Raw genomic sequence first — 42,979 nt, forward strand, 5'->3', positions numbered from 1 at the left:
GTGATGGCATGGTCTCTCGCCGAGCGGGTCGACGCGCTGCTGGCCCTCGGACGGGACGCGATGGTCCGCTACATCTCCCTCACCGAGGCCGACGAACTCGCTGACGCGGTAATGGTCCGCCGCCACTACGCTGCCGGCTACGCGGCCTCCTATCCAGCTCTGGACGGCGGCGACGCCGGCAACGAACTCATCGACCTGGCCATGCGGTGCCGGCGCCGGCTCGGCCTGACCGGCTCGGACGTTGACATTCCTGTCCCATGCACACAGCCCGACTGCGGGGAACGTGGCCACATGGTCCGCCCGGACGGCGCTGTCGGCCTGGAGGACTATGTGGTCTGCCGGTCCTGCGGTCACCGCTATGAGGACACCCCTGGCGACCCCGCGTTCACCGACGTGATGAAGGACGTGGCCGCATGGAACGCCGCGCGTACCAAGAAGAACAGCACCAGACAGGCCGCAGCGCGATGACCTTCGTCGCCCTCTTCGCCTTCGCCGTGTGCGTGATTACCTCGCTCGCCACGGCCGCCGAGTTTCGGCGGGAGCTGTGACGCCTGATGTGAAGAGGAGGCAACCGCGCATTGGAGCTTCGTGTTCTCGTGAGCATCCGGCCGTGGAGCACCGACCAGAACGATGTCCGCTACTCGTCTTCGTCCGGATCTTCCGGCTCGTAAGGCGCAGCATCCTCGAGGAGCCCGATGAAGGCATCGTCGTCCCAAACAGCCGACACGAGGTCGGGCTCGGGGCCGATACTCGAAGCCCCTCGCGCTTCGCTGAACCTAAGCAGGGACAATAGGTAGTCGTAGTTGTGTTTTACGAGGTCGGGGTCGGTCGACCACACGCCGAACTCGATGTGATTACGGGCGGCCTGCGTCCAGTTGGCTGATCCCATCCACGTCGATTTCGGATGGAAACGCAGGTAGTCGCCGGTGAAGTTCTCGTCGTCCTCGGTGTAGGTGGTGACGCCAAGGACCAGCATCTTGGAGTGGAGCATCGGCCTCGGTGGTCCGTCTTTAGCTCGGCGCCACCCAGCTACGCGCACGGGACCGAGGTCGACGTCGAACCGGCGGGTATACGGTTCGATGACAGGCGGATTGCCGTCTTCGTCCGGGAGCGCGATTTCGTCGAAGCCGTCGAGATATGCGCTGGACAGGGGGTTGCCGCGGGCCGCGAGTTGCCGCACCGCGTTGTACTCCGGCTGCTGCTTGTCCACCACGATGCAGCATTGGTCGAACGCTGTGAGAGCCCGTGTCACAGGAAAGTCCGTCAACCACGGCACGCAGCCGATTACCGCTGGCCGCGGATCGGTGCGCTGCCAGTGCTTGGTTGTCCAGTCGGTACGGGTGTGTCGTTCCAGGCCGGCCACCAGGTCGTCCAAGACCTTGGAGCCGTGAACGATCGTTCCAGCACTCCACGGACGAGCCTCGGACTTGAGTAGCTGCGCATAGTCGCCGAGGGGTGGTATCTCCATCCCGACAGCTTGCCAGTCGGGAGGTCCTACTGCAGAAGCGTCAGCTTGACGCCGTCCCCGGCTGGAGGATGGCACGCGGCGACCATAGCGGTGGAGTCGCGTTCTGTCGGGCCCAGCAGCGACAATAGGAGCTACCCACCCGGAAGGCCTCGCCTCGCAGAGGAGCCATGCTGTCGACCGCTGCACGTTCGCACCCGCCTAGCGCTGAGGACGGGTTGTTCGTCGACGGTCCGTCCCTTCGGCCGCTGTTTCCTGCGATGCACATCGTCAGCCCCGCCGCCGACGGCTGGGTGTGCGTGCGCCCCGCGCACGCCGGCCAGGCCTGCGCCGTTCAGCTGCCCTCGACGCCGGATCCGTCGCCCCCCGAACCGCAGGCCACGCCGCGTTGACAACGCCCTGACCTGCGGTCCAAACTAAAGATCACCTGCAATACCCATGCCCTCAGCCCGGAACGCCGGCTGGGGGCATTCGTGCGCTCAGGGGGTGATCATCTGATCGGCCCCGATGCCGAGGAGTACTGGACGACCGCGCAGGCGGCCGCCGCGCTAGGCGTGGCACCATCCACGATCAGCACCTGGCGGACCCGCGGGTACATGGAGCCTGTGGAGGGATCACCACCGCGGCGTCCTATCTACCGCCGCGGGGACGTCGTCAAGGCCGAGAAGGCCGCCTACCAGGCCGCGCTACGCACCAGCGGCAGCGCGAAACGCACCTCGCGGGCCGCACTCGCCGGCTGACCCCGGCAAGCCTCCAGACCGCGCACCCCCGGGGCTTCAAGACCTGGGCAGAGTGCGCACTCCGGGCCCGCCCTTTCGCGCGAGGTGGGAACACCCGGAGATTCGTGCGGCCCTTCGACCTCAGGCTCTAGCGGGGGGTCAGGGGACGAAGGGCCGCACCTTCACTCTGTGGTCGCGGCCCGCGCCGCACCCAGCCGCCGCCGCCACGCCAGGCCACCTGCCACCCCGGCGGCGATCCCTGCCACGACGATGCCCGCCATCGGGAGCACCAGCATCCGCGTCCGCTGCTCCGAGCACGCTTCATTCACCGAGCTGAATGCGTCCTGCGCCTGCCCCAACACCTCAATAGGGAAGTCGTCGCCGAAGTCCGTGCTGAGGGACTTCGGGGAGTAAAGCGACCCGCACTCGAACCCGCCAGTGGATACGGGAACGAACCCGACCCAGGAGGCCGCGAATACCAGCAGGATGCCCAGCGGCAACAAGCGATGCATACCTGCAATCCCACCCCAATCTGACATCGCCCCAGCGGCGGATACAGCAAACCGCGGCCTGATCCGGTCACTACGGCGAGATGAGAAGGAACCCCGCGATGCACGACACCCCGACCACCGCTGGCGACCACCAGGTTCCACGCACCTGGCCCACAGCTCTGCCCCGGCCCATCCCGGTCACCTACCAGCTGTGGACCGGCGAGAACACCGACGAAGTGGTCCGGTTCCTCGGCGATTCCTACGACGGCGTAGCGGAGGTCAACGGACTGCGGTTCCTGTCGTATGCGTCGCCGGGCGGGCTCACGGCAGCCGAGCCGGGAACCGTGTTCGTCCGCGCCGCCGACAACCACATCCAAGGCTTCCCGGCCGCAGACTTCGAGCGGCTCTACGACACCGACACGGTCGCCCAGGGCGCGGACATCGAGATCATCGAGCACGGCGCCGGACAGGTAGACCAGCGGGTGATCCTGCCGGACGACATCCGGATCAACGGCCGCTCCGTCCTAGCCCCCTCCGACGCACCAGTACGCGTCCACGACATCACGATGAACCACGGCGAGCCGGTGCAGGTCACCCTCACCCTCTTCGCCCGCCGTGTCACCATCGGCCACCAGCAGCCGGCATGAGCTTCGCCTCCCTGCCCCTGAAAGTCGTCCTCGATGACCTGACCATCGCCGAGGCCGCCGTCCGCTGCGAGATCACCACCGAGTGGGAGACTCACGACTCCGCCACCGCGCCCCCGGTTCGACGCGTGAAGGCGACCATCGCGGGCTCCGTCCTCACCGACAACATCGCCGACGCTCTGCGCAAGCTCGCCGATGCACTAGAAGCCTGACTCGCCCTCGGCGCAGTAGGCCCGCCCCAAAACGCACGCCCTCCCCGCCCAAGCTGGCGCGGCCCGGACTCGGTTGAGAAACGGCACCCACCGCAGGGTGTGCCGCCCGGTACCGGGCCGTTCCGGCTCACGGAAACCCGCAAAGGAACCCGCACCCATGCAGCACGACGACGCCACCCGCGAACTCGACAAGATCATCCACGCGCTGAAGTGGGCCAGCAGCCACCTCACCCGGCTCGACGAGTCGAACGCCTCCCGGCACCTGGCCGACCAGGTCCTGCACACGCCGCTCACCGTGGCTGTGCAGCGCGCCAGCCAGGGCGCCGCCAAGCTCCGCGAGTACCTCACTGAGCTGCCTCCCAGCGAATCCGAGCTGCACGGCCTCGCCCGGATCGTCGCCGACCTGGACCGCTGCCCGCACGGTCGCCACGAGGGCGACACCTGCATCGGCTGGACCGGGCCCGGCACCTACCAGGGCGGCTGCGAGGGCGGAATCTCCCTCGGCAACCCCCACCTGAAGACCGGCGATCACCTCGGCTACGCCTACTCCGCCAGCCTGTACGTGATGCCCGAGCGAGGCCGCCGCAGCAAGCCCGAAGCCTGGAAGGCGTAACCCCGCATGCGGATCTTCTACGACTGCGAGTTCATCGAGGCCGGCCCGGACCACCCCGTCGAACTGGTCAGCATCGGCATGGTCGCCGACGACGGCCGCGAGTTCTACGCCGTCTCCTCCGACTTCGACACCCGCAAGTTCTTCGCTTCCGACTGGCTGGTCGACAACGTGTGGCCGTCGCTGCCGCAGCGTCAGGACCCGCCCGGCGTCCGCTGCCGCTGCATCCACGGGCACCTCGACCTCGACCACCCCGACGTCCGGCCCCGCGCGCAGATCGCTCGCGCCGTCCACACCTTCATCGCCGCGACGCCCGCCCCGGAGCTATGGGCGTGGTACGGCGCCTACGACCACGTGGTGCTGTGCCAGCTGTGGGGCTCGATGAACGACCTGGCGCCCGGCGTCCCGATGTGGACCAACGACCTCAAGCAGGAAGCGCAAAGGCTCGGCCACCCGCGGCTCCCCGACCAGCCGGCCGGACTCCACAACGCGCTGGCCGACGCCCGCCACAACAAGGTCCGCGCCAAGACCCTCGACCAGCTGCGCGCCGAACTGGAGCCCGCGAAGTGAAGACGATCATCTGCGCGCTGAACGCCGCCGATGCCGACGAAGCCGCCGCCGCCCTCGCAGTCGAGTCCGGCGACCGGGTCCACACCCACCAGCTCGGCCGCATCACCGGCGCCGACACCTGCGACGTGACCGTCACCGGCGGGTTCGCGCGCCGCCCCGACGCATTCGAGACCTGGCAACTGGTCCGCACGGCCGTCGAGCAGCTGGACACCCCGCCGATCCTGCCGACGCACCCGCCGCTGATCAACGCCCTCTACACCACCGACATCGATTCGCGCACCGTCGAAACCCTCAGCGCCCTGATCGAGCCGTTCGCCGACGACGGGGGCCACACGGTGAGCGTGGCCGACGCCGCCCGCACCTTCGCGGTCGTCCTGGAGAGGACGCAGGCGGCCTACGAGAGCGCACTTGAGCGGGCCCGCGCCGGCGAGTCCTGATGCCCACGGTGATCTGCGCGCTGGGACACCGCGAGGCCGTCATGGAGGCGCGAAGCTACGGCATCGCTCCCAGCGACATGATCATGGCGAGCGGTGTGCACAGGCTGAGAGGCCTCCTCGGGTTCAGCGTCCTGGTAGTCGAGGGGTTCACCAGCCGACGAGATGCGGTCGAGGTGTGGCACGAGTTGCGGCACCGCGCCGAGTACAGCCGCTCGGGGCCGGTGGGCGGCCCGGTCCTGCCGTTCCGGCCGCCGCCGTTCACCGTCCTATACCGGGCGGACGTCGCGCAGGCAGTCGTCGAGGCTCTGACCCGGCTGCTGGAACCGTTCGCGACTGGCGACCCACCGATGGTGCCGCTGGCCGCAGCAGCCGCCGTCGCCGGCGACCTCATCGAACGGCACACCACCCGCAACGCGAACATGCCCGGGGGCGGTGATGGAACACCAGAACCCCGAGCCGTCTCGACGTGACCAGAAGGTCGTCGAAGCCGCCGCGGCAGTCCTGGCCGCCGGCCTGACCGCCGCCGCGGCGGCCGCCGCGCTCCGCCGCGCGCTCAAGCCGCTCCGCCTGGCCGCCGCCGCGATCCGCGCCGCCGCCGACCTGGCCCGCCGCATCCCTGCCGATCCGCGGTCCCGCGCCACCGGGCCCACAGTGCGACAGGGGCGGCGGGACTCCCACCACTACCGGGCGTGGTACCTGGTGAACGCGGCTCGCCGCATCCACACCGCGATCAGAGCCCGCGGCGAGAACGAGACCGTTGCCGCCGCGGTCCGCAAGGCACTGCGACCGGAGATGCGGTATCTGCGGCAGCATCTGGCCGCCCAGCAGAACCGCCGCCGCGCGGCCGCCGCCGCCGACCGGATGGCCGCGATCTACGGTGACCGACTCGGCTGGTGGTCGGTTCAGGACGGTTCCACCACCAGCGAATGCCGCCACGCCCACGGCCGCGACTACCTCGTCAGCCGCCCTCCCAGGATGGGCCTGCCGGGCGCGGTCCACCCACACTGCCGGTGCCGCTCGGTACGCCCCTGGGGCACACGGCTCCTGACCTAACCCCTGGAAGGGACCACGCATGGACTTCGGAGAAGCGCTGGCAGCACTCCGCGCCGGCGACAGGCTCACCCGCGGCGGCTGGAACGGCAGGGGCATGTTCATCGTGCTCCAGGCCGGCTACCCGGACGGCATCGCCATCAACGCCAACACCGCACAGGCGACCGGCATCGAGCAGGGCACGGTCTGCAAGTTCCGGCCCTACCTGATGATGCGGACCGTCGACGGCGACTTCGTCCCCTGGGTCGCCTCCCAAACCGACCTGCTCGCCACCGACTGGGCCACCATCTGACCCCTACCGGCTGTCCCGAGGCGGGGAGACAGGGAACACGCGAGGCTCGTCCGTTTCCCTGTCGATGGCGATGACCGCGTCCACCTCGCCGGCGAGCATCGCGTCGAGCATCCGGTCGGTGGGGGAGACCTCCGGGTCCGGCACCGGCCCGGTGGGAGAGTCCGGGCGCAGCCGCCGGTAGTACACCGCCGTGTGCTGCTCGTCCTGGCGGTCGTCGGTCACTTCGCCTCCTGGACGGCGAGGAGGTCCTCCCCGCGGATCTCGCGGCTGCAATGCGGGCACAGCGAGGGCAACTCCAGGCTCCGCCGGCTCCTGATGTTCGCGCCCTCGGGCAGGTCCTTCCGCCGGATCGTCTGACCGCAGTGCGGGCAGTTGCCCGGCAGTTGGAGGGTGCGCGGAGCGCGGGGCGAGTACGCCCCTCCGGTTCCGGCGGGACGGCCAGCACCGGCACCCTTACCGGGCCTGTTGGCCTCCCACGCCCGGTAGGTCGCCATCCGCCAGAACGGCACCCTGCCGAGGGTGGTTGACTCCTCCGGCATGTCGCCGGCCTTCGCCTGGGGAGTGCCCCGGCGAGCGTTGTGCCGGGACCGGTTCGCCTCGACGGTCGTCTTCTTCACCCCCTGCAACGCGGCCCACACATCGACATTGATGAGAGCCTCGTCGGGGATGGCGTCCCGGTCGGCGGGGATCTCCGCCGGGTCCTGCAAGACAATAATCCCGTCAAGTTCCATGAGGGCAGAATAGTGCGCCGCCAAGCGGGCGTCGCTCCGCCGGACCAGTTCCGGTCGGGTCATCAGCAGGGGCATCGCGCTGTCCTCCTCGCAGCCCAGACGGCGCGGCAGGCCCTCCCCACCAGGGGAGGACCCGCCGCCCCGAGGGGCTAACTGTCCTGGGGGGCCGGCTGCGCCAGCTTGACGGCCATCTCCTCGGCTGACATCCGGCCCTGAATGTCGTCGTAGCCGAACCGGTCGGTGTGCAGCCGCCCGCCGGTCAGCTGGGCCTTGGTGGCCGCCTCGACTGTGAGCACCGCCCGGTGGTCGCCGAGGTGCTGCCATGGCACCGTGAGGGTCTTGGGGTTGACCCGGATCACCTCGAACCACCGGCCGCGGTGCAGTGCGAAGTCTCCTTTGGTGAAGTCACCGGGTCCCCACACCTTCAGGCCTTCGGCCTTCAGCTTCTCGACATGCTCGTGCCAGTAGGCCAGTTCCCCGGCCGTCTGCTCGCGGGTCGTGGTCATTCGGATCATTCCCGGGCTCGCCGGCACCGGTGCGTGCGGGCGCCGCAGCAGTTTCCGCAGCCATTCGCGCAGCGCGGCCCCTCGGGCGGCGGCCCTCTTCGCCGCCGCCTCCGCCTCGGCCTTGACCCGCATGGACTCCAGGTGCCGGTCCATCCTGCGAAGCTCGGCCTCCAGCCGTTCGATCCGCCGAAGCGTGGTCGGCAGATTCTCGCGGTGCTGTCGGTACTTCTCCGCCGCCGCAGCCCGCGCCGCCCAGTACTCGCCGCGCTTCATGTCCTTCACCGCGATCCCGTCGCTGCGGTGCATCTTGTCCAGGAAGTTGCGGTGCCGCCGCTCGGAGTGGTGCCCGACGAGGATGGGCTGTCCCATGGGGATGTGCGACATCCGCTCCCGGTTGTGCTGCCACCTGGACAGCCCCGCCCGCAACGCCCGATGCCCCCGGGCCCCGTACCGTTCCGCCCGGTCCTCCGCCCGCTCGTTTCGCTCGGCCTCCGCCTCGCCGAAGTCCCGGCCCGGTGAGGCGTCGTCGATCTCTACCGCCACCGTGTGGCCGGCCTCGGTGAGCCGACGCTTCGCCTCTCCGATCACCCAGGTCTTGGACACCTTGTCGCGAGAGTGCGGGAGGTACCAGCAAGCGAGGTCCCTGGAGAACCGGAACCCGCAGCCGCCGCGGCCGCCGAGGATCGTCCCGGTTCCGTCTCCCCGCTCCGTGCCGTGGACGAGGGTGCCCTCCGGGAGGGTGTGCGTGATCTTGATGGTCGCCATCCGGCGATCTCCTGTTCGTTAGAAGGGGGAGGGGCCCGGCACGGTGGCCGGGCCCGGGCGCGAAGTCAGGCGGGGACCTTCTCCCGCTCTGGCTCCTCCGGCCGCTGCTCGCGGGACTGCCGCTTGAACTCCGAGTAGGTGATCCGCCCGTGCTCGGCCCAGAAGTTGAGCAGTTCCTCGCTGGCGTACTTGCGGGCGCGTGACCACTGCCCGGAGAACAGGCTCTTGGGGTCCACACCCGCCGCCCAGCCGGCCGCGTTCAACACATGTCCCCGCGTCTCCGCCTCAGCCGCGAGGTAGGACGCCTCGATGTAGTCCTGGTAGTCCGAGCGGAGCTGCCTCTCCTTGGCCTTCCGCCGCTCCAGCCGGGCCGCCTTACGGCGCGCCTTCTCATCCACTCGGTCACGGCGCGTCGCCTCCGCCTCGACCGCCTGCACGACGTACGGCCTCCAGTCCCACCGCCGCAACAGCATCGCCAACTCGTCGTCGGTGAGCTTGATGAGCCGCTCGGGGCGCACGGCCCGGCGGGCGGGGCTGAACGAGTGGGCCAGCGCGGTCAGCTTGACCTTGAGCATGATCAAACCTTTCGGGTCGGGGGTTACGAGAGCAGGTCAGCGGTGCCGCACGGGTCCGGCTCGGGGAACATCGCCTCCTGCCGGTACTCCGCCTCCGGGCCGGCCTCGGTGTCGAAGTCGCGGGCCCCCATGTCCAGCCAGTTCTTGCCGGCATCGCAGTTCGGGTCGCCCATCTGGTTTCTCCCTGGTCCGTTCCTGGGTGCTTCCGACACCCCCGAACCTATGGCAATCCAATAATCAAGTCAAGCAGACAGGCAGGGAAAATTGAATGGCCACAGATTGGCCTGTGAGGGGTCATTCCATCTCCAGCCACTTCCTCTACAGGGGAAGCCCTGCAGCCCCCTCACGGGCCACTACAGGGCCGCCCGTAGGCCGCTGCAGGGCCGCCCGTAGGCCGCCCGCCCGCCGCACCGCTCCCGCCCGCTCCGGCACTGTCCGGCCCGCCCGCTCCGGGCACCGTCCCCAGCTCTTGACCGGTGGCCGGCTACGGCGGGGCCCCGTGATGGCATGCGGAAACCCCCGGCAGGGGGACCCTGCCGGGGGTTGGAGCCGATGGCTCAGCCGATCGCGCGGGTGGCCTTGCCGCCCCCGTCCACTCGGGCGTCACCGATGTCGGCGTTACGGCCGTCCTGGCGACCCTGCGCCGTCGCGAGGTAGTGCTGCTTGCGGGCGCCCGTCAGCTTGACCGTGTGCGGGAACATCTTCCGGTAGGCGGCCCGGATCCGGTCGGCCTCGGTCTGCAGGACCAGGGCGTTGCCCGGCGCCTCGTCGGCCAGCTCGCCGACCCGCGCCCGGATCTTCTCCGCCACGCCCGCGCCCCAGCCCCGGATGTAGTCCCAGCACCACTGGTCGACGGCGTCCCAGACCTGCTGGTCGTCCCAGCCCGGGTTCAGCTTGCGGAGCTCGGTCTCCCGCTTGTCGCCGGCGGCGTTGAACGCGGAGTTCATCTGCAGCGACAGGCTGGTGAGCAGGACGGTGAGGCTGTCCAGCAGGCTGCTGGTGCCGACGATCGTCATCTCGCCCTTGTGGGTGTCGGCGAGGGCCTCGCCGCCCATCGCCACGATCAGCGGGTACACCGCCTCGTAGTACACCGTCCCGTGCTCGATGGGCATCTCCATGACCATCAGGGTGATCTCCTCGGGGTCCTGCCCCTTGGAGCTGCGGATGTGGGCCTCTTCGATCCCCTTGGCCTTCATCAGCTTGGCCGCCATCGCGGCGGCCGCCTCCGCCGGCGGGGTGTTGGGGTGCTCCGCCTTGTTGAGCAGCGCCTGGATCTTGCCGACGTAGTCCATGGCCATCTCGGGACCTCCGGGTAGTGGTGGCCGGGACCGTGTGTCCCTGCCGATGACCAGAACACTATGGCAATCCAATAATCATGTCAAGTCATCTTGGAGTGTAGACTCTGACCTGCCAAGATGCCTGCTATCCGCCACCATGCCCGCCCGTCCCTCCGTGTCCGTCTCTGAGGGTGTAGGGGCCGCCCAAGGGTGGCTAGTCCCTCCGTGAATGCCTGCCCGTACCTACAAGGGCCCGTAGGTCACTCCGGCTCCATGCCTGCCGAATCCGCCGCCGGACCGTTGACAGGATCCGGCCATACCCGCACATCACAAGCCGACCATGATAAGAATATTGGTATGCCAGTGATTGAGATTGAGGGAGTCCCTCCCTCTGCCACACTCCGCAAGGAGCTGGCAGAGGCCGGCAAGCCGGTCCTACTCAGCTTCAGCCGCGGGAAAGACAGCCTCGCGGCCTGGCTCGCACTCCGAGACGCCGGCGTCGAAGTGATCCCGTACCACCTGTACCTGGTCCCCGGCCTGCGCTTCGTCGAGGAGTCGCTCGCCTACATGGGCGAGTTCTTCGGCTGCGGCCCGATCCTGAACCTGCCGCACCCCTCGCTGTACCGGTGGCTCACCGCCCTCGTCTACCAGCCTCCCGAACGCTGCGCACTCATCGAGGCCGCGACCCTGCCCCAGTTCACCTACACCGAACTCAACGACCTGGTCCGCGAGCACTACGACATGCCCGAGGCGTGGGTATGCGACGGCGTCCGCGCCGCGGACTCCCCGAACCGCCGCATGGCCCTGAAGTCACACGGCCCCATCAACAGCACCGCCCGCACCCAGAAAGTCGTGTGGGACTGGCGCAAGGCCGACGTCATGGGCGCCATCGAACGGGCCGGCGTCCAACTGCCGCCCGACTACCTGTGGTTCGGACGCTCGTTCGACGGCCTCGACCACCGGTTCCTCGCCCAACTCAAGACGTACGCCCCCGACGACTACCAGCGGGTCTTGGACTGGTTCCCGCTCGCGGACATGGAGCTGTTCCGTGCCGATCTCTGACGAGGTGCGCCGCCGCCTGGAGGCCATGGCCGGCCGCGGCATCAAGCCCGGCGAGCCGCCGCCCGAGGCCCCGCCCGACGACACCGACAAGCCGCGGCTGCGCCCCGGCGACGAGGACGTCAGCCCCGAGGAACTCGAGAAGCGCCTCGGGTTCCGGGAGCGCGCCCGCCGCGAAGACGAACGATTCCGCCGCGCGACCGACTCCGAGTACTGGCTCGCGCTGTGCTTCCGCGCCCCCGAAGACCCCGCCCGATTCTGCAAGGCCGCCCGCATCACCCCGCACGGCCACTACGTCCACGGCCCCGAACTCGCCGCCGCGGTCGGCAAGACCGCCGTGCAGAACGCCCGCGACCGAGCCAAGGCGCTCCTGTCCTCCCGCGCCCTCACTGGCACCGACGGCGAGTCCGTCACCGACCGCCTCACCTCGACCCTGCCGCCCGACCCGCTCGCCGGCCTCACTGGCACCGGTGGCTTCGAGCGCGAGTGCGCCGAGGAACTCGCCGCCCTCGCCTCCGCCTTCACCGCACCCCCCGACCCGCACCCGGCCAACGTTCTGGACTCCCCGCACTGGATTGTCGTGGTGTTCCCACACCGCGAAGCCAAGGACGCCTTCCTCGCCGACACCGGCCTGGACGTCCTCGGCGACAAGTACCTCGACGGCCACCAGGCCGCGAGAACCCTGAAGGTCCACCTAGGGAAGTGAGGCACCATGCGCCGACGTCTCGGCAACCTGTTCGGCGGCTCCCGCCGCCGCGGCCGCGGGGAGAGCACCCCGCCGCCGGCCCGCCGCGCCGCGTCGCCCAGCCGGGCGCGCAACTCCGGCACCTGATCTGATGCCCAAGCGCGGCACCCGACAGCCGGCCACTGAGAAGGCTCCCGAGTCAGCCGCGCTCCAGCTGCTCGACGGGGGAGGGGACACCAGCACCACCGTCCCCGCCCCCGTCGACCCGCCGGACTGGCTCTCCGACGAAGCCACCACCCTCTGGCACACCCTCGCCCCCCACACCGCCCCCGGCACACTCACCGAAGGCACCGCCCCCGCCTTCGCATTCCTGTGCAACGCCCTCGCCACCTACGTCGACGCCGACCAGATGGTCCAAACCGCCGGCGTCCTCATCGCCGAAGGCCAGGGCCTCGCCCCCAACCCAGCCCTCGCCATCCGCGAACGCGCAGACGCCACCGTCGGCAAATGGGCCCGACACTTCGGCCTCATCCCCGACCCCCACACCGCAGCACCAGCGACCACCCAACGGCCCCGCACGCTGCCCCACCTGGTAGAAGGCGGGTGACCACGTGTGCCCCCACGCATCGACGACGAAACCCGGGCCAAGATCCTCAAGGCCATCAAGACCGGGAAACTCTCCCGCAACGCCATAGCCCGGAAGTACGGCGTCAGCGTCGGCACCGTCACCAACATCGCCAAAGCCGCCAACCTGACGTCAGCGTTTGACCGGTCAAAGAGCAAAACCGCGCGCGCGACACAGGCCCGCAAGTTCGACGCGCAGGCCGCCCGCGCCAAGCTCCTCGTCGACCTGTACGGCGACGCCCAACGATTCCGTGAACGAGCCTGGTCGCCCTACACCCAGATCGTCACCGGGCCACTCGGCACCGAGCTCGTCACGACCAAGCTCCCGCCGATCCGCGACCAGCAGGCCGCCTACACGGCCATGGCCATCGCCCTCGACAAGGCCTTGAAGATCGAATCGGTCAACACCGGCGACGGCGCCGAGCAGGGCAAGACGATGATTGGCGACCTACGCGCCGCACTCGGCCTCGCCTACGAGGCGATCGAGGCCCAGGAAACGCAAGCGGCGCAGGACGCCGGCCGCGAGGCGCCCCCACCAGAGTGACAGCGGCGTGCCGCGTTTCCGCAGGTGGCATCCAATCGGCCTGCGGAAACACAATGAGTCGGCGTCAGGCTTGCCGCTCGGCTGAGCCATTGGACGAGAAGTAGGAGCGGCGAAGCTCCCAGATGGAGTCATCGTCGCTGGGGCGCCCAGTGAGCCGGCGCAGCGGCGGTCCTGCCGGAGCGAGGCGCGTTCGCGCGATGTTGACGAAGGCCTGCCGCTTCGCCTCGATTCCGGCGCGAAGCTCGAACCATTCGCCGTCTGCCGTCCAGCCGCGGGCGACCTGCAGCCCAACAGGCCAGAAAGCTGCGTCGATCTCCTGAGCGGCGCTGACGATCTCGTGGTCGGCGGTCAGCACGACCATTCCCAACGCCTCGTTCCACGGCCGCCAGTCGATCGGCGTGGGGACTCGCACTCCATCATCGAGAACAGGCGGGTTGCGTCCGTCCAGCTTGCCGAGCTCGATGAGGACGTTCGACGATTCGCGCAAGATGAGGGCGCACGCTTCTGCTTGCCGGTCGCGCGACCAGCGTTGCCGTTGCGATCGGTGCGTGATCGCGCCACCGACCAGGACCCCGAGCAGCGTGGTGATGGCTGCGCCAACGGTTGTGATGTACAGGCTCATAGCCCGAAGCGTGCACTTGACCAGGCGTCGCGGTCTGTGCTTGAAGACTCAGTTGCATCCCACGATGTGGCGGCGCGCGGAGGCGGGGACGGGACATCAGCGTCGGCCGCGTCGCCCACTCGGCACCAGCAGGTCGAGGCTCCACTGGAGCACAGCCTCAAGCACGGCCCGCGCGGCTTGGCGCCTGGCCGGCTTTGACGACCACACCGCCGGCAGTAGCACGCCGAACAACACGACGACCACGCTGAGGGCGATCAGGAGTAGAACCCAGTCCCTGACGGCGAGAGCCGCGACGAAGGAGATCGCGGAACCGCTCGGGGTTTCGAGAGTCATCGAAAGTAGGCCTTCTCACCGTCGGGCCGGGGCGGCGCCCTTCCGGGGGGAGGGCGGTCGTCCAGGACACGGCGACCGGTCAATAGATGGCCACGACAGATAATCTCTCGCGCCTCCAGCTTGGCATCGTCCACGTCACGGCCGCAGACGTTTCCCATATCTCGTCGACCGGCGGTTGTTGGCGGTTGCGTGGCTGAGGGGGTGGTTGTGCCCCCGGCCGTCGACCTGGAGCGGGTCACGAGTGTGATGTCCCGCAAGCAGATCCGCTCGATCGTCGAGTCTGAGCGGGTGAAGATCTCGCTCTGGGAGGGCGCGGTCTCCAGCGGGAAGACCATCGCTAGCCTCGTCGCGTTCCTCATCGCCGTGGCGCAGGCCCCGGAGAACGGCCTGATCTTCTGCGTCGGCCGGACGCTCCAAACGGTGGAACGGAACATCATCGAGGTGCTGATGCAGCCCCTCGGCCCGTTCGGGCCGCTCGCGAAGTACGTCGAGCACACCCGCGGCTCGAACGTCGCCACGATCTTCGGCCGGACCGTGCACCTGGTCGGCGCGAGCGACGTCCGCGCCGAAGGCCGCATCCGCGGCGCCACCGCGTCCCTGATCTACATCGACGAAGCCACGCTGATCCCCGAGGGCTTCTGGACGATGTGCCTGTCGCGCATCCGCGTGCCGGGCGCCCGCTTGATCGCGACGACGAACCCGGACGGGCCCTCCCACTGGCTGCGCAAGAAGTTCCTGCTACGCGAGGGCCAGTTGAACCTGCGGACCTGGCACTTCGTGCTGGACGACAACCCGTTCCTCGAGGAGTCCTTCAAGCAGGACCTGCGCAACGAGTACGTCGGGCTCTGGTACCGCCGCTTCATTCAGGGCGAATGGTGCCTCGCCGAAGGCAGCGTCTACGACATGTGGAACGAGGACCGCCACATCGTCTCCGCACTGCCGGAGATCGTGATGTGGCCGGCGTGCGGCATCGACTACGGCACCAGCAACCCTTTCTCCGCGGAGATGATCGGGCTCGGCGCCGACGGGCGCCTCTACCTGACCAACGAGTGGCGGTACGAGGCGAAGGTCACGCGCCGGCAGCTCACCGACCCCGAGTACTCCGCGCGGCTCCGGAACTGGGCCGCGCACATCCGCGTCCCAGGCCTGTCCGCGCGCGGTGTCCAACCTCGCTACTGGGTGGTCGACCCGTCCGCCGCGTCGTTCATCACGCAGCTGTACCGCGACAAGGTGACCCCGACCCTCGCCGACAATGCGGTGCTCGACGGGATCCGGCTCGTCTCATCCCTCCTGGCCACCGACCGGCTCCGCGTCCACGAGTCCTGCACCGGCTGGATCGAGGAGGTCCCCGGCTACACGTGGGACCCCGACCAGGCCGAGAAAGGCATCGACGAGCCCGTCAAGACCGACGATCACTCGTTGGACGCCGGCCGGTACGGGCTGAAGACGACCGAGTTCCTGTGGCGCCCTCACCTCGCCCTCGCCGCCTAACCAAGGTGCCGCGTTTCCGCAGGTCGCATTCAAGTCACCTGCGAAAACCCGTGACCAGACAAGGACGCCCATGGCCAACCCCGACCCGCCGCCGAACCCTGCGCCCAGCGACGACCCCGAACGGTTCCGGCTCGTCGGAGACGAGAACTGCGGCGTCGCCCTTCACTGCCTCGACTGCGACCGCGGAGGCCTGCCACTGGCCTACCTGGATGGTGGCCTTGGCGGCTACGAGCACCAGGACGTCGAAGCCACCGACACCATCCTCGGACTCCTCACCCACGCCGATGCCCACAGCTGGCACGTCCACGGCCGCCGCCCCCGATTCAACCCCTACAGCCGGTCCCGGTTCGACCGCGCCTACAACGGCTCCTGGCTCGTGCCCCGCACCCCGCACACGCAGATGCCGGTCGGCCCCCGCGTCCGCGACGACGGGATGATCCGCCGCGAGGCCGGCGACTCCAGCCCCACCCACGCCCGCCAGTACGCCGCGCAGCTTCTCGCCGCCGCAGACGAGGCCGAACACCGCCGCGGCCGCTCCTCGGCCGCGAGGTCCTGGCCGTAGAAGTCGACGCCGGCCGGGACGCCCTCGTCGGCAGCCTCGCGCCGCCGTCCGGATTCTCCGGGAGCGGCGGAGGACAGGCCGATCGTGCAGACGCCTCGGCCGTCGTCGAAGACCGGCAGTGACCGACCGGGCGGTGAGACGATGACGGACATGCCGGATGCCGAGAAGACCTGGGGGCGAATCCGCGCGACGCGCGCCAACCCGCCAACTCCCGCCAAGAGGACACCTGCGAGGCGCCGCACGTACGGCACCGCGCTGGAGCAGGCCCAGCAGATGTTCCGCGCCGCAGAGGCGGTCGGGCCGGAGACACAGCCCGTTCTGATCTTCTACGGGCTCAGCCAGGCTGGCCGCGCCATCGCCGCCGCATCCGCATCATCGATCGCGAATGGCGATGGGTGGCAGCTCCGAGGCCACGGCATCCAGGCGGATCGCATGGACGGGCCCTTGCATGACATTCGGGTCGTGAGCGGTAAGGCGGGGAAGCCGAGCAGCTTCGTGCGGCTCTCGGAGATCCTCGACTCCCCGCTGCTCCCGGAATCGGCTGGGGTGCGTCTCGAAGACCTATGGGACTGCATACCGGGCAACAACGAACGGCCGCTCAGCGATGACGAGAAGCACAGGCGCATGCCGCTGTACGTCAGCGAGAGCTTGCACGTAGAGCCGCACTCTCTGGTAAGCGTCCGCGTAGTGGACTTTCCGCCGTGGGTCGTCGCGTCTTCTCAACCTCGCCAGGCCCTGGACGACTACCTCTCGGCGTTCCCCGATGTTCACGACTACGCCGACTTCCTGAAGACGAACAACGCCCCGGAAGGTGACCCGGACTTCGCGGTCCGTACTGGTGGCTGGGGCGAGCTCCTCATGCACTGGTTGATGCCGAGCGAACAACCCAGCACGGTGGAAGAGCGCCTCGGGTACCTGAAAACGATGGTGCGTCCCTACGCCGGCGAGTGGTGGTTCTTCCCCGAGGTCGGAGGAGCGGGCCGCAGCGTTCACCCCCTCATGGCGTGGTGGGCGGTCTTGCACGCGCTGTCGATGCTGGCCCGCTACCAGCCCGACCAGTGGATGGCCGAGATCAACGTGGACGAGGACGGCTCCCGGGCGGTCGCGATCGAGCAGCTTCTATGGGAAGCGCGCACACACGTTCCGATCCTCATCGCCGAGACCATCGAGCACGTTGCAGAGCCGAACACGTGAATGACCGCCTGGCGGCCGCGGGGTGCCACGTCCATGGCACCGGCTGCTCCATCCCGTGGGGCTACGACGAGGCGCACACCGACCAGCACCACCCCTACACGCCCGAGCAGCTCGCCGGCCGGGAGGAGTGTCCGCACCGGTACGCCTACCCGACCGTCGAGGACTACCTCGAAGGGTGGCGGCTGTGGCGCGCGTACCGCAATGAGAACCGCCTGAACCCAGCCGAGGCAGCCGTGCGGTGGGCGGTCATCGAGGAGCGCATCATCAGCGGGCTTCCGCCGCACATCACCGCCGCGACGCTGGGGCCCTACCTCGCGTCCCCGCCGGCTGTGCAGCTGCCATCTGCGGAACACAGCACCGGCTGAATCGGCCTGACCAGGCCCCGAGCTACGAAAGGGGGCCTGGTTCTGCATGGCCAATGACGTGTGGCCGCCTCCCGAGCTTGCGCCCATCCACGACCGCATGGCGGTCTGGTCCGCGTGGTGGACCGGTGAGCCCGACGAACTCGAATACGTGTACGGCGGGGACGGGGTGGCCGCGGTCCGGCCGCCGAACTGGCCGCGCCGCCGCCCCCTGAACCGGCCGTCCCAGTACCGGGGCGGGCTCGTCGGTGCGCTCGCCCGGATGTTCTGGGGCCGGCCCACCCCCGAGGGCGAGCTGCGGTCGAAGATCCACATGCCGATCGCCTCGGACATCTCCGTGGTGTCCGCGAACCTGCTGTTCGCCGACCCGCTCACCTTCAAGACCCCGCACAAGGCGACCACGGACCGGCTTCAGGAGCTCCAGGACGACGGAATGCAGGCCACCTTGCGGGAGGCGGCCGAGACCGCGTCGGCGCTCGGCGGCGTCTACCTGCGCACCTCCTGGGACAAGGACATCGCCGACCGGCCGTGGCTGTCGGTGGTGCAGCCCGACTGCGCGATCCCGACCTTCCGGTACGGGAGACTCCGCGAGGTCATGTTCTGGACGGTGATCGAGGACGACGGGCAGCAGACCGTCGTCCGTCACCTGGAGACCCACAAGCCCGGCGTGATCCGGCACCAGGTGTTCGTCGGCACCCCCACCTCGCTCGGCCAGCTCGCGCCGCTCGGCGACTTCGAGGACACCGAACCCTTCGCCCGCATCGTCGAGAACGGCGATGAGATCCCCACCGGCATCGACCTGCTGACGGCCGGCTACATCCCGAACATCCGCCCGAACCGGATCTGGCGGAACCTGCCGGAGGGCGTGAACCTCGGCCGGTCCGACTACCAGGGCGTCGAGGCGTTCATGGACTCGCTGGATGAGACCTGGACCAGCTGGATGCGGGACATCAGGCTCGGCAAGGCACGCATTCTCGCCGACCGGGCGATGCTGGAGTCCGAGGGCCGCGGGCAAGGCGCCTACCTCGACCTCGACCGTGAGGTGTTCACGCCGGTCGAGATCAACCCGATGTCCGGCCAGTCGCTCATCAACGAGATCCAGTTCTCGATCCGCGTGCAGGAGCATCAGGACACCACGCAGGCGCTGCTGGAAACGATCGTCCGCTCATCCGGATACTCCGCGCAAAGCTTCGGGCTGGCTGGCGACACCGCGCTCACCGCGACCGAAGTGCAGGCCCGCAAAGAGCAGAGCTTCCAAACGAAGGCCCACAAGATCAACTATGTGCGGCCCGTCCTCGCCCACATGAACCACGCGCTCCTGGCCATCGAGGAGGCCGCGTTCGAGCGGCGCGGACTGCGGCCCCAGCCACCCGACATCGAATGGGCGCCCGGCATCACCCCCGACCCCGCCGACACCGCACAGACCGTGTCGCTGCTGGTGTCCGCCCGCGCCGTGTCGCTGCAGACCCGCGTGGAGATGGTCCATCCCGACTGGGACGAGCCCCGCGTACTGCAGGAGGTCGAGCGGATCAAGGCCGAGGAGCCCTCCCCGCTCGACCAGATCCCCGCCGCCGGCGCTGGCCGGCCCCGCTTCTCCCAGCCGGCGGAGGCGCGGCCCATCAACCGCGACAGCGAACGCGCCACGGAGCCCGCCGGCTCACCCCGTACCTGAACCACCTCGTAACCGTCGGGGGCCGCCTGGCGCCGCCCCCGCACCCATCAAGAGACCGGCCCGACTGGCGCGGGCCGGCGTCTCGCATGCCCTGGAGGCATCCTGCATGAACACCACGAAGGCGACTCCGGCGCTGAACCTGCCGGACGTGTCGACCCTGCCCGTCCACGACCGCACCGGGCTCCGCGCCATCGGCGTGCTGCCCTCCGGCCGGATCGTGTGGCCGGTCATGGGTGGTGCGGACGACGACACCGACGACCAGGACGGCGGCCAGGACGACCGGGACACCGGCGGCGGCCAGGGCGGCGGCAGTGGCGCCGGCCAGGACGACGACGATGACGGCGACGGCGACGGCCAGGACGACGACACCGACAACGACGGCGGCGGGGACGGTGGGGACGGCAAGGCCGGCAAGGACAAGCCGCGCCGCACCCGCGACCGCCGCGCCCGTGCAGGGGACGACAAGACCGAACGCACCATCGCCGCGATCCGCGACGACTTCAAGGACGAGCGGTCCAAGCGGCAGGCCGCGGAGAAGGCCACCGCCGCGCTGCAAAAGCAGCTCGACGACATGCAGGCCACGCAGACCAAGCAGATGGATGCGCTGGCCAAGGCCCTCGGGCTGAAGAAGGACGACACACCGCCGTCGCCCGAGGAGGTCGCCAAGAACCTCGGCAGCAAGCTCCAGGCGGCGGAGGCCGAGGCCGAGACCGAACGCAAGCGCGCCGACACCGCGCACGCCAACTACCGCGAGGCCGCCGTCCAGCTCGCGGTGTATCTCGCGGCCGACGACCACGACGCCAACCCGCGCGCGCTGCTGGACAGCGCTCGCTTCCTGAAGTCCGTCGCCGGGCTGGACCCGGACGCCGACGACTTCAGCAGCAAGATCGCCGACGCGATCGACACGGCCGTCGAGAAGAACGAGCGGCTCCGCAAGGCCAAGCCCCGCGCCGCCGAACGGTCCGGCGGCGAGATGAACACCGGCAACAAGCCGCAGCGCAAGCGGCCGGCCTCCCTCAACGAGGCCGTCAGGAAGCACTACGACCAGGCCAGGTAGCCCATACCCAGGGGCGCCGCGCCGGCCTGCGAACCGAAGGAGAACAACGTGCCCGTAACCCTCGCCCAGGCGCAGGTGAACGCGGACAACGACGTCAACTACATGGTCATCGACAACTTCCGGCGCTACAGCTGGCTGCTGGACCAGATGGTCTGGGACGACGTCGTCACCCCCGGAACCGGCGGCGGGTCCAGCCTCACCTACGCCTACACACGGCTGATCGAGGCCGCGCAGGCCAACTTCCGGCGGCTGAACACCGAGTACACGCCCGGCCAGGCCAAGCGCCAGCGCTACAGCGTGGACCTCAAGCCGCTCGGCGGCGCGGTCACCATCGACCGGGTCATCGCCCGCCTCGGCAACCCCGCCACCACGGAAGTTAACTTCCAGATGCAGCAGCTGATGGCGTCGGTCCGCGGCCGATTCCAGCAGGCGCTGATCCTCGGCGACCCGGCCACCGAGGAGGACCAGGACGGCTTCGAGGGCCTCGACCTCGCCCTCACCGGCACCGCCACCGAGTACTTCCCGGGCGGCGACCCCATGTACACCGACTGGACGTCGGCGAGCGTGGACACCGCCGACAAGGCCCTCACGCGGCTGGACGAGTTCGACGACTTCCTGTCCCGCCTCGTCCCGTCCACGGTCGGCTCGATCGACCTGGGGGCGCCCGGCGCACTCCCGCCCGGCGTCCGCGCGATCCTCGGCAACACCCGCTCCATCACGCGCCTCAAGAGCATGGCGCGGCGCGCCGGCCAGTTCACCGCGACCCGCGACGACCTCGGCCGGCAGGTCGAGCGGTACGGGCCGTGGACGCTGGTCGACATCGGCGACCGCCTCGACGGCGCGGCGCCGATCATCCCGATCGAGGCCCGCGACCCCGACGGCGCCGGCGGCGGCGCCACCGTCACGGGCCTGACCGACATCTACGCGGTGTGCTTCGGCATGGACTCCTTCCACGGCGCGTCCATGGCGGGCGTGCCGCTGGTGGAGACGTGGCTGCCCGACTACAGCACCTCCGGCGCCGTCAAGTCCGGCGAGGTCGAAATGGGCCCCGTCGCGCCGGTCCTGAAGAACACCAAGGCCTGCGGCGTCTTCCGGAACGTGAAGGTCTGACATGCGCTTCGACATCGAAACGCCCCTGGCGGGCTACAAGGGCACGGTCGGCGGCGTCACCTTCGTCGACGGCCGTGCCCGCGTGGCCGACACCCAGAAGGCGGAGCTGGCGTACTTCCGCCGCCACAACTACAAGATCACCCCCGTGCGGGAGCGGGCCGACACCGACGACGCCGGCAGCGTCACCGCCCCGGCCGAGCCGGGCAGCGAGGACCCGGGCCCCGAGGCCAAGGAGCCCACCCAGGACGGTGAGGCGCCAGGCGACACCGGCGAGCGTCCCGACCCGGCAGGGGACAACGGAGAGGGCTTCGACCCCTCCTCCCTCACCGACGCCGTCAAGGCGGCCGCTGCATCCGGCAGCACGGGTGACGGTGCGGGGGACGCGGCGGAGCAGCTCCGCAAGCCGGCCAAGAACGCGCTCGTCGCCGCGTGGACCACCTACGCCAAGCAGCTCGGCATCACCGACGACGAGCTGGGCGGCAAGACCAAGAACGAGCTCGTCGAGCTCGTCGACCAGCACGAGAAGAAGGAGGCCGGCCAGTGACGGTCCACGGCCGCTACACCGGAGTCCTGGCCGACTCCCCGGCGTTCGACACCCCGTTCAACGCCCTGCCCGGCGTCGACCGCGCCGCCGCGTTCGTCCGCACCAACATCCCCGTGTGGGCCGCGTCCGCCGACCTCGCCGCCCCCGCCTCGGGCGTCGCGATCGCGGTCCGGATCTGGCTGGCGCGCGGCGACCTGGTCACCAGCCTGGCGTTCACCTCCGGCGACACCGCCGGCGTGACCTACACGCACTGGTGGCACGCCCTGTACGACCCGGACGGCAAGCTCCTCGCGCAGACCGCCGACCAGGCCGCGGCCGGGTGGGCGGCCGACACCACCAAGCGGCTCGCGCTCGCCAAGCCGGTGCCGATCAAGTCGGCGGGCTGGTACATCGCCGCGACCATGTCCGCCGCAGCGACCGTCCAGACCCTCACCGGCGCCGCGCCGCTCGCCTCCACCGCCACCGTCCACACCGGCTCCAAGGCGGCCGGGTTCACGTTCGGGGCCGGGCTGGGCGCCACCGCCCCCGCGGCCATCGGCGCGCAGACCACGGTCGCGAAGGTTCCGCTCGTGGTCGTCTCCTGACGACCCGCCCCCCATCGTGCCGGGCCCGAGCCGCGGGCTGCGCCTCACCGGAACCCCCGAGCCGCGCCGGCCTCGTGCCCGTCGGCCGGGCCCGGCACCCCTTCCTTCTCTGGTCAACGACCGCCTCCAGGAGGCCCACCCATGGCCCGTACGTCCCTTGTCGCCACCCGGCTCACCGCGACCGGCGCCGCACCCGCCCCGGTCACCCCGGACGCTGCCGGTGTCTCGTTCCGCAACACCGGCCGATGCTTCCTGATGGTCGTCAACGGCGCCGCCTCGTCGATCGACGTCACCCCCGTGATCGGCCGCCAGGTCAAGGGGCAGTCGGTCACGTCCCCGCCCGAACCGGTCCCCGCCGGCACAACGGCGTTCTTCGGGCCGTTCGACGACGACTACGAGCAGCCCGGCGGCAAAGACCTCATGTACGTCAACCTGTCGGCCGTCGCCGACGTCAAGGTGGCGCTTCTGGAGATGCCGCAGTGAGGCTCACCGACCGCGTCGAACAGGTCGTCGTCGCCGCGATCGCCGCGCACACGGAACTGGCCGGCTGCGAGGTCGACCACCAAGTCCAGATCATCCACCAGCAGACCCGAGGCGCCCAGCCAGCGCCCATGCTGTGGATCTCCCTGTCGGCGCAGTCCCTCGCCCTGGGGGAGTGGCTGTACCACGACCCGATCATCACCCCGGACCTGCACCCCGCCCCCGAGCAGCTCGCCGAAGTCGTCCGCCGAGCCCTCGGCAACCTCGCGGCCGCGCGCGCCGCGCAGGCCGCCCCCTTCGCCCGCCTGCCGAGCTCGGCCCTGCCGAACGCGGAGCAGCCGCTCGCACCGAGACTGCCCCCGATCCTGGCAGGCCGCTGATGGTTGTCTACGCAACCATTGGCGATCTTGAGCACTACCTCGTCACCATCCCGGTATGGCCCGGCGCGGAACGGCACCTTCAGCAGGCGTCCGAGGACATCGACGAACTCCTCATCGGAGCCGTCTACGACGTCGACGATGACCACCTGCCGACCGACCCGCGGGTCGCCGACGCCATCAAACGCGCCACCTGCGCCCAGGCCCACTACATCCGAGAGCGCGGCGACGAGACAGGCGGGAAGGCCCAGTTCACCAACGTGAGCGTCGGGTCGGTCAGCTACTCCCGCAACCGGCTCATCAGCGAGTCCCGGGCGCGGACATCGTCCAAGTACGCCGAGCGAGCGCTGACGATCCTCAAGACCGAGCGGCTCCTCCCCGTGAGCCCACGCACCTACTGAGCCTCATCCTCCGGCGGCTCATCCTCCTCCTCGTCTTCCGCGACGGAAGGATCCTGGTGCCCTGTCGGGTGGCCCTGGTACGGCGCCTGGAGGTTGCGCATGGCCTGCTCGATGGCGCCGGTGGCGTTGAGGTTGCGCATGGCCCGTTCGATTGGGTTGGCGGCGTTGAGGTTGCGCAGAGCCCGCTCGATTGGGCTGGTGGCGTTGAGGTTGCGCATGGCCTGCTCGATGGCGCCGCTGACGGTTAGGTTACGCAGGGCGCGTTCGAGTACTTGTGCACTACCTAGCGCGGGCGCTGGGTACTCGTCACGCCCCAGCGCGTAGGTGAGCTTCTCCTCGACGGGACTGGCCGCCGCGGTCTCTTCAGAGTCTTCGCCGCGGATCTCTTCAGCCTGTGTGATCGTTTCTTCGCTGACCTGCGCGTCCATGTACTCGTTCGCGAGCTCCAAGAACGAGCGAACGTCGACGATATGGAATGGCTGGCCGGCTCGTTGCCGCACCTCAGCTGAAAGTTCTGGGCGCGGAAGCGGCGATCGGCCGCCCGGCTGCTTGACGGTCCAGTCCTCTGCCTTTTTGCTCTCGTTGGTTACGAACAGGACCGGACGCGGGCGCCGCTCGACCTCCTGAAGGAGCTGGACCCACAGCACATAATCGCCGATGGCCTCTTCGGCCGGCTTGTTCGCGTCGGCATAGCCGGGAGGGATACGCCTCTCGAACCTGTACGCGGCGTCCTCTCGCACCTGCTGCATGTTCTTGAGCGGCGGCCCGACGCGCCCGTCCAGCAGCTGCTCGATCTCCGACAGGATCGGGTCGCCTGTCAGGCAGTCGGCCGCCTTGAGGTCGAACCGGTAGTACTCGCTGATCTTTTCGACGATCTGCTGCTGGACCTCGCCGAGCTCCCTTACCAACCCGTCGACAAGGGCCTTCTCCAGACCGCGCCGACTGCGGAAGCTCTCGAGGTCGGCCTTGATCTTGTTGAACGAGCCTTTGAGGTCTTGGGTGAGCTTGCCGACGGCGCCGGCGCACTCGTTGATGATGCCGAGACGGTTCCGCAGGAACTCCTCCGCGACACGATGCGGCACCCACAACTGGTCGCCGAGCAGGCCGAGGGTGCGGAGGAACTCCTCTCGCCCCTGCGGGTTCAGCCGGTAAGCATCGAACAGGGCGTTGGTGTCGAACACCACCAGCCCCTCCGTCAAGAACCGTTCGAGCTCGGCCCCGGCAGGCGGACCGAAATGCCAGGGGAACAGGCCGCGGAGAGATGACGCTTCGGCGGTCTGCGCGCCGTCATCAGAAGCCTCGTCAGTCACATAGCGAGCGTAGAGCGCTGTACTAACCGCCTGCTCCGGTTTTCCGGAGGCGCGGAGCGCCGGGAGGGTGCGGGGTGCTTCCCATAGTCACGGACCTAGTCACCATCGTCCGCGGGCTTCTCGTCACCGGATACGGCAACGCCATCACCTACGACTGGGGCGACGGCGCGGCGCGGGACACCGTGGAGGCGTGCGTCCAGCCGAACGGCTCCAGTGAGACCACCGGTGGCCGCGACACCGTCGTCACCCACATCCGCGTGTACCTGCACCCCGGCACTGACGTCACGGCGACGGACCGCATCGAGTGGAACGACAACACCTACGAGATCGACGGCGAGCCGCAGCGCTGGCCAGACCCGACCGGCGGAGGCGAACACCACGTCGAGTTGACCGCCACCCACACGGCCGGAGGCTGACCGTGCCGGACTGGGAATTCGACGAGGCCGCGATTGCCGGCCTGATCTTCGCTGAGGGCGTCCAGGCTGCTGTGGACAGTGTCGCCGAGGCCGCGGAGGCCGCCGCGGTGAAGGCCTGCCCGGTGAACTGGGGCCGGCTCGTCGCCACCATCAGCATCGAGCGGGACGGCGCCGGCCGGTGGGTGCAGTACGGCAACGACACCGACGCCCGGTACGCCCCCTACATCGAGTGGGGCACCCGCCCGCACATCATCACGCCGAGCACAAAGGCGGCCCTGTACTGGCTGGGCGCAGACCACCCGGTCGCCCGCGTCCACCACCCCGGCACCCCGGCGTTCCGCGTCATCACCGGCGCCGCCTTCCAAGCAGCGATAGGAGCATGACCTTGATGCAGTTGCGCGTCGCGTTCTGGTGCACGATCGACGGCACCCGCTACCTCCCCGGCGACGAGGTCACCATCGACGACGACGCTCACGCCGCCCAGCTCATCCGCGACGGGCTGTGCCGTCCATGGGACAACGCCGACGCCGAAGCCGCAGCCGCGGCGTCCCCGCCGGCCGCGGCCGAGCCCGGCCCGGACAGCATGCCGCTCCCGGACCGCGGAGCCTCGAAAGGCGACTGGGCCCGGTACGCCGTCGGCCAGGGCATGCCCGAGGACGAGGCCCGCGCCATGTCGAGGACGAGCCTGATCGCCCGCTTCGCCCCTGACCCGCAGTAGCGCGAGAGGAGACGCGGCGTGGACCTGGCCGTGTGGCCCGATGCCGAGCTGATCGTCATCGACTACTTCACCGAGGTCCTGGACGGCGTGTGGTCCTGCAACAGCCTCCCGCCCGTCGAGGAGTTCGACGTCCGGCTACCGATCATCGATGTGACCCGCATCGGCGGTCTCCGCAGCGCCGACACCTGGTCCGACGGATACCTCATCGATGAGCCGGCCATCGACCTCGACATCTGGGCGGCCACTCCCGAGTCTGGCGCGACCACCGCCGCCCGGTCGGTAGCCGCGCTCGACGCGATGCGCGGCTACCGCGCGCACGGTGCCACCGCGGGCCGGGTCAAGGACATCACCGGCCCCCGACCGCGTCCCGAAGTGTCCCAGAACATCATCAGGCTCGGCGTCACCGCCACGTTGCCGCTACGCCTGATCTGACCTGGCCTAACCCGCGAAACCTGGCCAACCCGCGAGCACCACCGATCCCGCCGCTCATGGCGGGTTTTTTCATGCCCGCAACCTGGAGGAGCGGATGGGAAACACCAGCAACGTCACCGTGGGGTCGAAAGGCTTCGCCTACTTCGCCGCGATCGGCACCACCGCCCCCGCCGACCTGACGTCGGCGTGGCCGGCTGGTTGGGGCGACGCCGGCATCATCACCGACGAGGGCCTCACCGAGGCCCTCGCGCAGGAGATGGTCACGCACATGGGATGGGGCATCTCCGGCCCGATCCGCCGCGAGCCCAAGGACCGCACCACCACCTTCAAGCTCGTGTTGACCGAGACGACCGCCATGGCCCTGTCGCTGTACTACAGCGTGCCGGTGGCGGACATGGAGGTCATCGGCGTCGGCGACGAAGCCGGCGTCGCGTTCGACGACCCCGAGACCGCCTCGATCGTCTCCATCGCGCTCGGGCTGGACGTGATCGACTCCCAGAGCGGCAGGCACTTCAGGTACATCGTGCCGAAGGCCGAAGTGTCCGACCGCGACAACATCTCCGACAACGCCGACAACCTGCACTCCTACGGCCTCACCTTCACGGCGATGGTCCCCGTCTCCGGCGGCAGCCCGGTGCGCCGCATGATCTCCAAGGTCCCCATCCCGGCCTAGTCCCGGCCCGAGACCAGTGGCCGGAGGCGTCCTTTCGCGGGTGGCGCTTCCGGCCACTGCACCACTGCCAACCAAGAACCCGCGAACCCCTGATCCGCGCCGGCGCCGTCCGCGCCCGCCCGCAATCCGCGAGGAGCACCCGTGCCCAAGCCCCGCAAGTCCTACAAGCTCGCCGAGCGGCGCCGCGAGCGCGCCGAGGCCTTCGGCGGCGAGACCTACCCGATCGAGGGCCTCGACGGCGAGATCGTCGAGATCCCGCTCATGGCGTTCTGGTCGGAGGACCTCACGAAGAAGGTGTTCGACGACGAGTACCCCGGCGACGGAGAGGTGCTCCGCATGGCGGTCGCCGAGACGTGGCCGAACGAGGCCGACGAGCGCCTGGCCGCGCTGGCCGGCCTCAAGCTCCAGACCGGCGACATCCGCGAGATCATCCAGGAAGTCCTGGCGATCGAGCCCGCCCAGGCACCCGACGACGAGGACCAGGACGAGAACGAGGACAGTTCGCCGGCCGCCGCGGCGACCAAGAAGCCGACAGCGGCGGGAAAGTCGCGCAGCTCCTCCTAGCCGTAGAGGAGCACGGCGCGCTGCTGCACGCCGACTTCGCCCACTACTTCCCAGGCAGAGACGTCCTGGTGGAGTGGCGGCAGCAGAAGATACCGCTGATCGAGCTGTACGGCATGTGGACATGGCTGCCGCCCACCTCCGCCGTGAAGACCCGCCTCGCCGGCGTTGTCGATGACCGCCGCTGGGGCGACATGGAGATGCTGCAGGCCACGCAGACGACCTACCTGCAAACCCTCCTGAAAATCGCATGGGTCGGCTTCCGGCTGCCAGACGACCTCCCGACCTTCCCGCCGGTGAAGATGCCCCGCACCCGTGCCGACGTCGCCGCCGAACGACTGAAGGCCCGCGAGGACGCCGAGGCCGAGAGGATGCAGGCGGCTCGCATGGACTACCTGCGTCAGATGCGGCCCCCGCCCGGTGCCCACAACCTTCGCTTCGGGCATTAGCCCGCTCGCGGGCGCCACCACCCAACAGACCGGGAAGGGGGTGGCGCGGGCATGGCCGATCACGACGGCGGCCGGGTACGGATGCAGATCCTCCCGGAGGTCAACCCGACCGAGTTCGGCCGGCAGATCAAGGACCGCCTGGACTCCAAGGTCGCCGAGGTCGGCGCGCAGCTCGGCCGCAAGCTCGGCAAGGCGATCTCGCAGGGAGCCAAGGCCGGGTTCGTCGTCGGCGACGTCGTCCAGGCCGTCCGCGACGCCGGCCCCCGCGTCACCGAGGAGGCCGGCAAGGTCGGTCGCGCCGCCGGCCGGGAGCTGGCGCGCAGCCTCAAGGCCGAACTCGAGACGCGGCTCCAGACCCTCCGGATCCCGGAGGCGACAGTCCGGGTGCGGCTGGAGCTCGACGAAGCCTCCTACGAGGAGGTGCGTGCGCGGCTCGCGAGCCTGGGCCCGGTCACCGTCCATGTCAACGTCGACCTCGACACCGCTGCGGCGCTCGCGCGGCTGGCGGCGCTGCGCGCCGAGGCGGACCGGCTGTTCGGCCGCGGCATCCAGATCAACGCGGGCGTCAACACCGGCGCCGCGTCCTCCGCGATCTCCGGCCTCGGCATGCAGCTCGCGGCGCTCGCCGCGATCCCGGTCGGCACGGCGTTGGCGGCCGGTCTCGGGGCGGTCGCCTCGGCGGCGCTCGCCGCCGGCGCGGGCACCGCCGGATTCGCGGCCGTCGCGATCCCCGCCGTCAAGCGGGTCGGGGAGGCACTCCAGGCGCAGAAGGCCGCGCAGGACGCCGTCAACACCTCCACCTCGACCGGCCTGAACACCGCCGACCAGGCGCGGCTGCGCGCCTTGCAGATGGTCGGTGCCGAGCAGCAGCTCACCAACGCCAAGGCGCAGGCCAAGCAGGCGGAGGAGGCGCTCACCCAGGCGCGGATGGACGCCCGCCGCGCTATGGAAGACCTCAACAACCAGGTGAAAGACGGGGCCCTGTCCGAGCGGCGCGCGGCCCTGTCGCTTCAGGAGGCGCGCGCGAACCTCAGCAAGACCCTCGCCGACCCCAAGGCGACCGAGCTTCAGCGTGAGCAGGCGCGGCTGGCGGTGGACGAGGCGCTCCAGCAGCTCGACGAGCAGCGGCTGGCGACCAAGCGGCTCCGGCAGGACAAGGCCGCCGCGGACCGCGCCGGGATCAACGGCAGCCAGCAGGTCAAGACCGCGCAGCAGCAGCTCACCCAGGCGCTCCAGCAGGTCGCTGCGGCGCAGCGGCAGATCACCGCGCAGCGGATCCAGGACCGCATGGCGCAGCAGCAGGCCGCCGCCGCGACCAACGCCACCTCGGCGGCGCAGACCAAGCTCGCCAAGGTCATGGGGCAGCTGTCGCCGGCCGAGCGGACCTTGATGAAGGACTGGGAAGGCTTCACGAAGGTCTACAAAGACTGGGTCCGCGAGCTGGAGCCGGACGTGCTGCCGGTCCTGTCGCGCGGCATCGGGCTGGTCAGCGACAACCTCGACCGCGCCAAGCCGCTGGTGACCGGCGCCGCCCAGGGCTTCACGCTGCTGGAGAAGAAGGCCAAGCAGGCGCTCGACGGGCCCTTCTATCAGGAGTTCTTCCGCAGCCTCGGGATCGAGGCACCCGTCGCGATCACCCGATTCGGGACGATCTTCGGGCACACCATCACCGGCATGGCCGCCGTGTTGATGGCGTTCGAGCCCGAGATCCAAGCCGTCCTGGACCACCTCGACCACGGCGCCCAGAAGTTCGAGGACTGGGGCAAGTCCCTCATCGGCTCCAACGGCTTCACCCAGTTCATCGAGTACGCCAAGACCAACGGCCGCATCGTCGAAGGCGACATCGAGGCGATCGGGAAGGCGCTGCTGGAGGTCGGTAAGGACGTCGCCCCGGTCACGACCCTGTACCTGGCCGGGATCAAGCCGCTCGCCGAGGGCGTCGCGTCGATCGCGCGAGACGCACCAGGGCTGTTCCAGCTCGGCGCGGCGCTCCTGATCGCCGCGAAAGCGTCACGGATGCTCGGAATCACCTCCCTGGTCACGGGCTTGCTGGGCACAGGGGCCGCGGCCGGCACAGCGGCCGGCGGGATGGGACGGCTCGGCGCGGCACTGCGGATCCTGGGCGCCGCGATGATGGGCGTGCGCGGCGAAGCCGTCACCACCCGGATCGCGCTGCTCGGCCTCACCCGCCTCGGCGCCATCATCGGGACCGTCGCCGCCGTCGGGTACGGCGTCAACGCCCTGCAGAACAAGCTGATGGGCACCACCCAGTCCACAGACGACATGGTCAAGTCGCTGGAGACGCTGGCGCGGACGGGGCAGTACACCGGCGCATGGGCGAAGCAATTCAAGGGATCCATGCTGACCGGCCGCGACTCCATCGAGGAGTTCCAGCGGGCCGCGCAGGAGATCGCCGACCCGACCTTCAAGCAGAAGTTCCTCGACCATCCGTTCGCGGACCTCACCCATGCGATCACCCTCGGCGGCTACGACACCGCTCTGTCGAAGTACAAGAACGACGTCAAGGGGATCGACACTGCGCTGAAGACCATGGTGCAGGGCGGGCAAGTCGATGCGGCCGCGGCCGCGTTCGGGCATATGTCGACGCTGCTCCAGCAGGGCGGTCTCAGCATCGACAGGGTCAAGAGTCTGTTCCCGCAGTACACGTCGCTGGTCGGGTCGAGTGCCTTCCAGACACAGCAGTTCACCGAGAAGCTGCGACAGCAGAACCAGCAGCTCGCCGACAACGCGCACGCGTTCATGTCCAGCGAGCAGGAAGCGATCGACTACCGCAACGCCCTGAACTCCGGCCGGGAAGCACTGGACCGCAACGGCCGCGCGTTCTACGGCAACAGCGCGGCGGCCTTGGACAACCGGCAGCAGATCATCAACGCCGCGCAGGTGATCCAGCGGTTCGCCGATGACCTGGTATCAACCAACCAGGTGTCGGCGAAGAACGTCGCGGTGCTGAAGAAGCAACGCGACGGCCTGGTGGAGATGGCCACCCACTTCGGGCTCTCCCGCAAGGAGGCCGCCAAGTACGTCGACCAGCTGGTGAGCATCCCGAAGACCACCGGCACCGACGTGACGGTGAACGCCAAGGGCAAGCTGTCGATGAAGGGCCTCGAAGGGCTGATCAACGCCCCGGTCGTGGGCGACCTCCTCAGAGGGCTGGTAGGGAACGCGGGTGGCGGCCTGGTCACCGGCTCGGGAGACCCGCGCGGGGACGGGCTGCTGACCCGGATCTCACCGGGCGAGATGGTGATCAATGCCGCCGCGACGGCCAAGCATCTCCCGACTCTCGCGGCGTGGAACGACGAAGGCAACAAAGGCACGGTCTTCCAAGGGAAGGGGTACGCAGGCGGTGGGATCCCCAAGCCGGTCGCGCCCAAATGGACGTTGCCGGCTGGCGCAGAGTCCTGGACTCCGGGGTATGCGGGCGGGGGCGCCCCGAACGGGCTGATCACCTCGCCGTATCGGCGCAGCTACCACTACAACGACGAGGCCGACGAAGCACTCGCCAAGGCGCGCAAGGCCAACCAGTCGATGCTGGCCGGCGCGGTCACCTACGCCGGCGGGCAGACCGCAATCGCAGCGACCCTGATTCAGCAGGCTCTCGCCGGCGGTTCGGGATTCAAGGCTGTCCAGTTCGCTGAGCAGCAGCTTGGTGAGCCGTACCGGTGGGGTGCGACCGGCCCCGACTCGTGGGACTGCTCGGGGCTCACCCAGGCGGCATGGGGCGCGGCCGGGGTCTCGATCCCGCGCGTGACCTACGACCAGATTGCTTCGGGGACGCCCACCACCAAGGAAGCCGCGGTCGGCGGTGACCTGTACTTCCCGAACAGGGGCCACGTCATGATGGTCACTGGCCAGGGGGGCTCGAAGGCGCTGATCCACGCCCCGCATACGGGGACCGTGGTGCAGTTCGCTCCGTGGCGGTCTGGAGGGGTGTACCGGCACATCGGCTCCGGAGCACCCACCGGATACGGCAGCGGGACTCCGAAGGCATACGCGCGCGCCCAATTCGGTGAGTTCGGGTGGGGCGGCAGCCAGTGGTCTCCGCTCGACAAGCTGTGGGAACGAGAGTCCGGCTGGAGATGGAACGCGACCAACCCGAGCAGCGGCGCGTACGGCATCCCGCAGGCGTTGCCTCCGAGCAAGATGGCCAGCGCCGGCCGGGACTGGCGGACGAACTGGGCGACGCAGATCAACTGGGGCCTCGGCTACATCGCGGGCCGGTACGGGTCACCAGCCGGAGCGTGGAGCCATTCGCAAAGCACCGGCTGGTATGCGAAGGGCACGACCGGTGCGGCGCCGGGCCTGGCGTGGGTCGGAGAGGAGGGGCCCGAGCTCGTCCGGTTCAAGGGCGGGGAGACGGTCTATCCGCATGAGGAGTCGATGCGGATCGGCGCGCAGATCACGGGCGGGTACGCCTCCGGGACGACCAGCAGCCGACTCAAGCCCGTCCGGTCGGACCTGAAGCACATCACCTCGGATCTGACCGGCAGCGTCAGCAAGATCAAGTCGGTGCTCGCGGATCTGGCGAACGACATCAAGAAGGCGTTCAAGGGGATCCGCTCGTCGGTCGATGACCGGCTGGTGTCGTATCTCGGCAAGGCGAGCAAGGCCCTGCAGACCTACGCCAAGCAGCGCGACAAGCTGGCCGCGACGATCAAGACCGCCAAGCAGTTCGCGACCGACACCGGCAAGAACGCGCTGGAGTTCGCCGGGCTCACCGGACTCCCCACCGGCCTACAACAGGACTCGACCGGCCTGTATGCCACCGGGGACGTGTTCAACGCGCAAGGCATCATCGGCGGGCTCCAGACCCGCCTGTCGCAGCTGAAGGCGTACAAGGCCAACCTGGACAAGCTCGCCAAGCTCGGGGTGTCCAAGGACCTGATCTCCCAGATCATCGCCGCGGGCCCCGACCGGGGCGCCGCCTACGCCCAGGCGCTGGCCTCCGCGACTCCCGCGCAGGTCAAGCAGCTGAACTCGGCGCAGGCAGCGATCGGGAAGGAGTCCACGGCGGTCGGACAGTCCGCGGCGGACGCGATGTACGACGCGGGCACCCAAGCCGGCAAGGGGTTCCTCGCCGGCCTGACCGCGCAGCAGAAGGCCATCGAGAAGGCCATGGCCAAGCTCGCCAAGTCCATCCAAAACAAGATCAAGAAGGAGCTGAAGATTCACTCGCCGTCGCAGGTGATGGCCGACCTCGGCGAGCAGGTCGGCGCGGGCCTGGCGGTCGGCATCGACTCCTCCCTAGTGGAGGTGAAGACGGCCGCCGAGCGGATGAGCGGCCTGATCGTACCGGCAACCGTCGCGGCGGTACCGGCCTCGGCCACGCCGGGAGACGGAAGCCGGCGGGGCGGCATCGCCATCGAGCAGCTCCACATCCACGAGGTCACCGACAAGGCGACCAAGCAGGCCGTCACCGACGCGCTCCACGACGTCTACGTCCTGCACAGGTCACTGCTGTGACCCACACGAAGGGAGGCGGGCCGCATGCCGATCTACACCCAGCAGATCACCGACATCGGAACGCACGGCCCGCCCCCTGAGCTGACGACCGTGACCTGGGAAAGCCCCCTCGGGCAAGTCACGATCCTGTCGGACTGGCCATCGGGGTACCTGGTGCAGCCGGGCGCCCGAGGCTTGGACATGCCGACCTTCAAGGCGTATGAGGACGAGTCTCCGGGGATCCACGGGAACCGGCGCCGCGACACCAAGGCCAACGCCCGCGAGATCATGATTCCGATCGCGATCTACGCCGACGACGGCCGGCCCGCGTTCCTGGAGCGCAAGCGCCGGCTGCTGCGGGACCTGTCTCCGCTGGACGGAGATGGCCGGGGCACCCTGACCCTCACCGAGGCCGATGGGTCGTCCCGGTCGATCACCGCGATCTACGCCTCCGGAGCCGAGGGTGCCGAAGACGCCGACTCGGCCGGGCGGCGCTGGATCACTTACGGTCTCACCTTCATGTGCGAGTCGCCGTTCTGGCTCGGACCTGAGTTCACGCGAACCTTCCGGGGCGTCGGCGACGACACCCCGTTCTTCCCGTCCGGTGTCCCGTGGGTCGTCAGCGACTCCCAGGTCCTCGGTACAGGCGTGAAGATCACCAACCCCGGTGACGTCCCGGCCTTCCCGGTCTGGACGATCTCCGGGCCGATCAGCGCCGCCACGTTCACCCACCCGGCCGGCGGGTCCTGGACCCTCACCCGGAACCTGTCCGCGGCAGACGTCGCGGTCATCGACTGCCGCGAACGCATCGAGACCGCGATCTTGAACGGCACCGAGAACCTTTGGCCGAACATCGACGAGGCCGCCGTGCTGTGGCCGCTGCTACGCGGCACCAACACCGTCGACCTGGTAGTGGCGGGCTCCACCAGCGCCACAACCGTGAAGGTTCGGCTCCAGCCGCGCTACCTGTCGGCGTGACTGGCGCCACCGCCTGGCGTGCAAGCACGGCGTGCATGTACCGCAGGCACCAGCACCGGATTCGACCGATGAAGCGTGGTCCTCGGATTCAACCTCGCTTCCCTGTCCGTGTCGGGGGTCGGTCTTCTGTGGGGAGTCGGTTGCGGGCGCGGGTGATGGCCCTCGATGCGCGAGGCGTCGAAGGCCATCACCGGGACGGGTCGGCTCTGCTGGACTAGCCCGGCTGGTCTCCGGCGTACCGGTAGATCTCGCCCTTGGAGTTGACACCCCAGACGGTGCCGTCGGCGCCTGCCGCGATGTCGACGAGGTTGCCTGGGATCTGGACCCAGGGGTTGTCGTCGTCGTTGGTGTACTTGTAGATGTTGCCGTTGGCGTTGACGCCCCACACGTTCGTGCGGGATCCGGCGTCGATGCGCACGAGGCCGCCGGGGATGCCGACCCACCGGTTGGCGCCCTGGTCGCCGACGTAGCGGTAGATCTGGGCGCTGCCGTTGACACCCCAGACCGTGCCGTCGGCGGCCACCCCGATGTCGGTGAGCCCGCCTTCGATCTGCACCCAGGGCTCAGCGTCCTCGTTGGTGTACTTGTAGATGTTGCCGTTGGCGTTGACGCCCCACACGTTCGTGCGGGACCCCACGGAGATGCGCACGAGGCCGCCGGGGATGCCGACCCACCGGTTGAGGCCCCGGTCACCGACGTAGCGGTAGATCTGGGCATTGGCGTTGACGCCCCAGACGGTGCCGTCAGCGCCTGCGCCGATGTCCCTCAGCCCGCCTTCGATCTGCACCCAGGGCTCGGCGTCCTCGTTGGTGTACTTGTAGATGTTGTCGTTGGCGTTGACGCCCCACACGTTCGTGCGTGACCCTGCGGCGATCGCCGTCAGTCCTCCGGCGACCTTGTCCCAGCGTGCCATCTCGCTCCGCCTTCCCGGTGCACGACCGGCACCAGATCGCAACTTAGAGTAGTCAAAGGAACGCTTTCTGTTAATGACGCCGCAAGTCAGGAGAAGTGGCCATCGCGCCAGCATCTTCTATCGCGCCTCTTGGTTGCCGAATGCGGCGGAAGACGCGTGATGCCTGGCAGTGGGACCGCTCCGCCACCCGACCGGCGGGTCCTGGACCCGCACCCGGAACCTGTCCGCGGCAGACGTCGCGGTCATCGACTGCCGCGAACGCATCGAGACCGCGATCTTGAACGGCACGGAGAACCTCTGGTCGAACATCGACGAGGCCGCCGTGCTGTGGCCGCTGCTACGCGGCACCAACACCGTTGATCTGGTGGTGGCGGGCTCGACCAGCGCCACGACGTGAAGGTCCGGCTGCAGCCGCGCTACCTGTCGGCCTGACCGGCGCCAGCGCGCGCCAGCACCGCACGACCACCGGAAGGAGGTGGTGCGGCCGGTGTTCGCGTTGAAGATCCGCCGCGCCGGTGATCTCGCGCCGCTGGGAGCCCTCAGCGACTACGTCACCATGCAGGCCATCTCGCGGCACAACGCCGTCGGCGCCTGGACCCTGTCGATCTCCGCCGACAGCGACAAGGCCGTCCACCTGCTGGAGGGCAACGGGCTGATCATCCGGTTCAACGGTGCCCGGATCATGTCCGGCGACATCCAGTCGGTCGACTCCACCCAGACCAGCGACGACGGTGACGCCGGGACGCTGAAGGTGTCGGGCGTCGATGACAACCAGCTCCTCAAGCAGGCCGCGGTGTGGCCCAACCCCGGCCAGGACGACGCGCACCAGACCGACGGCACCTACAAGGTGTCAGGCTCGGCCGAGACGGTGATGCGACAGCTCGTCAACGTCAACATCGGCCCCGCCGCCCGGCCCGCCCGCCGCGTCGCCGGGCTCGTCCTGGCCGACGACCTGGGCCGCGGCCCGACCGTCACCAAGCAGATCAACCAGTTCGCCAACCTCCTGGACGTCCTGGCCGACATCGGTAACTCCGCCGGCCTCGGGTTCCGGATCGTGCAGGTCGGCGCCCAGCGCCGCTTCGAGGTCTACCAGCCGCGCGCCTCGGGCCTCACCTGGAGCTTCGGGCGGGGGAACCTGTCAGAGGTCTCCTACACCAAGACGCCGCCGACCTGCACCTGCGCGATCGTGGTCGCCGGCGGCACCAGCTCGCCGCGGGTGGTGAAGGAGTACAGCCGCGCGGACCCGCTCGTGCCGGGCCTGCGCATCGAGCAGTTCGTCGACAAGACCGACGTCGACACCGCCAGCGTGGACCTGGCCGCGCAGATGGCCCAGGCCGCCGAGGAAGCCCTCACCGCCGGGGCGCGGCAAGCCTCCCTGGCGCTGTCTCCGATCGACATCGACGGCTACCGGTACGGCGTCGACTACGGCGTCGGCGACCAGGGCTCGGTGATGGTTCGCGGCGAGCTGATCACCGACACCGTACGCGAGGTCACCCTCAACTCCGACACCTCGACCGGCGACACGGTGCGGCCCGTGATCGGCACCGCCGACGCTGCCGACTCCCAGAAGCCCAACAGCGCGCTGATGAAGCTGCTGGCCGCGATCAACCGCAAGCTCCGCCTCATCGAAACGCGAGTGCCCAAGTGAGTGTGCCGACGTGACCGAGTTCTCTTATCCCTACGGCTCCACAAAGATCAACACCGAGGACGAGTTCTCTCGCATGATGATGTGGGCCGCGCCGGACGGGGTGTGCGCCTCGTGGGGCAGCCCGGCGCTGCGGCCCACCGCCAATGGCTCGGGCACCGTCACCGTTCCGCCGGGTGAGGCGTTCGTCCGAGGTCAGAAGTACCTCAACGACGCCGACAAGCTCCTGGCGGTCCCGCCGAACAACACCGGCGTGACGCGCCTGGACTACGTCGTCCTGCGCAACGATCCGGCCAATGACCGGATCACCGCCGAGTACAAGCCCGGCGGGACCAGCCTGCCGCCCCTCGTGCAGAGCTGGACCGACGTCTGGGAGATCCCGATCGGCGCGGGCAAGGTCAAGGCCGGTGCCGCCGGTGTCCAGCCCGAGGACATGGTCGACGCCCGCTGGTTCACCGGCTGGCCCGTCGCCCCTTCCCTGCCCGGCTACCGGCCTACGCCGTGGCGGGACCGGATGATCTGCGAGAACGGCGTCATCCTCACCGGCACCGGTACCGGCTGGAAGGTCTACGACCCGTTCGCCGACACCGGCTGGGTGAACCTGACCCCCAACGGCAGCAACGCCGAAGCCTGGGCGCCATCCGGCGTTTCCCGCATCCGGACTCGCGACAAGCGCGTGGAGCTCCGGCTGTCGGTGAAGCGGTGGGCCACCAACGGCCTCGGCGTCGCCGACGACGACGGCTCCTGCGTGTTCAACCTCGCCGCGCAGTACCGGCCGTCCCTGGAAGTCATGGGCTTCGGCTACGGCAAGGTCGCCAGGCAGTCCCCCCTGGCGGTCAACGTCGAGACAGGCGGCGACGTCCGCGTCCGGTCCCTGGTCAACGACCTCCCCGCCTCACGCACCGTGCAGGCGGTCCTTTCCTGGTTCCTCGACTGACGGGGGAGACGTGGCAGACAGACACTGGTTCGGGCAGACCCCGAGCGACTACGCGTTCAAGGTCGGCGCCGACAACGCCGTCCTGCTCGACCCCGACAAGCCCCTGACCTGCTGGTCGCAAGCCGCTGGCGGCGCCCCCTACAACGACCTACTCGACGAGGACGGGGTAGCCACCACGACCATCCGGTCCGCCACAGGCCTCGGCGACCTGCCTCCTGGCGCCATCCCGCGCTTCCAAGGCCCGCCCGGCGTGTGGCTGGTTTGGATCGACGGCGGCGCCGGCGTCCGTTTCGCGCTTGTGGCAACCGACCTCGGTGACACCCTCGCCAAAGTCGCTGATGCGGCCGCGGCCGCCGCAGCCGCTCAAGAGGCACTCGCCGCGCTCGCCCAGGTAGCCAGCAGCGGCTTGTACAGCGACCTGTCCGGCGCGCCGGTCCTGGCGCGGGTAGCTACCACTGGCCGGTACCTCGACCTCAGTGAACTGCCCGCACCTGGCCTGCAGTTCGTGCTCAAGGCCGCGGACGGGTGGCCGACTCGCGCGAGCACCGCCCCGGACAGCGACCGGCCAGCCATGTGGATCGGGGTTTCGCCGGCACCGCCGAACGGTGGCGCCTACGCCCTCGACACCGACCTGTGGGTGGCTGTCGCGTGATCGTCATCTACGTCCTCAAAGACGGCGTCTGGCGAGCGGCCGGGCGCCCACCCGTCACCCCTCCGCCGCCCCCGAGCCCTCACCCGTACGGAGCGGGCCCCTACGGCTCTGGCCCCTACGGCAACTAGCCCCCAGGAGACGACAGATGTCGAGCCTCACCGTCACCCTGTCCGGGAAGCTCCTGGACCTCATCACCGGCAACGCAGCCTTCGCCCCGCAGCTCCCGCTCCACCTGGCGCTCCTGACCGAACTCGGCAACGACACCACGCCCGGCATCGAGGTCGCCGGCGGCGGCTACGGCCGCCAAGTCGTCACCTTCGGGCCCCAGGCGAACAAGGTCGCCCGCAACAGCGCAGCGTTCGCCTACACCGCGATGCCGGAGATCAGCGTGGTCGGCGGCGAGCTCTACGACGACTCCGGCCTGCGCATGCTCTACGGCCCCTTCTCCAAGATCATCAACTGCAACGACGGCGACGACATCCCCTTCGACGTCGGCGCCCTCGCTCTGACGATCGCCTGATGAGCCTCATTGCACGCTGGTATGGGCACGGCCTGGCCGATGGGGCCGCCCTCGACACCACCACCGCGGGGTCCGGCGACACCCACTTCGACACCGCGACCGGCGGCGCTGCGCACGTCGACGCCTCCGGCCTGCACCCTCCCCGGATACGCCTGAACCAGCAACCCTCCAGCCCAGCCCAACTCGTGTGGTCCTCCGCCACCATCGGCACCCTCAATGCCTACGCCATTCGCACCTACCTGGAGATGAGCGCCTGGCCGTCGGCTGGCGCGCCGCTCTGTCAGGCATACGGCAGCGGCAACACCGCCCTGCGCTGGCGCGTCGACATCACCCTGGCGGGCATCCTCCGACTCCGCGACGCGAGCAACACCATCATCGCGACCGCTACCACTGCGCTCCCAGCAGGCGAGGAACTACGCCCGGAGATCGTCGTCGACGGCACCGACGCCCAGGTGACCGTCCACGCCGGCGATGACGAAGGCGAGCCCGTGGTGTCGCTGGCCGGCACGGTCGGGGCAACCATCGACGCGATCCGGTTCGGCAACCCCAACACCGCACCGACCTGGCCGACGCTCCACTACGGAGCCTTGGCCGTCGCGAACACGGCTACCCCAATCGGAGCGCGCAGCCATTCCGCCTCCGGCTTGTGGGCCGTCGACGCATCCCTCACCGCAGACCCGCGTGCCCGCCACCACGCGACCGGGACGTGGGACACCGAGGCCGAGATGCAAGCCGTACCCCGCGCCCGCCGGCACGGAGCTGCGAACTGGGCCATCGAGGCGGCCCTGACCATCGACACCGGCGTCTCGCCGCTCTACGTCCAAGCAGGCGGGGAGTGGCGGCCCGCCGACGTCCGGGAGATGACCGGCGGCGCTTGGCGCCTGGCTTAGAGGAGACACGTGGCCGTCCCATTCGACATCACCCTGCCCGTCCCCGGCGGCAGCACCGACGCCTGGGGCTCGGCGATCAACAACGCGCTGGGCGCCATCAAGGCCCGCATCAACACCGAAGCCGCCGCGCGCGGCGTCCCCCTGGACGCCTTCTCGGGCGCCACCGACGACGCCAAACTGACCCAGGCGCTGTCGTATGTGTCGCAGCAGACGTACAAGCCCGCGATCGTGCTCGGGCAGCGATCCATGGAGTTCAAACAGACTCGCCAGGCGTTCAACGGCTTGGCATTCACGGGGCCACTCACAGGCAACGAGTTCCGGTACAACCAGCGCGTCCGAATAAGCGTGCCAGGATCCGGATGGCTCGACCTTCCTTCGGGCCAAACCAAAGGCCTGTACATCGGCAACCTGAGTTTTGAAGGAGACTCGGGCACGACGTTCTTTGTGGATCACGACAATACGGGGCCCGTGCTGTGGGCATCGCATTTTGAGAACCTTGCGTTCAACCTGTTCAAACACCTGATGTGGGGCGCCCATACGGCCGTCACGTTCTCGGGGTTCTGGGACGTCAACAACAGCTACGACACCCCGTTCAAGCTCTGGGGTTCGGACAACACCTACTGGACGGACGGGATGCTGATCGACTCCCCGAACATGGGGGCCGGTAATCGGTATCACGTGTGGCTGCCGAACATGACAAAGACCGTCATTGGCCCCATCTTCATCACCGCTAAATCGAACATTTGCGGGCTTCGTCTCGACGGCGGTCGAGGCGTGGTTATGGACGGCATCAGGTTCGACGCTCAAGCCCAAGCCGGCAATCCCACGTGGGGCAGCCAGCTCCTCATCACCGGCGGGAAGTTCGTCCGGGTCCGCGACTGCTGGTTCTACGGCGGCATGTCACAGCCGAACTCGACCGGCCACACCAACCCCGCCTACGACAAGGGCATCCTCACGATCACCGGCGGAACCAACATCCTGGTCGACGGTCCGATGTTCAGCGACGGCGACGGCTCCCAACCGAACAAGACCGCGGCCGGCACGCCCCACATCTACATCGGCGGCGGCTCCAACATCCGGATCCGCGACGTTCAGGCGAGCGACACCCCGACGATCAAGCGGGCGTCCTCGGTATCCGCCGGCACCATCACCACCGACCCCGACGTCACTGTGCAGGTCGGATGACCGCGCTGCAGGCACTGGCCACCGCTGCGACGGCCGTGCCTTGGCCGACCCTCCTCGCCAGCGGTCTCGTCGCCGGGCTCCTTACCGGCGCCGGGCTGGTGTTCCGAGCGATTCTCACCGGCCAGCTCGTTCCTCGCAGCGTCCTCCAGGACGAGAAAGAACGCGCGGACAAATGGGAGGCGGCATGGAAGGAGTCGGAAGCCAGGATCGACGCGCTCGATGGGCGGCTATCGGCGATCGCCGAAGGCACGGACCTGAACGCGCAGCTCTTGCAGTCCCTGGTGAATCGGGCGCGGCGATGAGGTGGCCGTGGAAGCAACAACCCGACGAGGGGGAGCGGTCCCGTGCCGACGAGGCACTGGAGCGAACGTCGGAGCGGTTGGAAGAGACCCGCCGCCGTGACGAGGCCGGGCACCGGCTCGCGGAACGGATCCGGCAGATCCGGCAGCGCAATCACCTGTCGGAGGCGATCGAGCGGGCTTTCGAGGAGGGGCGTCGATGAGCGCCGTGCACGTGGGCGGGACCGTGGCGCTGTGGCTGGGCCTGGCCTCCTCCACGGGGTTCTGCATCGCCTACCACCTGACCGCCGCGTGGTGGCGAAATGGGGAGGGCCGGCATCTGATGTCGTTCACCGCCACCGTCGCCCTGATCCTCGGCTGGCTGGCCTACCGGTCTATGGCCGCGCCACCGCCGCCCACGACAGGCGAAGAGGTGGGCCGGACCGTCGTCTACAGCGTCGTCGCCGCCCTGATGATCTGGCGGCTTGGTCTGCTGTGGCGCCGACAGATCCGTCGCGCCTTCCACCACGACGAGACCGACAACTGACATGCCGATCCTGACCAGAGAGGACACCATGAACACCTTCGGGGTCGACTACGCGTGGGGCCGCCCCGGCGCGTCCGCGCTGAAACGCGCCGGGGCGAAGTTCGCGTGCCGCTACCTCTCGCACGACACCACCGGCAAGAACCTGACCCGCGCCGAAGCGAGCGAACTGTCAGCGGCGGGCCTGTGGCTGGTGGTGGTGTGGGAGACCGCCGCGAACCGGGCGCTGGACGGCAAGGCCGCGGGGACCGCCGACGCGCAGGCCGCTGCGGCCCAGTCCAAGGCGTGCGGCATGCCCGACGACCGGCCGATCTACTTCGCGGTCGACTGGGACGCCTCGTCCTCCCAGCAGAGCGCGATCAACGCCTACCTG

58 protein-coding genes (1 of these 58 running past the window's edge) are annotated in these 42,979 nt (G+C 69.3%); 46 read left to right on the forward strand and 12 right to left on the reverse strand.

All coding sequences use genetic code 11. From position 1 onward, the window contains the following. Positions 1 to 468, forward strand: partial view of a hypothetical protein gene (locus ABT299_RS11775; RefSeq protein ID WP_500250653.1) — the 3' portion only. Its footprint begins 417 nt before the window's first position; the window shows 468 of its 885 coding nt (coding positions 418–885); its start codon lies off the left edge, out of view; its stop codon occupies positions 466 to 468. A 169-nt stretch (positions 469 to 637) separates the two neighbouring features. Here ABT299_RS11775 and ABT299_RS11780 read toward each other — a convergent pair whose 3' ends face one another. Further along, entirely contained in the window at positions 638 to 1,468 is an 831-nt protein-coding gene (locus ABT299_RS11780) for a hypothetical protein (protein ID WP_500250654.1), read from the reverse strand. 470 nt (positions 1,469 to 1,938) lie between these two features. On the opposite strand from ABT299_RS11780, the gene ABT299_RS11785 reads away from it, so the two are divergent. Next, positions 1,939 to 2,205 carry a hypothetical protein gene (locus ABT299_RS11785; RefSeq protein ID WP_500250655.1) on the forward strand — a complete coding sequence of 89 codons (267 nt, stop codon included), beginning with the start codon at positions 1,939 to 1,941 and terminating at the stop codon, positions 2,203 to 2,205. A 161-nt stretch (positions 2,206 to 2,366) separates the two neighbouring features. On the opposite strand, the gene ABT299_RS11790 is transcribed toward ABT299_RS11785, so the two are convergent. Next, on the reverse strand, positions 2,367 to 2,696 hold the full coding sequence (locus ABT299_RS11790) for a hypothetical protein (RefSeq protein ID WP_500250656.1): 330 nt from the start codon (positions 2,694 to 2,696) through the stop codon (positions 2,367 to 2,369). 98 nt (positions 2,697 to 2,794) lie between these two features. Between ABT299_RS11790 and ABT299_RS11795 the strand changes: the two genes are divergently transcribed. From ABT299_RS11795 to ABT299_RS11830, 8 genes are all read left to right on the forward strand, one after another. Continuing rightward, complete coding sequence (locus ABT299_RS11795) at positions 2,795 to 3,322, forward strand: hypothetical protein (RefSeq protein ID WP_500250657.1); 528 nt, start codon at positions 2,795 to 2,797, stop codon at positions 3,320 to 3,322. Beyond that, the gene (locus tag ABT299_RS11800) at positions 3,319 to 3,531 is read left to right on the forward strand and encodes a hypothetical protein (RefSeq protein WP_500250658.1); all 213 of its coding nucleotides are present in this window, start codon (positions 3,319 to 3,321) and stop codon (positions 3,529 to 3,531) included. The genes ABT299_RS11795 and ABT299_RS11800 overlap by 4 nt, the downstream gene beginning before the upstream one ends. Before the next feature lie 157 nt (positions 3,532 to 3,688). After that, complete coding sequence (locus ABT299_RS11805; RefSeq protein ID WP_500250659.1) at positions 3,689 to 4,144, forward strand: hypothetical protein; 456 nt, start codon at positions 3,689 to 3,691, stop codon at positions 4,142 to 4,144. Positions 4,145 to 4,150: 6 nt separating this feature from the next. After that, a complete protein-coding gene (locus tag ABT299_RS11810) occupies positions 4,151 to 4,711 on the forward strand; it encodes a 3'-5' exoribonuclease domain-containing protein (RefSeq protein ID WP_500250660.1) in 561 nt (186 codons plus the stop codon). Next, the gene (locus ABT299_RS11815; protein WP_500250661.1) at positions 4,708 to 5,148 is read left to right on the forward strand and encodes a hypothetical protein; all 441 of its coding nucleotides are present in this window, start codon (positions 4,708 to 4,710) and stop codon (positions 5,146 to 5,148) included. The genes ABT299_RS11810 and ABT299_RS11815 overlap by 4 nt, the downstream gene beginning before the upstream one ends. Continuing rightward, a complete protein-coding gene (locus ABT299_RS11820) occupies positions 5,148 to 5,618 on the forward strand; it encodes a hypothetical protein (protein WP_500250662.1) in 471 nt (156 codons plus the stop codon). Before ABT299_RS11815 ends, ABT299_RS11820 begins: the two co-directional genes overlap by 1 nt. Further along, complete coding sequence (locus tag ABT299_RS11825; protein ID WP_500250663.1) at positions 5,584 to 6,201, forward strand: hypothetical protein; 618 nt, start codon at positions 5,584 to 5,586, stop codon at positions 6,199 to 6,201. The genes ABT299_RS11820 and ABT299_RS11825 overlap by 35 nt, the downstream gene beginning before the upstream one ends. 19 nt (positions 6,202 to 6,220) lie before the next feature. Next, positions 6,221 to 6,490, forward strand: a complete 270-nt coding sequence (locus ABT299_RS11830) for a DUF2829 domain-containing protein (protein ID WP_500250664.1) — start codon at positions 6,221 to 6,223, stop codon at positions 6,488 to 6,490. Between the two features lie 3 nt (positions 6,491 to 6,493). Here ABT299_RS11830 and ABT299_RS11835 read toward each other — a convergent pair whose 3' ends face one another. From ABT299_RS11835 to ABT299_RS11860, 6 genes are all read right to left on the reverse strand, one after another. Continuing rightward, entirely contained in the window at positions 6,494 to 6,712 is a 219-nt protein-coding gene (locus tag ABT299_RS11835) for a hypothetical protein (protein WP_500250665.1), read from the reverse strand. Then, complete coding sequence (locus tag ABT299_RS11840; RefSeq protein WP_500250666.1) at positions 6,709 to 7,221, reverse strand: hypothetical protein; 513 nt, start codon at positions 7,219 to 7,221, stop codon at positions 6,709 to 6,711. Before ABT299_RS11840 ends, ABT299_RS11835 begins: the two co-directional genes overlap by 4 nt. A gap of 149 nt (positions 7,222 to 7,370) precedes the next feature. Further along, positions 7,371 to 8,492 (reverse strand): DUF3560 domain-containing protein, encoded by a 1,122-nt coding sequence (locus tag ABT299_RS11845; RefSeq protein ID WP_500250667.1) that lies wholly within the window; start codon positions 8,490 to 8,492, stop codon positions 7,371 to 7,373. Between the two features lie 65 nt (positions 8,493 to 8,557). Further along, positions 8,558 to 9,067, reverse strand: a complete 510-nt coding sequence (locus ABT299_RS11850) for a hypothetical protein (RefSeq protein ID WP_500250668.1) — start codon at positions 9,065 to 9,067, stop codon at positions 8,558 to 8,560. A 23-nt stretch (positions 9,068 to 9,090) separates the two neighbouring features. Beyond that, positions 9,091 to 9,240 carry a hypothetical protein gene (locus tag ABT299_RS11855; RefSeq protein ID WP_500250669.1) on the reverse strand — a complete coding sequence of 50 codons (150 nt, stop codon included), beginning with the start codon at positions 9,238 to 9,240 and terminating at the stop codon, positions 9,091 to 9,093. Positions 9,241 to 9,624: 384 nt separating this feature from the next. Beyond that, entirely contained in the window at positions 9,625 to 10,365 is a 741-nt protein-coding gene (locus ABT299_RS11860) for a DUF2786 domain-containing protein (RefSeq protein ID WP_500250670.1), read from the reverse strand. Between the two features lie 483 nt (positions 10,366 to 10,848). Between ABT299_RS11860 and ABT299_RS11865 the strand changes: the two genes are divergently transcribed. The 4 genes from ABT299_RS11865 (at position 10,849) to ABT299_RS11880 (ending at position 13,256) form a co-directional block, all read left to right on the forward strand. Further along, positions 10,849 to 11,406 carry a hypothetical protein gene (locus ABT299_RS11865; protein WP_500250671.1) on the forward strand — a complete coding sequence of 186 codons (558 nt, stop codon included), beginning with the start codon at positions 10,849 to 10,851 and terminating at the stop codon, positions 11,404 to 11,406. Then, positions 11,393 to 12,109 (forward strand): hypothetical protein, encoded by a 717-nt coding sequence (locus tag ABT299_RS11870; protein ID WP_500250672.1) that lies wholly within the window; start codon positions 11,393 to 11,395, stop codon positions 12,107 to 12,109. Before ABT299_RS11865 ends, ABT299_RS11870 begins: the two co-directional genes overlap by 14 nt. A 130-nt stretch (positions 12,110 to 12,239) precedes the next feature. Beyond that, positions 12,240 to 12,695, forward strand: coding sequence for a P27 family phage terminase small subunit (locus ABT299_RS11875; protein ID WP_500250673.1), 456 nt, complete (start codon positions 12,240 to 12,242; stop codon positions 12,693 to 12,695). Between the two features lie 6 nt (positions 12,696 to 12,701). Next, the gene (locus ABT299_RS11880; protein ID WP_500250674.1) at positions 12,702 to 13,256 is read left to right on the forward strand and encodes a hypothetical protein; all 555 of its coding nucleotides are present in this window, start codon (positions 12,702 to 12,704) and stop codon (positions 13,254 to 13,256) included. A 64-nt stretch (positions 13,257 to 13,320) separates the two neighbouring features. Here the strand turns inward: ABT299_RS11880 and ABT299_RS11885 are convergent, their stop codons facing one another. Together ABT299_RS11885 and ABT299_RS11890 are read right to left on the reverse strand one after the other, a co-directional pair. Beyond that, entirely contained in the window at positions 13,321 to 13,878 is a 558-nt protein-coding gene (locus ABT299_RS11885) for a hypothetical protein (protein ID WP_500250675.1), read from the reverse strand. A gap of 96 nt (positions 13,879 to 13,974) precedes the next feature. Continuing rightward, a complete protein-coding gene (locus tag ABT299_RS11890) occupies positions 13,975 to 14,211 on the reverse strand; it encodes a hypothetical protein (RefSeq protein ID WP_500250676.1) in 237 nt (78 codons plus the stop codon). Positions 14,212 to 14,418: 207 nt separating this feature from the next. On the opposite strand from ABT299_RS11890, the gene ABT299_RS11895 reads away from it, so the two are divergent. The 12 genes from ABT299_RS11895 to ABT299_RS11950 all read left to right on the forward strand — a co-directional run bounded on the left by ABT299_RS11895 (position 14,419) and on the right by ABT299_RS11950 (position 24,045). Then, positions 14,419 to 15,702 (forward strand): PBSX family phage terminase large subunit, encoded by a 1,284-nt coding sequence (locus tag ABT299_RS11895; protein ID WP_500250677.1) that lies wholly within the window; start codon positions 14,419 to 14,421, stop codon positions 15,700 to 15,702. 70 nt (positions 15,703 to 15,772) lie between these two features. Beyond that, on the forward strand, positions 15,773 to 16,264 hold the full coding sequence (locus tag ABT299_RS11900) for a hypothetical protein (protein ID WP_500250678.1): 492 nt from the start codon (positions 15,773 to 15,775) through the stop codon (positions 16,262 to 16,264). A gap of 150 nt (positions 16,265 to 16,414) precedes the next feature. Beyond that, positions 16,415 to 17,458, forward strand: coding sequence for a YaaC family protein (locus tag ABT299_RS11905; RefSeq protein ID WP_500250679.1), 1,044 nt, complete (start codon positions 16,415 to 16,417; stop codon positions 17,456 to 17,458). Further along, on the forward strand, positions 17,455 to 17,823 hold the full coding sequence (locus tag ABT299_RS11910) for a hypothetical protein (RefSeq protein ID WP_500250680.1): 369 nt from the start codon (positions 17,455 to 17,457) through the stop codon (positions 17,821 to 17,823). Before ABT299_RS11905 ends, ABT299_RS11910 begins: the two co-directional genes overlap by 4 nt. A 97-nt stretch (positions 17,824 to 17,920) precedes the next feature. After that, a complete protein-coding gene (locus ABT299_RS11915) occupies positions 17,921 to 19,492 on the forward strand; it encodes a phage portal protein (RefSeq protein WP_500250681.1) in 1,572 nt (523 codons plus the stop codon). A gap of 106 nt (positions 19,493 to 19,598) precedes the next feature. Next, positions 19,599 to 20,549 (forward strand): hypothetical protein, encoded by a 951-nt coding sequence (locus ABT299_RS11920; protein WP_500250682.1) that lies wholly within the window; start codon positions 19,599 to 19,601, stop codon positions 20,547 to 20,549. Between the two features lie 48 nt (positions 20,550 to 20,597). Next, complete coding sequence (locus ABT299_RS11925; RefSeq protein ID WP_500250683.1) at positions 20,598 to 21,659, forward strand: major capsid protein; 1,062 nt, start codon at positions 20,598 to 20,600, stop codon at positions 21,657 to 21,659. A 1-nt stretch (position 21,660) separates the two neighbouring features. Further along, positions 21,661 to 22,203, forward strand: coding sequence for a hypothetical protein (locus tag ABT299_RS11930; RefSeq protein ID WP_500250684.1), 543 nt, complete (start codon positions 21,661 to 21,663; stop codon positions 22,201 to 22,203). After that, positions 22,200 to 22,787, forward strand: coding sequence for a hypothetical protein (locus ABT299_RS11935; protein ID WP_500250685.1), 588 nt, complete (start codon positions 22,200 to 22,202; stop codon positions 22,785 to 22,787). The genes ABT299_RS11930 and ABT299_RS11935 overlap by 4 nt, the downstream gene beginning before the upstream one ends. A gap of 141 nt (positions 22,788 to 22,928) precedes the next feature. Further along, positions 22,929 to 23,270, forward strand: a complete 342-nt coding sequence (locus ABT299_RS11940) for a hypothetical protein (protein WP_500250686.1) — start codon at positions 22,929 to 22,931, stop codon at positions 23,268 to 23,270. Beyond that, positions 23,267 to 23,647, forward strand: coding sequence for a hypothetical protein (locus ABT299_RS11945; RefSeq protein ID WP_500250687.1), 381 nt, complete (start codon positions 23,267 to 23,269; stop codon positions 23,645 to 23,647). The genes ABT299_RS11940 and ABT299_RS11945 overlap by 4 nt, the downstream gene beginning before the upstream one ends. Further along, entirely contained in the window at positions 23,647 to 24,045 is a 399-nt protein-coding gene (locus tag ABT299_RS11950; protein WP_500250688.1) for a head-tail connector protein, read from the forward strand. The genes ABT299_RS11945 and ABT299_RS11950 overlap by 1 nt, the downstream gene beginning before the upstream one ends. On the opposite strand, the gene ABT299_RS11955 is transcribed toward ABT299_RS11950, so the two are convergent. Then, positions 24,039 to 25,355, reverse strand: a complete 1,317-nt coding sequence (locus ABT299_RS11955; RefSeq protein WP_500250689.1) for a PIN-like domain-containing protein — start codon at positions 25,353 to 25,355, stop codon at positions 24,039 to 24,041. The genes ABT299_RS11950 and ABT299_RS11955 overlap by 7 nt on opposite strands. Positions 25,356 to 25,429: 74 nt before the next feature. On the opposite strand from ABT299_RS11955, the gene ABT299_RS11960 reads away from it, so the two are divergent. From ABT299_RS11960 to ABT299_RS12000, 9 genes are all read left to right on the forward strand, one after another. Next, positions 25,430 to 25,771, forward strand: a complete 342-nt coding sequence (locus ABT299_RS11960) for a phage head completion protein (protein WP_500250690.1) — start codon at positions 25,430 to 25,432, stop codon at positions 25,769 to 25,771. 2 nt (positions 25,772 to 25,773) lie between these two features. Continuing rightward, positions 25,774 to 26,154: a hypothetical protein gene (locus ABT299_RS11965; protein WP_208244544.1), complete on the forward strand. Its 381-nt coding sequence runs from the start codon at positions 25,774 to 25,776 to the stop codon at positions 26,152 to 26,154. 5 nt (positions 26,155 to 26,159) lie between these two features. Then, the gene (locus ABT299_RS11970) at positions 26,160 to 26,489 is read left to right on the forward strand and encodes a hypothetical protein (protein WP_500250691.1); all 330 of its coding nucleotides are present in this window, start codon (positions 26,160 to 26,162) and stop codon (positions 26,487 to 26,489) included. Between the two features lie 18 nt (positions 26,490 to 26,507). Then, positions 26,508 to 26,921 carry a hypothetical protein gene (locus tag ABT299_RS11975; RefSeq protein WP_500250692.1) on the forward strand — a complete coding sequence of 138 codons (414 nt, stop codon included), beginning with the start codon at positions 26,508 to 26,510 and terminating at the stop codon, positions 26,919 to 26,921. A 94-nt stretch (positions 26,922 to 27,015) separates the two neighbouring features. Continuing rightward, positions 27,016 to 27,594: a phage tail tube protein gene (locus ABT299_RS11980; RefSeq protein ID WP_500250693.1), complete on the forward strand. Its 579-nt coding sequence runs from the start codon at positions 27,016 to 27,018 to the stop codon at positions 27,592 to 27,594. Between the two features lie 141 nt (positions 27,595 to 27,735). Then, on the forward strand, positions 27,736 to 28,158 hold the full coding sequence (locus tag ABT299_RS11985) for a hypothetical protein (protein WP_500250694.1): 423 nt from the start codon (positions 27,736 to 27,738) through the stop codon (positions 28,156 to 28,158). Positions 28,159 to 28,226: 68 nt separating this feature from the next. Further along, the gene (locus tag ABT299_RS11990; RefSeq protein WP_500250695.1) at positions 28,227 to 28,604 is read left to right on the forward strand and encodes a hypothetical protein; all 378 of its coding nucleotides are present in this window, start codon (positions 28,227 to 28,229) and stop codon (positions 28,602 to 28,604) included. Positions 28,605 to 28,655: 51 nt separating this feature from the next. Beyond that, positions 28,656 to 34,085, forward strand: coding sequence for an aggregation-promoting factor C-terminal-like domain-containing protein (locus tag ABT299_RS11995; RefSeq protein WP_500250696.1), 5,430 nt, complete (start codon positions 28,656 to 28,658; stop codon positions 34,083 to 34,085). Positions 34,086 to 34,109: 24 nt separating this feature from the next. After that, on the forward strand, positions 34,110 to 35,042 hold the full coding sequence (locus ABT299_RS12000) for a phage distal tail protein (RefSeq protein WP_500250697.1): 933 nt from the start codon (positions 34,110 to 34,112) through the stop codon (positions 35,040 to 35,042). Positions 35,043 to 35,256: 214 nt separating this feature from the next. Here the strand turns inward: ABT299_RS12000 and ABT299_RS12005 are convergent, their stop codons facing one another. After that, a complete protein-coding gene (locus ABT299_RS12005) occupies positions 35,257 to 35,955 on the reverse strand; it encodes a tectonin domain-containing protein (protein ID WP_500250698.1) in 699 nt (232 codons plus the stop codon). Positions 35,956 to 36,124: 169 nt separating this feature from the next. Between ABT299_RS12005 and ABT299_RS12010 the strand changes: the two genes are divergently transcribed. The 11 genes from ABT299_RS12010 to ABT299_RS12060 all read left to right on the forward strand — a co-directional run. Continuing rightward, positions 36,125 to 36,352, forward strand: coding sequence for a hypothetical protein (locus tag ABT299_RS12010; protein ID WP_500250699.1), 228 nt, complete (start codon positions 36,125 to 36,127; stop codon positions 36,350 to 36,352). A gap of 90 nt (positions 36,353 to 36,442) precedes the next feature. Then, positions 36,443 to 37,603 carry a siphovirus ReqiPepy6 Gp37-like family protein gene (locus ABT299_RS12015; protein WP_500250700.1) on the forward strand — a complete coding sequence of 387 codons (1,161 nt, stop codon included), beginning with the start codon at positions 36,443 to 36,445 and terminating at the stop codon, positions 37,601 to 37,603. 10 nt (positions 37,604 to 37,613) lie between these two features. Beyond that, the gene (locus ABT299_RS12020) at positions 37,614 to 38,537 is read left to right on the forward strand and encodes a hypothetical protein (RefSeq protein WP_500250701.1); all 924 of its coding nucleotides are present in this window, start codon (positions 37,614 to 37,616) and stop codon (positions 38,535 to 38,537) included. Between the two features lie 10 nt (positions 38,538 to 38,547). Further along, a complete protein-coding gene (locus ABT299_RS12025; protein ID WP_500250702.1) occupies positions 38,548 to 39,189 on the forward strand; it encodes a hypothetical protein in 642 nt (213 codons plus the stop codon). 145 nt (positions 39,190 to 39,334) lie between these two features. Beyond that, complete coding sequence (locus ABT299_RS12030) at positions 39,335 to 39,709, forward strand: phage tail fiber protein (RefSeq protein ID WP_500250703.1); 375 nt, start codon at positions 39,335 to 39,337, stop codon at positions 39,707 to 39,709. Then, positions 39,709 to 40,599, forward strand: coding sequence for a hypothetical protein (locus tag ABT299_RS12035; RefSeq protein WP_500250704.1), 891 nt, complete (start codon positions 39,709 to 39,711; stop codon positions 40,597 to 40,599). Before ABT299_RS12030 ends, ABT299_RS12035 begins: the two co-directional genes overlap by 1 nt. Positions 40,600 to 40,608: 9 nt before the next feature. Next, positions 40,609 to 41,784, forward strand: coding sequence for a hypothetical protein (locus ABT299_RS12040; protein WP_500250705.1), 1,176 nt, complete (start codon positions 40,609 to 40,611; stop codon positions 41,782 to 41,784). Beyond that, entirely contained in the window at positions 41,781 to 42,086 is a 306-nt protein-coding gene (locus tag ABT299_RS12045) for a hypothetical protein (protein WP_500250706.1), read from the forward strand. The genes ABT299_RS12040 and ABT299_RS12045 overlap by 4 nt, the downstream gene beginning before the upstream one ends. Beyond that, complete coding sequence (locus tag ABT299_RS12050; RefSeq protein WP_500250707.1) at positions 42,083 to 42,286, forward strand: DUF7620 family protein; 204 nt, start codon at positions 42,083 to 42,085, stop codon at positions 42,284 to 42,286. The genes ABT299_RS12045 and ABT299_RS12050 overlap by 4 nt, the downstream gene beginning before the upstream one ends. Further along, a complete protein-coding gene (locus ABT299_RS12055) occupies positions 42,283 to 42,609 on the forward strand; it encodes a putative phage holin (RefSeq protein ID WP_500250708.1) in 327 nt (108 codons plus the stop codon). The genes ABT299_RS12050 and ABT299_RS12055 overlap by 4 nt, the downstream gene beginning before the upstream one ends. A gap of 28 nt (positions 42,610 to 42,637) precedes the next feature. Beyond that, positions 42,638 to 42,979 (forward strand): glycoside hydrolase domain-containing protein (locus ABT299_RS12060; protein WP_500250709.1); only part of this gene is annotated, 342 nt, incomplete at its 3' end.

The sequence above is a fragment of the Spirillospora sp. NPDC000708 genome (genome assembly GCF_040299565.1).
In the GTDB taxonomy this organism is placed as follows: domain Bacteria; phylum Actinomycetota; class Actinomycetes; order Streptosporangiales; family Streptosporangiaceae; genus Spirillospora.

Excerpts from the sequence above, each read along its gene's own strand:
- ABT299_RS11780 (WP_500250654.1), bottom strand. The coding sequence starts at position 1,468 with ATGGAGATACCACCCCTCGGCGACTATGCGCAGCTACTCAAGTCCGAG.
- ABT299_RS11790 (WP_500250656.1), bottom strand. The coding sequence starts at position 2,696 with ATGCATCGCTTGTTGCCGCTGGGCATCCTGCTGGTATTCGCGGCCTCC.
- ABT299_RS11795 (WP_500250657.1), top strand. The coding sequence starts at position 2,795 with ATGCACGACACCCCGACCACCGCTGGCGACCACCAGGTTCCACGCACC.
- ABT299_RS11800 (WP_500250658.1), top strand. The coding sequence starts at position 3,319 with ATGAGCTTCGCCTCCCTGCCCCTGAAAGTCGTCCTCGATGACCTGACC.
- ABT299_RS11805 (WP_500250659.1), top strand. The coding sequence starts at position 3,689 with ATGCAGCACGACGACGCCACCCGCGAACTCGACAAGATCATCCACGCG.
- ABT299_RS11810 (WP_500250660.1), top strand. The coding sequence starts at position 4,151 with ATGCGGATCTTCTACGACTGCGAGTTCATCGAGGCCGGCCCGGACCAC.
- ABT299_RS11820 (WP_500250662.1), top strand. The coding sequence starts at position 5,148 with ATGCCCACGGTGATCTGCGCGCTGGGACACCGCGAGGCCGTCATGGAG.
- ABT299_RS11825 (WP_500250663.1), top strand. The coding sequence starts at position 5,584 with ATGGAACACCAGAACCCCGAGCCGTCTCGACGTGACCAGAAGGTCGTC.
- ABT299_RS11830 (WP_500250664.1), top strand. The coding sequence starts at position 6,221 with ATGGACTTCGGAGAAGCGCTGGCAGCACTCCGCGCCGGCGACAGGCTC.
- ABT299_RS11840 (WP_500250666.1), bottom strand. The coding sequence starts at position 7,221 with ATGGAACTTGACGGGATTATTGTCTTGCAGGACCCGGCGGAGATCCCC.
- ABT299_RS11845 (WP_500250667.1), bottom strand. The coding sequence starts at position 8,492 with ATGGCGACCATCAAGATCACGCACACCCTCCCGGAGGGCACCCTCGTC.
- ABT299_RS11850 (WP_500250668.1), bottom strand. The coding sequence starts at position 9,067 with ATGCTCAAGGTCAAGCTGACCGCGCTGGCCCACTCGTTCAGCCCCGCC.
- ABT299_RS11855 (WP_500250669.1), bottom strand. The coding sequence starts at position 9,240 with ATGGGCGACCCGAACTGCGATGCCGGCAAGAACTGGCTGGACATGGGG.
- ABT299_RS11860 (WP_500250670.1), bottom strand. The coding sequence starts at position 10,365 with ATGGCCATGGACTACGTCGGCAAGATCCAGGCGCTGCTCAACAAGGCG.
- ABT299_RS11875 (WP_500250673.1), top strand. The coding sequence starts at position 12,240 with ATGCCCAAGCGCGGCACCCGACAGCCGGCCACTGAGAAGGCTCCCGAG.
- ABT299_RS11885 (WP_500250675.1), bottom strand. The coding sequence starts at position 13,878 with ATGAGCCTGTACATCACAACCGTTGGCGCAGCCATCACCACGCTGCTC.
- ABT299_RS11890 (WP_500250676.1), bottom strand. The coding sequence starts at position 14,211 with ATGACTCTCGAAACCCCGAGCGGTTCCGCGATCTCCTTCGTCGCGGCT.
- ABT299_RS11900 (WP_500250678.1), top strand. The coding sequence starts at position 15,773 with ATGGCCAACCCCGACCCGCCGCCGAACCCTGCGCCCAGCGACGACCCC.
- ABT299_RS11905 (WP_500250679.1), top strand. The coding sequence starts at position 16,415 with ATGCCGGATGCCGAGAAGACCTGGGGGCGAATCCGCGCGACGCGCGCC.
- ABT299_RS11915 (WP_500250681.1), top strand. The coding sequence starts at position 17,921 with ATGGCGGTCTGGTCCGCGTGGTGGACCGGTGAGCCCGACGAACTCGAA.
- ABT299_RS11920 (WP_500250682.1), top strand. The coding sequence starts at position 19,599 with ATGAACACCACGAAGGCGACTCCGGCGCTGAACCTGCCGGACGTGTCG.
- ABT299_RS11930 (WP_500250684.1), top strand. The coding sequence starts at position 21,661 with ATGCGCTTCGACATCGAAACGCCCCTGGCGGGCTACAAGGGCACGGTC.
- ABT299_RS11940 (WP_500250686.1), top strand. The coding sequence starts at position 22,929 with ATGGCCCGTACGTCCCTTGTCGCCACCCGGCTCACCGCGACCGGCGCC.
- ABT299_RS11950 (WP_500250688.1), top strand. The coding sequence starts at position 23,647 with ATGGTTGTCTACGCAACCATTGGCGATCTTGAGCACTACCTCGTCACC.
- ABT299_RS11970 (WP_500250691.1), top strand. The coding sequence starts at position 26,160 with ATGCAGTTGCGCGTCGCGTTCTGGTGCACGATCGACGGCACCCGCTAC.
- ABT299_RS11980 (WP_500250693.1), top strand. The coding sequence starts at position 27,016 with ATGGGAAACACCAGCAACGTCACCGTGGGGTCGAAAGGCTTCGCCTAC.
- ABT299_RS11995 (WP_500250696.1), top strand. The coding sequence starts at position 28,656 with ATGGCCGATCACGACGGCGGCCGGGTACGGATGCAGATCCTCCCGGAG.
- ABT299_RS12000 (WP_500250697.1), top strand. The coding sequence starts at position 34,110 with ATGCCGATCTACACCCAGCAGATCACCGACATCGGAACGCACGGCCCG.
- ABT299_RS12005 (WP_500250698.1), bottom strand. The coding sequence starts at position 35,955 with ATGGCACGCTGGGACAAGGTCGCCGGAGGACTGACGGCGATCGCCGCA.
- ABT299_RS12030 (WP_500250703.1), top strand. The coding sequence starts at position 39,335 with ATGTCGAGCCTCACCGTCACCCTGTCCGGGAAGCTCCTGGACCTCATC.
- ABT299_RS12035 (WP_500250704.1), top strand. The coding sequence starts at position 39,709 with ATGAGCCTCATTGCACGCTGGTATGGGCACGGCCTGGCCGATGGGGCC.
- ABT299_RS12045 (WP_500250706.1), top strand. The coding sequence starts at position 41,781 with ATGACCGCGCTGCAGGCACTGGCCACCGCTGCGACGGCCGTGCCTTGG.
- ABT299_RS12050 (WP_500250707.1), top strand. The coding sequence starts at position 42,083 with ATGAGGTGGCCGTGGAAGCAACAACCCGACGAGGGGGAGCGGTCCCGT.
- ABT299_RS12055 (WP_500250708.1), top strand. The coding sequence starts at position 42,283 with ATGAGCGCCGTGCACGTGGGCGGGACCGTGGCGCTGTGGCTGGGCCTG.